The sequence below is a fragment of the Allobosea sp. FBZP-16 genome (assembly GCF_002831785.1).
Lineage (GTDB): Bacteria > Pseudomonadota > Alphaproteobacteria > Rhizobiales > Beijerinckiaceae > Allobosea > Allobosea lupini.
Genome location: NZ_LNCQ01000012.1, coordinates 56,540 through 112,491, shown reverse-complemented (window position 1 = coordinate 112,491; position 55,952 = coordinate 56,540). Strand labels below are relative to the sequence as shown.

The window sequence follows — 55,952 nt, the reverse complement described above, 5'->3', positions numbered from 1 at the left end:
CCGACGTCGCCGCCCGGCGCAGATAGCCGAGCAGGCTCTCGGGGAGAGCGTCGTTGAGATAGTCGTTGCCGCCGCAGACGGCGAGATAGTCGAAGCCGGCGGGGTCGAGCAGGCCGGCATTCGGCGTGACCGAGACGCCGCAGCTCGAACGCCGCGGCTCGCCGTCGAGGCTCATCACCGTCCAGCTGGCATGCAGCTGGCGGCTGCGCCCGCCATGATCCGCAGCCAGCCGGAGCACGTCGATCAGCCCGGAGAACGCGGCGAGCGTGAACTGGTCGAGCAGCAGGAAGCCGATCCGCAGCCGCGAGACCGGCGCTGCGGCGGTCTGCGGCCGGTCGCTGGCGGGGTGATGGAACTGGGCGGTGCTCATGTCGTGATTATTCAAATTTTGGGCCGGCGCATTCTAGTGCCTTTTGTGGCCCGCGCGCCAATGTCGCTACAGAAGCGCAAAGACGCTCGGCAGAGGAGAACGACGATGACCCCAACCGTCCGGCTGGCCACGGCCATGCTCGCCACCACCCTGCTCACCGCCCCGGCGCTGGCGCAGCAGCCCTCGTCGATCACCGTCGCCTGGTATGGCGGCAATTGGGGCGACGCCTTCAAGGCTTGCGTCGCCGAGCCCTTCACCAAGGCGACCGGTATCGCCGTCAATGCCGAGATCGGCACCTCGACCGTCACATTGGCGAAGCTGCAGCAGCAGAAGGCGGCGCCAACCATCGACGTCGCCTGGATGGATGGCGGCATCAGCGAGCTCGCCCTCGCCGCGGAGGTGACCGACACTCTCGACCCGGCGGCGATCCCCAATCTCGCCAACACCCTGCCGGAAGCCATCTACAAGAGCGGCGCGACCACTTATGCGGTCGGCAGCGGCTACTACTCGCTTGGGCTCACCTACAACACCCAGAAGGTGAAGACCGCGCCGACCTCCTGGAACGATCTCTGGAAGCCGGAGTTCGAGGACGCCGTCACCATTCCCTCGCCGGCGAATTCCTCCGGCGTGCCCTTCGTGATGTTCCTGTCGAAGATCTGGGGCCATCCGGCCGGCGACCTCGCTCCGACCTTCAAGAAGATCAAGGAGCTCAAGGCCGCGCTGTTCTTCGATTCCTCGGGCGCCGCTACGAACGCCTACCAGAGCGGCGAGGCGATCATCGGCGCGCATTTCAACGTCGGCGCCTGGGATCTCGCCGACAAGGGCCTGCCGATCGGCTTCGTCGTGCCCAAGGAGGGCGCCTGGGCGACCGATGCCCGCCTGCATCTGGTCAAGGGCACGCCGAAGAAGGATGCGGCCGCCAAATTCATCAACCAGGCGCTGACACCTGAAGCCTCCGGCTGCCTTGCCGAGAAGCTCTATCTCGGCCCCTCCGTGAAGAACGTTGCGGTCAAGCCCGAGACCGCGCGCAAGCTGCCCTGGGGCGAGACCGGCTCGGTCAAGAACCTGCAATTGTTCGACTGGGCTGAGATCAACGGCCTGCGCTCGCGCGTCGTCGACGAGTGGAACCGGCAGATCGCCCGCAAGTGAGCTGATTGCAACGAGCATCGCGAGCCGCAGCATGAGCCCCATCCTCGCCATAGACGGCCTGTCCAAGCATTTCGGCGGACAGGCGGCGCTGACGGCGATCGATCTTGCCGTCGAGCAGGGCGAGTTCATCGCCCTGCTGGGGCCCTCGGGCTGCGGCAAGACCACGCTGCTGCGCTGCATCGCCGGCTTCCTGACGCCGGAGGCCGGCACGGTCAGGCTGGCGGGTGAGGATGTGACGCGTTTGCCGCCTTATCGGCGCCCACTCAATACGGTGTTCCAGAACTACGCGCTCTTCCCGCATATGAGCGTCGCCGAGAACGTCGCCTATGGGCCGCGCCGGCAGGGCGTCGCCAGGGATAAGGCGGCCAGGCGCGCTGCCGAGGCGCTGGAGCTTGTCGGCCTTTCCGGCTTCGGCGAACGCCTGCCGGCTCAGCTTTCCGGCGGTCAGCAGCAGCGCGTCGCGCTGGCCCGCGCCATCGTCAACCGGCCGCAATTGCTGCTGCTCGACGAGCCCCTGAGCGCGCTCGACCTGAAGCTGCGCAAGAAGGTCCAGAGTGAGCTCAAGCAGATCCAGCACCGGCTCGGCATCGCCTTCCTGTTCGTGACGCACGATCAGGACGAGGCGATGAGCATGGCCGACCGGATCGTGCTGATGAATCGTGGCCGCATAGAGCAGATCGGCCGTGGCCAGGACATCTACGCCCGCCCGGCGACCCGCTTCGCTGCCGATTTCATCGGCGATGCCAACCTGCTCGCGGTCGACAGGCGCGGTGATGACAGCGTCTCGCTGCTTGGCGGCGCGATCACTTTGCCGGCTGCCGATGCACCGCAAGGCGAACTCACTGGCGTGCTGCGGCCCGAGGATATCCTCGTCACCACGGAGCCCGTCGCCGAGCGCCTCGCCTTGCCGGCCGTCGTCTCCGAGATCGTCCATGTCGGCAGCCATGCCTCGGTCGGGCTGACCGTTGGAGATACTACGCTGACCGCCCGGCTTGCCCCGTCCGCCCTCGCCGGGATGAGCGCCGGCCAGGCCGTCTTCGCCAATATCCGCCTCGTCGACATCAGCCTCGTGCCGGGGGATGCGTGATGAGCGGAGTGCCGCGCCCGGTCCTGCTGCTCTGCGCCCTGCCGGCGGCCTTCTTCGTCGCCTTCTTCCTGGCGCCGATGGCGGTCGTGCTGATCGCGAGCCTGACGACGCCGGCCGGCCAGCCGACCTTCGCGCACTATGTCCGCATCCTCGCTGACAGCTATCACTGGGACGTGCTCTGGGTGACCTTCCGCATCGGCGCGCTGACCACGCTGGTCTGCGTGCTGATCGGCTACCCGCTCGCCTGGTATCTCGTCCGCATCGTCAAATGGCGGCCCTGGCGCCGCTTCTGCGTGATCCTCTTGGTCGTGCCGCTGTTCACCAGCAACATCGTCCGCTCCTTCGGCTGGATGGTGCTGCTCGGCCGCAATGGCCTGGTCAATGACGGGCTGATCGGGCTCGGCCTGATCGAGCGGCCGATGCGCTTCCTCGGAACCGAGCTCGGCATCCTGATCGGCCTTACCTACATCCTATTGCCCTTCATCGTGCTGGCGGTGGGCAATGCGCTCGCCAAGGTCGATCCGGCGCTCGAACACGCCTCCGCCGATCTCGGTGCGACGCCGGCCGGCACCTTCCGGACCATCATCTTCCCGCTCAGCCTGCCCGGGCTGATGGCCGGCGCCGTCATGGTCTTCATGCTGGCCGTGAGTGCGTATGTCACGCCGGCGCTGCTCAGCGGCGGGCGGATCACCGTCTTCTCGATGCTGATCTTCCAGCAATACAGCTCGGTCTTCGACTTCAACTATGGCGGTGCGCTCAGCATCACCATGCTGGTGCTGACGCTGGCGCTCGTCGCCATCGCCGGGCGCCTCAGTGAACCGAGGAGGGCGTGAGATGGTTTCAGCTCTCGTCCGGATCGTCTCCTTCACCGCGCTCGTCTATCTCGCGCTGCCGCTCGTCGTCCTGGTCGGGGCGTCGCTGACCACGACCAGCTTCCTCGCCTTCCCGCCGCAGGGTCTGACGCTCGCCTGGTACGGCAAGATGCTCGGCGATCCCTCCTATGTCTCCGCCTTCCTGATCAGCACGCTGCTCGCCGTCGCCGCGACCATCGTCGCCGTGCTGCTCGCGGTGCCGGCGGCGATCGCCATCGCCCGCTATCGCTTCACCGGCCGCCGTCTGCTCTCCGAGACGCTGATGTCGCCGCTGATCCTGCCGCATGTCGTGCTCGGCGCGGCGCTGCTGCAGTACGGCAGCACGATCGGGCTGGTGCGCAGCTTCCCGGCACTGCTGGTCGGGCATGTCGTGATCATCATGCCCTTCGTGCTACGGGCAGTGCTGCCGCAGCTCAGCGACGAGCAGCGCAGCCTGGAGGACGCCTCGGCCGATCTCGGTGCCCGGCCGCTGACCACCTTCTTCCTGGTGACCCTGCCGCAGATCCGCAGCGGGCTCGTCAGCGGCGCGATCTTCGCCTTCATCGCCTCCTGGATCAATGTCGAGCTCAGCATCTTCAACACGACCGCCGAGCTGACCACGATCCCGGTCAAGCTGTTCAACTACGTCCAGTACACGATCGACCCGACCATCGCCGCGGTCTCCGGCCTGACGATCATCGTCGCCGCCGTCGTCATCGTGCTGCTCGACCTCACCATCGGCCTCGACGTGCTCTCGGAGCGACGCCGCTAACCCCTTCGACCCACTGCTTTCCCAAGGAGCCGCACATGCGCCAGCAGAATGTCTTCGACGTCGTCTACACGCATACCGAGGGTGAGCCCCTCTGCATCATCCATAGCGGGATTCCCTACCCGGCCGGATCGAGCATCCTGGAGAAGCGCCGCTTCCTCGAGGAGAACTATGATTGGCTGCGCTGCGCCTTGATGCGCGAGCCGCGCGGGCACAAGGACATGTTCGGCGTCTTCCTCACGCCGCCGTCGAGCCCGGAGTTCGATGCCGGCCTGATCTATATCGACGGCACGCAGTATTCCCATATGTGCGGCCACGGCACGATCGCGGTCGGCATGGCGATGGTCGCGCTCGGCCTCGTCCGGCGCGGCGAGAACGGCCGCACCACCATCCGCTTCGAGACCACCGCCGGACTGGTCACCGCCGAGGTCGCCAATGACGGCCCGGACGTGCTCTGGACCCGCTTCGAGAACGTGCCGGCCTATGTCGCGGCGCAGGACGTGCCGTTCGACCTGCCGGGTGTCGGCTCGCTCAAGGCCGACATCGTCTGGGGCGGCAATTACTTCGGGATCATCGACCTGCGCGGCACCTCGCTCCGGATTTCGCCGGAGAACGGCTCGGAGCTCTCGCGTCTCGGCATTATCGCCCGCGAGCAGCTCCGCCAGAAGGTCGCGATCCAGCACCCGGCCTCGGCCCATATCAACAACTTCAACTTCGTCACCTTCTGGCACGAGCCGACGATCGAGGGCGCCTTCTACAAGAACGTCCACGTCTTCTCGGCCGGCCAGCTCGACCGCTCCCCCGGCGGCACCGGCACCAGCGCAATGATGGCGATGTACGAGGCGCGCGGCCTGATGAAGCTGAACCAGCCGATTCGCTCGGAAGGCTTGCTCGGCTCCGGCACCTTCGAGGGCTGCCTGATCGGCGAGACCAGCCTGAACGGAACCCGCGCCGTGCGCCCGACCGTGAAGGGCACCGCCGGCCTGCTCGGCACCGCGCGCTGGACGATCAACCGCGACGATCCGGTCGACGCCGGCTTCCTCGTCGCCTGACAGGCCTCGTGGCGGGGCGGCGTCCGGCCGCCCCGCTATTCGGCCGAGGCCGCCCGGCGGCCGGCGATCCATTCAGCCGTTGCCTCGAGGCAGGCGCGATCGATCCCGGTCGCGATGCTCCTGGCCTCGAAATGCGCGACCAGCCGTTCGGTCGCGAGATTTCCGGCCGCGCCGGGCGCATAAGGGCAGCCGCCGAGGCCGCCGATCGAGCCGTCAAAGACGCGCAAGCCCAGCTCCCAGGCCGCCGCGACATTGGCGATGGCCCGGCCGGAGGTGTCGTGGAAATGCCCAGCCAGCATCGTCGCCGGCGCTTGTCGCAGGGCGGCTTCGACCATTGCTGTCGTCCGCTCCGGCGTGCCGTGACCCAGCGTGTCGGACAAGGCGATCTCGTTGCAGCCGAGCGCCAGCAGCTCGGCCGTGACTGCCGCGACGGCCTCGGGCGCGATCTCCCCCTCATAGGGGCAGTCGAGCGCGCAGGAGACGTAGCCGCGCACCGGCACGCCGGCACGCTGGGCGAGCGCCATCACCGGCCTGAAGCGTTCGATGCTCTCGGCGATCGAACAGTTCGTGTTTTTCCGGCAGAAGCTCTCGGAGGCGGCGGTGAACACGGCAAGCGCCTGCGCACCGGCAGCGAGCGCGGCCTCCGCGCCTTTCTCATTCGGGACCAGGGCTGAATATGTCACACCAGACCGGCGGGGCACGCCGCGCATCACCGCCTCGTGGTCGGCCATTTGCGGCACCCAGCGCGGCGAGACGAAGGCGGTCGCCTCGATGCGAGAGAGGCCGGCATCGGCGAGCTGGCCGATCAGCGCGAGCTTGTCCGCCGTTGCGATCTCGGCCTTCTCATTCTGCAAGCCATCACGCGGGCCGACCTCGACGATGGTGACGCTCTCGCCCGCCATCTCAGGCGCCGAGATAGGCCGAACGGACGCGCTCGTCGCGCAACAGCTCGGCGCCGGTGCCTTCCAGCGTGATCGTGCCGGTCTCGATGACATAGGCGCGGTCGGCGATGGCGAGCGCCTGATTGGCCATCTGCTCGACCAGCAGGATCGTCATGCCCTCCTCGCGCAGCCGACGGATCACGGCGAAGACCTCACGCACGATCAATGGCGCCAGGCCGAGCGAGGGCTCGTCGAGCAGGAGGAGTTTTGGCCGCGCCATCAAAGCGCGGGCGATCGCCAGCATCTGCTGCTCGCCGCCCGAGAGCGTGCCTGCGAGCTGGTCCTGCCGCTCGGCGAGGCGCGGGAAGACGGCGAAATAGCGCGCAATATCGCTGGCGATGCCATCCTCGTCGCGACGCGCATAGGCACCAAGCACGAGATTGTCGCGCACGCTCTGGTCGCCGAAGACCAGGCGCCCTTCCGGCGAATGGCCGATGCCGAGCCTGACGCAGTCATGCCCGCGGATGCCGGTGATGTCGCGTCCCTCGAAGCGGATCGCGCCGCCAGCGACCTTCACCAGCCCCCCGATCGCCCGCATCAGTGTCGACTTGCCGGCGCCGTTGCCGCCGATCAGCGTCACGACCTCGCCTTGCCCGACCTCCAGCGAGATGCCCTTCAGCGCCTCGACCGCGCCATAGCGGACCTTGAGCCCTTCGATCGCGAGCATGGTCATGCGGCGTCTCCGGTCAGGGCGGCATCATCGTCGGCACCGAGATAGGCGGCGATGACTTTCGGGTTCTGCCGGATCGCCTCCGGCCGCCCCTCGGCGATCAGCGCGCCATAGTCGAGCACCAGCACATGCTGCGAGATGCCCATGACCAGGTCCATGTGATGCTCGATCAGCAGCACGGTGACACCTGCCTGCTGGATGCGGCGGATGACCTCGCCGAGCTCATGCGTCTCCTGCGGGTTGAGGCCTGCGGCGGGCTCGTCGAGCAGCAGGAGCTTGGGCTTTGAAGCGAGCGCACGGGCGATCTCGAGCCGCCGCTGCAGGCCATAAGGCAGGCTTTTCGCCGGCTCGTGAGCGCGCTCGCCAAGGCCGAGATCGGTGAGCAGCGCCAACGCGTCGGCGCAGGCGGAGGCTTCCGCCTGGCGGCTCGACGGCAGCCCGAGCAGCGAGGCGGCAAAGCCGGTCTCGATATGGCGATGCGCGCCGAGCAGGACGTTGTCGAGCGCCGAAAGCTCGCCGAACAGCTTGAGGTTCTGGAAGGTGCGGGCGATGCCGAGGGAGGCGACGCGATGCGCCGGCCAGCCGGCGATCTCCTGGCCCTCGAAGCGTATAGAGCCGCTGCCCGGCGCGACATGGCCGGAGAGCAGGTTGAGCAGCGTCGTCTTGCCGGCGCCGTTAGGGCCGATCAGCGCATGGACCTTGCCGGCGCTGATCGCGAACGAGACGTTGCGCACCGGCACGATGCCGCCATAGGCCTTGTAGAGATCCTTGACGACGAGGATCTCGCCGCCGGCCGTTGCGGCCGACGTCGCCGCCAGAGCGCTGTGGCCAACGAGCGCGGGGGGAGCCGCCTTGCGCGGCAGCCAGCGCGCAGCGAAGCCGGAGACGGCACCGGCGATGCCGTTCGGCATCAGATAGAGCGAGAACAGCAGCAGCGCGCCATAGGTGAAGTGCTGCAAGGCCGGCCAGCGCGCCAGCCAGGCATCGAGCAGCGTCAGGATCACGGCGCCGAACAGCGGCCCGTAGAGCGAGCCCGAGCCGCCGAAGATCACCACGACCAGCAGGAAGATCGAGAGGTTGAAGGTGATGAAGTCGGAGTTGAAATACTGGTTCTGCTGCGCGACGACAGCGCCGGCGAGGGCGCAGGTCACCGCCGAGATGACGAAGGCGAGCGTCTTGGCCCGCACCACGGAGATGCCGACCGACTGCGCCGCGGGCTCTGCCATCTGCACGCCGAGGAAGGCACGGCCATAGCGGCCGGCAAGCAGTGAGCGCAGCATCAGATGGGTGGCGATGCAGAGCGCGCCGACGAACCAGACCCAGTGCAGGTTGGTGAAGCTGACGCCGGCTATGGATGGCGCGCTGATGCCGTAGAAGCCGGCCTGGCCCTTGAAGATGTCGGTCCACTCCGTGACGATCTTCTCCACGACGATGCCGAAGCCGATGGTGACCATGGCCAGACTCGGGCCCGAGACGCGGACCGACGGCATGGCGATGACCAGGCCGAAGATCGCGCCGAAGCCGCAGGCCAGCAGAAGCGAAAGCCAGGGCGAGAGGCCCCATTCGATATTGGCGATCGCCGCCGTATAGGCGCCGACGGCGAAGAGCCCGGCATGGCCCAGCGATTTCTGGCCGGCATAGCCGACGAGCACGTTGAGCCCGGCAGCCGCGAGATAGTTCACCCCGATCGTGAACAGGATCTTCAGGTAGAAATCGTTGAGGCCGAACAGGGGCACGAGCGCCAGCGCTGCTGCCAGCACCGCCAGCCCGATGGCGTGGGCGAGCGCCGGCATCAGATCTTCTCCACGCTGCGCGCGCCCATCAATCCGCTCGGGCGAACGACGAGGACGATGATGATCAGCAGGAAGATGGTGATCTCGCGCATCTCGGCGCGCCAGAGCCCGACCAGCGCCTCGACGATCCCGAGCAGGAAGCCCCCGAGCATGCAGCCGCGCGGGCTGGTCAGACCGCCGACGATCGCGGCCGAGAAGGCTTTCAGCGCGATGCCGAGGCCAATGAAGACGGAGGCCGTGGTGATCGGCGCGATCAGGATGCCGGCGAGCCCGGCGAGCGCCGAGGAGATGACGAAGGCGAGGATCACGATCGTCTCGACATTGATGCCGACGATCGCCGCCGCCTGCGGGTTGAAGGCGACGGCCCGCAGCGCCTTGCCGAAGCGCGTCTTGCGCAGGACGATGTCGAGCAGGGCCATGACGGCGACCGCGACGACCGCGATCAGCACCTCCTGCGGGCGAATGCCGGCGCCGGCGATGCGCCAGACCTCGCTGCCGAGCGGCGAGGGCACCGCGATCGAGGCCGGGCCCCAGATCGCGAGCGCGGTGTTCTGCATGATGATGCCGAAGCCGATCGTGCTCAGCACCCAGTTGAGGCCGCCGGCCCCGACGAATGGCTTGATCGCGCAGTAATAGAGCGCGATGCCGATCGCGCCGACCACGACGACGCTGGCGATGGTCGCCAGCACATAGGCCGTCATCGTCATCTCGGCCTGGGTGAGATTGCCGAAATGCGGCTTGCCGGCTGCCAGCAACAGCAGGGAAACGCCGACCAGGCTGCCCGGCACGAGGAAGGCGCCCTGGCCGAAATTGAAGGTCTTGGTCGTGGCGTAGGTGATGTTGAAGCCGAGCGCGATCAAACCGTAGATCGCGCCCAGCGCCAGACCGCTGGCCAGAGCCTGAAGGAATGCCGTCATCGTCTCTCCGCGCGTCCTTTGCGCCGACGCCGAACCTTGTGATCAGAAATCACGCGGTCGTCCCGGGCGACCGCAGGGAGACCCGGGACCCATGCCGGAACGGTTCGGGCATGGGTCCCGGATCTTCGCTACGCTCCGTCCGGGACGACTAGCATAAGGGAGCTACGGACCGATCAGCGCTTGAGATCAGCTGCCGTCAGGCCCTTGACCACGGCGTCGTCGAGCTTGACCACGCGGCCGTCCTTCCACTGCGCGAGGTGGAAGTCGGCGACGCCGAGCGCCTCGTGCTGCTCCTTGCTGAACGGCTTCTCGTATTTTTTGATGATGCCCTGAACCGCGCCGAGGTTCTCCAGCGCCGCCTGCAGCTTCGGGCCGTCGGTGCCGCCGGCCTGATTGATCGCGGCGGCGATCAGCATCACCGCGTCATAGCCCTGCGCGGCCGAGACGAAGGCCGGCATGTTCGGATGCTTGGCGACAAGGCGCTTGTGCAGCGCCGCCGCCCGGTCGCTGGCGTCTTCCGTGGTCGAGGCCGCGAAGATCGTCTTCTCGGCGAGCTTGGGCCCGGCGATGTTGACCAGCGGCGTGTTGATCGAGCCCCAGGTCGAGAGCAGGCCGGGGTAATAGTCCATCTTCTCCATGCTCTTCAGCACCTGCGCGGTCGCATCGGCGAGCGAGCCGGTGATGATCATGTCGGCGCCGGCCGCCTTCAGCTTGGCGAGCTGCGAGGTCATATCGGTGTCCTTCGGCCCGAACTTCTCGATGCCGACCGGCTTGATGCCGTGCAGGGTCAAGATCTCCTGGAGGTCCTTGGTCGCCGCCTGGCCGTAGCCGGTGGTGTCGGCGATGATCGCGATGTTCTTGTTCTTCGACGCCTTGACCGCATAGGCAGCGAGCAGAGCGAGCTGCTCGCGATCGACCATCGACACCCGGAAGATGTAGTTCTGCGGCTCCTTGGCGTAGCGGGCGGTGATGTCGGTCGCGGTCGCGACATGCGAGATCACCGGCACCTTCTTCTGCTGCGGGATGTGCAGCCAGGCGAGCGCATTGCCGGAGTTGGTCGGGCCGACCACGGCCGCGACCTTCTCGTTGTCGATCAGCTCGTTCATGTTCTGGATCGACTTCGGCGGCGCGCCGGCATCGTCACGGACCACGCCGACGACCTTGCGGCCGAGCACGCCGCCCTGGGCGTTGAGGTCATCGATCGCCGCCTGGAAGCCATAGAGACCGGAAAGGCCGAGCTCGGCCGCGCCCGAGGCCGACTGGTCGGCATTGTAGCCGATCTTGATCTCGTTCTGCGCGTAGGCCGGCAGGGACAGCGCGATGCCGGTCGTGACCATGAGCGCACCGAGCAGGCGGCGGGTAATGCGATTGTCCATAACGTTCCTCCGGTTGTCGTCCGCTTGCTGCGGTTCTGTGGTGAGAGTTGAAAAAGGTCAGCCCTTGCGCCGCTCGGCGAGCAGCTCGCGTGCCCGGTCGACGCGGACGTCATGCGTGCGGGCGAGTTCGGTGGCGATCGCCTCGATCTCGGCACCCTCCGCCCCGGCGACGATGGCGATGTTGCGGGCATGCAGCGCCATATGGCCGCGCTGAATGCCTTCGGTCGCCAGCGCCCTGAGCGCCGCCATGTTCTGGGCGAGCCCGACCGCGACGGTGACCTCGGCCAGCTCCTGCGCCGTCTGGACCCCGAGCAGGCGCAGCGACCACTGGGCCAGCGGATGGGTCTTGGTGGCGCCGCCGACCAGGCCGAGCGCCATCGGCAGCTCGATCGAGCCGACGAGATTGCCGTCGCGATCCTCTTCCCAGGTCGTCAGCGAGGTGTAGCGGCCGCTGCGGGCGGCATAGGCATGGGCGCCGGCCTCGATGGCGCGCCAGTCATTGCCGGTCGCGACCACGACGGGGTCGATGCCGTTCATGATGCCCTTGTTGTGGGTGGTGGCGCGGTAGGGATCGATCGCGGCGAAGGTATAGGCGTCGAGCATGCCGTCGATCATGCGCCGGCCGGAGAATTCCTTGGTCGCCAGCGCCGCCTCTGGGATGGTGACGCTTGCACGGGCCAGCCGGAGATCGGCGAGGTTGGAGAGGATGCGCAGGCGCACCGTGCCGCCGGTGATGCGCTCGACGATCGGCGCCACCGTCTCGGCCATGGTGTTGACGGTGTTGGCGCCCATCGCGTCGCGGACGTCGACGAGCAGGTGCATGACGACGATCGGGCCGCGCGGCGTCTGCGGGAAGACATGGACCTCGATGCCCTGGCAGCCGCCGCCGAGCGAGACCAGCACCTTGTCCTTGGCATTGGCGGCAGCGACGATCTCGGCCTGAGCCGCCAGCAGCTTGTGGCGCGCGCCCTCGGGATCACCGACGCCGAGCAGCTGGACCTGCGCCCGCATGATCGGTCGGTCGCTGGAGGTGCGGAAGCCGCCGGAACCGCGGGCGATCCGGGCCATATAGGAGGCGGCGGCGACGACGGAGGGCTCCTCCACCGCCATCGGGATCAGGTAATCCTTGCCGTTGACGGTGAAATTGGTGGCGATGCCGAGCGGCAGTTCGAAGGTGCCGACGACATTCTCGATCATGCCGTTGGCGAGTGTTAGCGGCAATGCACCGGGCTGGGCCAGCAAGGCGCGGTCGGCATCGGCGAGCCCGGCCGCCGCGACAGCCTCAGCCAACCGCTCGGCACAGCTCAGATTGCGGTAGTTCTCGATGCGCGAGTTCACCTCGCGCCCGGCGGCGCTGCGCGCCTCGGCCGTCACCATGTCGTGTCCTCCCCAGCCGGGGTTTTTCATGCGCCTCGCGATCGGCATCGGCGCTTCTTCGGTTGACAAGCTCGGACAATCGCCGGAGAGCGACAAGGCACAATTTTCGCAATGTCCCATTCTCTGTACCAGTGGATTGACTGGTACAGCCGCGAGGCTTGATGGACGAGCAGGCCGACAGCAACCGCACCGGCGCGATCGTTGCCCGGATCAGCCGGATGATCGACGAAGGGCTGCTCCAGCCCGGCCGGCGCATGGCCTCGCTGCGACTGGCGGCCGGCGAATACGGCGTCTCCAAGAACACCATGGTCGAGGTCTATGACCGACTCGTCGCCAGCGGCCGGCTCGAGGCCCGCCGTGGCGCCGGCTTCTATGTCCGCGCCCCCGGACAGCGGCCGAGCGAGGCGCCGCCGCCGCATATGAGCGAGGCGATCGACATCGTCTCGCTGCTGCGCGAACAGCTCTGCCAGGTCCATCCCGTTCGCGTCGGCGACGGCCGCCCGCCGCGCTCCTGGATGGAGGATTCCGAGCTCGGGCGGCACTTGCGCGTCCGCAGCGGCAAGGGCGACCTGCCGATCGAGCACGGCTACGGCGATCCGGTCGGCTACGCCCCCTTGCGCACGCAGATCGGGCTGATGCTGGCCGAGCGCTCGATCCAGGTCTCGCCGGCGCAGATCCTGATGACCTTCGGCGCCAATCACGCGCTTGACCTGATCATCCGACAGTTGCTCCAGCCCGGCGACACGGTGCTGGTCGACAGCCCCGGCTATTACCCGCTCTTCGGCAAGCTGAAGCTCGCCCGCATCGAGATGGCCGGCATCCGGCGGCTGCCGGACGGGCCGGATCTCGATGATCTTTCCGCGCAGATCGCGCGGCACCGGCCAAAAGTGTTCTTCACCCAGTCACTGGCGCACAACCCGACCGGCGGCTCGATCGCACTGCCGATCGCGCATCGCCTGCTGCAGCTTGCCGCCCAGCACGATCTCGTCATCGTCGAGGACGACCCCTTCGCCGACGTGATGCCGGCGAGCGCGCCGCGGCTCGCCGCGCTCGATCAGTTGGAACGCGTGATCTATCTCGGCACCTTCTCTAAGACGCTCTCCGCGAGCCTGCGCATCGGCTATGTCGCCGCGAGCCCGGCGCTCGCCCGCTCGCTCGGCGACATGAAGATGCTGACCGTGGTCAATTCCTCCGGCTATCTGGAGCGGCTGGTCAGCGACCTCATCGCCAGCGGCCAGTATCGCCATCACCTCAAGCGCCTGAAGGAGCGGATTGGCAAGGCGACCCGCACCGCTTTCACCGGTCTGGAGCGCCTCGGCCTGCCGATCTTCTCGCGCCAAGGCGGCGGCTACTATCTCTGGGTCGGTCTGCCGCCGGGTCTCGACGATCTCGCGCTGGCGCGCCGCGCCTCCGAGCAGGGCATCTTCATCGCGCCCGGCACGGTCTTCATGCCTGAGCGGCATCAGCTCGAAGGCAATGAGCGAGTCTCGGGCATGCGAGTCAACGTCGCCTATGCCGACGATCCCGCCCTCATGGCTTTCCTCCAGGCCGAATTGGCGAGCATCTCCTAGCATTGGCGGCGCCGAACTCAGTCGATGTCGGCTGGCGTCAGGCGGCGGACATGGCGGCGCAGGACAGTCTCGAACGTCGCCAGCGCCGGCGAGACCGAGCGGCCGCTTGGCCGGATCAGGACGATGTCGCGCGCGATCGCCGGGTTCGCCAGCGGCCGGGCGAGGACCCGGCGATGCGGCGCCGCCGCCCGCGCATAGGTCGGCAGCACGGCGACGCCGAGGCGGGCCTCGACCAGCGCCAGGGCGGTGGTGATCTGCGAGACCTCATAGGCCGGCACGAGCGGAATGCCGACAGTCTCGTAGGCGACCTCGACCAGCAGCCGGATACCGCTGTCGCGGGTCAGCGTGATCAGCGGCTCGCTTTGCAGCTCGCGCCAGTCGACGTTCGCATCGGCGAAGCGGCTGCCTGGGCTGCAGAACAGCATCAGCTGGTCGCGCGCCATCGGGATGCGCTCGATACCGTCCTCGATGGCGGCGAAGGTGCCGAGTCCGCAATCGACCCGGTTCGTCCTGACGGCTTCCACGATCGTGTCGGTGCGCGCGTCGAGCACCGCGACCTGCACGCCGGGAAAGCGCTCGCGCATCTCCGCAATCGCCTCGGGCAGGATCGCCGCCGCCAGCAATGGCGGGGCGGCGACGGTGATCTTGCCACGCCGACGCTCGGCGAGATCGTTGGCATTCTGGATGGCGAGGTCGAGGTCATGGATGATCTTGGCGGAGGCGCCCTGGAACTCCCGGCCTCCCTCGGTCAATTCGACCCGGCGTGTCGTGCGGTCGAACAGGCGGATGCCGAGTGCCTGCTCCAGCTCGCGCACCAATTGCGACAGCGCCGGCTGCGCCATGTGCAGGCGCTCCGCCGCCTTGGTGAAGGTGCCGAGCTCCGCGACGGCGAGGAAGGCCTGGATCTGTCGGAACGTGACTGCCATCATGATTTATAAGCAGATCTTCTGAATTCAGACAAATAAGCTGAATTCCATATGGTCATGGCCAAGGCCATCATGCCCCGACATCGCGCCGCTGGCCGCTCCGTTCGAGGCTTTTCATGACCGCCTATCCCGATCTCAAGCTCTATATCGGCGGCGCCTGGCGCAAGACCTCCGACAGCCTGCCTGTCCTTAATCCGGCCGATGAGAGCGTGATCGGCGCGCTTCCTGTCGCCGCTCGCGCCGATCTGGACGATGCGCTGTCGGCGGCCAGGGACGGCTTCAGGGTCTGGAGCAGGATGTCGCCGCGGGCCCGTGGCGAGATCATGCTCAAGGCCGCCGCGCTGATGCGGGCCCGCATCGACGAGATCGCCCATGCGATCACGCTGGAGCACGGCAAGCCCTTCGCCCAGGCGCAGCTCGAGGTGATCCGCGGCTGCGAATTCTTCGAATGGGACGCGGCCGAGGGCCAGCGCACCTATGGCCGGGTCATCCCGAGCGAGCCCGGCATCAAATATGTCGTGATGCACCAGCCGATCGGCATGGTCGCGGCCTTCTCGCCCTGGAATTTCCCGATGAGCCAGCCCTCGCGCAAGATCGCGGGAGCACTCGCGGCGGGCTGCTCGATCATCCTTAAGGCGGCCGAGGAGACCCCGGCCGGTGCGCTCCACATCGCCCGGGCCTTGCATGATGCCGGGCTGCCGCCGGGCGTGTTCAACCTCGTCTTCGGCGTGCCCGCCGAGATCTCATCCTATCTGATCCCGCAGGAGCAGACCCGGCTGATCGCCTTCACCGGCTCGACCGCCATCGGCAAGCATCTGACCCGGATCGCCGCCGATCATATGAAGCCGGTGCTGATGGAGCTCGGCGGCCATGCCCCGGTGATCGTCTGCGACGACGTCGACCCGGTCGCGGCGGCGACGGCGTCGGCGATCCGCAAGTCGCGCAATGCCGGCCAGGTCTGCACCTCGCCGACGCGCTTCTTCGTACAGGAGCCGATCTACGAGGCCTTCGCCCGGACCTTCGCCGAGAAGGCGCGCTCGGTCGTGGTCGGCAACGGCCTCGATGCCGCAACGCAGATGGGCCCGGTCGCCAATCATCGCCGCATCGAGGCGATGGAGATGCTGGTGGCGGATGCCCGCGCCAAGGGCGCCAAGGTGCTGGCCGGCGGTGAGCGCATCGGCAATCGCGGCTATTTCTTCCCGGTGACCGTGCTCGCCGATGTGCCTGATGATGCAAGGGTCATGCGTGAAGAGCCGTTCGGACCGCTCGCGGTGATCAACCCGGTCTCGACCCTGGACGACGCGATCGCCAAGGCGAACGGCCTGCCCTTCGGCCTCGCGGCCTATGCCTTCACCCATTCCGCCAGCCGGGCCGACCGTCTCGCCGACGAGATCGAGGCCGGCAACGTCTCGATCAATACGCTGGAAGCCTCGGTCGCCGAGGTGCCTTTCGGCGGGGTCAAGGACAGCGGCTATGGCCGCGAGGGCGGCGCCGAGGGTTTGGCGCATTACACGACCATCAAGACGGTCTCGCACCGCATGGCGATCTGACCGGCGGGCGACAGGGAGATAGCCTACATGAAATACGCCAGGAAGGACGCGAAGGCTTACACCCGCGCCAATATGAAGGGCATCTGGGCAGCCGCGCTGACGCCGTTCACCTCCTCGCTCGCCATCGACGAGGACGGGTTCCGCGAGAATATCCGGCACTGGACAAACGATCTCGGCATCGACGGCCTGTTCATCGCCGGCAAGCAGGGCGAGTTCTTCGCGATGTCGGTCGAGGAGCGCAAGCGCAGCTTCGAGCTCGCCGTCGAGGCCACGGCCGGGCGCGGCCAGACGATCATGTCCTGCTCCGACCAGAACATGGACGTCGTCATCGATCTGGCCAAGCACGCCCAGAAGGTTGGCGCCGACTACATCGTCGTGCATGCGCCGCTGCTGCACTTCTTCAAGGCGCAGGACGAGACGCTCTACCAGTACTACCGGACTATCGCCGAGCAGGTCGACATCGGCATCGCGCTCTGGAGCCATCCGGACTCCGGCTATCTGATGAGCCCGCAGCTGTGCAACCGCCTGGCCGACATCGAGAACGTCGTCGCGATCAAGTACAGCGTGCCGCGCGTCATGTATGCCGAGCTGACCCGGCTCGCCGGCGACCGCATCCTGGTCAGCACCGCCTCCGAGGAGGAATGGCTCGACAACATCGTCGAGCTCGGCTGGCAGGTCTATCTCTGCTCCTCGCCGCCCTATCTGATCCAGACGGCGAACGACCGGCGCATGCGCGAGTATACCGACCTCGCCTTCGCCGGCGAGGTCGAGAAGGCCCATGCCATCCGCGACAGCCTGAACCCGGTGCGCGAGGCCCTGCGGACGACGCGCCCGGCCGAGAAGCCGCATGCGCATCAGAAATATTGGCAGGAACTGCTCGGCCAGGTCGGCGGGCGCGTGCGCGCGCCGCTGCTGGAGCTGACCGAGGCCGAGAAGGCGGCGACGCGCGCCGCCTTCGAGAGCTGCGGGCTGCAGCTTGCCGGTGCACCGCTGGCCAAGGCTGGCTGAGACTTAAGGCTTGAACGACGGGAGAGACGGATATGGCGAGCGAAGGACGGCTGAAGGCCTTCAACTTCAAGAAGTGGATCGCGGAGAACGAGCACCTGCTGAAGCCGCCGGTCGGCAACAAGAAGGTGTTCGACGACGGCCAGATGACCGTGATGGTGGTTGGCGGGCCGAACCAGCGCGCCGACTACCATGACGACCCGGTGGAGGAGTTCTTCTACCAGCTCAAGGGCGACATGATGCTGAAGCTGGTCGACGACGGGAAACACTACGACGTGACGATCCGCGAGGGCGACGTCTTCCTGCTGCCGGCGCATGTGCGCCACTCGCCGCAGCGCCCGCAGGAAGGCTCGATCGGGCTCGTGGTCGAGCCGGCGCGCCATGCCGACCAGGTCGACGGCTTCGAATGGTACTGCTTCGAGTGCAACGGCCTGGTGCATCGCATTGAGCTCAAGGTCGGCGATCTCGTGAAGGACCTGCCGCCGCTCTACGAAGCCTTCTTCGCCGACGAGAAGGCCCGCACCTGCAAGCAGTGCGGCGCCGTCCACCCCGGCCGGAAGCCACCGGCCGGTTGGGTCGCGCTCTGAGCGACGACGAAGGTGCCGGTTCGTCCGGACACTTCGCGGCTCTTGCGCGCCAATTGGAAATTGCTTTAAGCTTAAAATAATTTCTGACAATCCGACGCGAATGATCGGAGGAGGGGAACCATGCAGCACCGTAAATCAGGATACCTGGGTTTGATGCTGGCCGCCGCCGTCGCCATGCCGGCGCTGGCCCAGCAGGCGCCGGTCAAGGTCGGCATGGTCACGACGTTGTCGGGGCCGGGCGGCTATCTCGGCCAGGACATCCGCGACGCGTTCAAGCTCGCCATCGACATGAACGGCGGCAAGCTCGGCGGCGCGCCGGTCGAGCTCGTGGTCGAGGACGACGCGCTGAAGCCCGGCCAGGGCAAGCAGATCGCCGAGAAGATGCTGAAGACCGACGGCATCAAGATCATGACCGGTATCGTCTTCTCGAACGTCGCCGGCGCGACCGTGCCTGATATCGTCGATGCCGGGGCGCTCTATGTCAGCCCCAACGCGGCGCCGTCGAACTTCGCCGGCAAGGAGTGCAACGAGAACTATTTCGTCGTCTCCTGGCAGAACGACAGCCTGCACGAGAGCGCCGGCCAGCACGCCACCAATCTCGGCTACAAGAAGGCCTTCATCCTCGCCCCGAACTACCAGGCCGGCAAGGATGCGCTCGCGGGCTTCAAGCGCCTGTTCAAGGGCGAGATCGTCGGCGAGGTCTATACCAGGCTCGACCAGACCGATTTCGCGCCGGAGATGGCGCAGATCCGCTCGGCCAATCCCGACGTCGTCTTCCAGTTCCATCCGGGCGGGCTCGGCATCGCCTTCCTGCGCCAGTACCAGCAGGCCGGCCTGCTCGGCAAAACCCCGATGGTGCTGGCCGAACCCTCGCTCGACGCGACCACGCTGAAGGCCGTCGGCGACGCGGCGCTCGGCCTCAGCGTCACCGCGCACTGGAACACCGATTTCGACAACGCCGCGAACAAGGCGTTCGTCGAGGCCTTCACCAAGGCCTACAATCGCGTGCCGACCTATTATGCCAGCCAGGGCTACGACACTGCCCTCGCCATCGCTTCGGCGCTGAAGGCGACCGGCGGCAAGGCCGATGTGCCGGCGCTGCGCAAGGCGCTCGCCAAGGCCGATTTCCAGTCGGTTCGCGGCGCCTTCAAGTTCGGCCCGAACCAGCACCCGGTCCAGGACTGGTACGCACTCAAGGTCGAGAAGGGCGCCGACGGCACGCCGGTGCTGAAGACCTCGGGCAAGGTGCTGAGCAATCACAGCGACGCCTACGCCAAGGATTGCAAGCTCTGAACCACTGACAAGCTCCCGCATCGACGGGGTGGGCTGCTGCGTGCCCATCCCATCGCCAGCCGGACGTGACCAGCAATGACGCTCGTTCTCGAACAATTGCTCAACGGCCTGCAGTTCGGCGTGATGCTGTTCCTGCTCGCTGCAGGCCTGACGCTGATCTTCGGCATCATGGGCGTGATCAACCTCGCCCATGGCTCGCTCTACATGGTCGGCGCCTATGCCGCCGCCTTTGCCGCAGCACAGACCGGCTCGGTCTTTCTCGCCATCCTGGCCGGCCTCGCGGCGGCGGCGATCGTCGGCATGGCGATGGAGCTCTTCGTGCTGCGCCGGCTCTATGCCCGCGACCATCTCGACCAGGTGCTGGCGACCTTCGCGCTGATCCTGATCTTCAATCAGAGCGTGACCCTTCTGTTCGGACGCCAGCCGCTCTTCGTCTCGGTGCCATCCGTGCTCAATGGCTCGGTCCAGCTGCTGCCGGGGCTGACCTATCCGATCTATCGGCTGATCATCATCGCTGTCGGCCTTCTCGTCGCGCTCGGGCTCTACCTCCTGATCAATCGCACCCGCATCGGCATGCTGGTCCGCGCCGGCGCGACCCATCGCGAGATGGTCAGGGCGCTCGGCGTCGATATCCGCCTGCTCTACACCGCCGTCTTCGGCCTCGGCGCCCTGCTCGCCGGCCTCGCCGGGCTGATGGCCGGGCCGATCCTGGCCGTACAGGTCGGCATGGGCGAGCAGATCCTGATCATGACCTTCGTCGTCGTGGTGATCGGCGGCGTCGGCTCGATCCGCGGCGCCTTCTTCGGCGCCCTGCTCGTCGGCCTCGTCGACACGGTGCTGCGTGCTTTCCTGCCCGGCCTGCTGCGCCAGGTCATGACCGGCTCGGAAGCCGATGCGCTCGGCGCCGGCCTGGCTTCGATGGGCATCTACATGCTGATGGCCGTGGTGCTGCTGGTGCGGCCTAAGGGACTCTTTCCCGCCAATGTCTGATGACGCCATCATCCAAACCGGCTCCCCCGCGCCGAGCACCGGCCGTGCTCTGATGCTGTTGGCATTGGCCCTCGGGCTGATCGCGCTGCCCTTTGTCGTCCAGGCGCTCGGCCAGCCGGCACTGGTGCCGTTGGCGACCCGCGTGCTGATCTATGCGATCGCCGCCGCCAGCCTGAACCTCGCGCTCGGCTTTGGTGGCATGGTCTCGTTCGGCCACGCCGCCTTCTTCGGCGTCGGCGGCTATGTCGTCGGCATCCTCTACCGCAACTATGTCGACGACAGCCTCTTCCTCGGCCTGATCCCCGGCACGAGCCAGCTGCTGATCACCCTGCCGGCCGCGATCCTGGTCGGCGGGCTGCTCGCCTTGCTGATCGGCGCGCTGTGCCTGCGTACCAGCGGCGTGCAGTTCATCATGATCACGCTCGCCTTCGCGCAGATGCTGTTCTTCCTGTTCGTCTCGCTGAAAGCTTATGGCGGCGATGACGGCATGACGATCCGGCGCCGCAACGAGCTCTTCAGCCTCAACACCCGTGACGACATCACCTTCTATTTCATCTGCCTCTCGATCGGCGTGCTGGTCTTCCTGGCGCTCTGGCGCATCGTCGGCTCGCGCTTCGGCATGGTGCTGGCCGGCATCCGCCAGAACGAGCGGCGCATGGCGGCGATCGGCATCGCGCCCTATCGCTACAAGCTCGCCGCCTTCGTCATCTCCGGCATGGGCACCGGCCTCGCCGGCGCGCTCATGGCGAATTATCTGCGCTTCGTCAGCCCCGACATGCTGCACTGGACGAAGTCGGGCGAGCTGATGATCATGGTCATCCTCGGCGGCGTCGGCACCCTGCTTGGCCCGCTCTTCGGCGCAGCCGCCCTCGTCATCCTCGAGACCGTCCTGACCTCATGGACCGAGCATTGGCAACTCGTGCTCGGGCCGATCCTGCTGCTCGTCGTCCTCTACACGCAAGGTGGGCTCAACGGGCTATTCAGCCGCCTCGGCATCGGCAGGAGCGCGCGATGAGCCAGCCGCTCCTCTCCGTCCACGGCCTGCGCAAGCGCTTCGGCGGACTGATCGCGACCGACAATGTCGATCTCGACGTCGTCGAGGGCGAGATCCACGCGCTGATCGGCCCGAACGGCGCCGGCAAGACCACCCTGCTGACCCAGCTCTTCGGCGAGCTCAGCCATGACGAAGGCGAGATCCGGCTGGAGGGCGAGCCGATCGACGCGCTGGCGACGCCGCAACGTGTCCAGCGCGGCCTCGCCCGCACCTTCCAGATCAACCAGCTGCTGCCGGATTTCAGCATGCTGGACAATGTCGCGCTCGCCGCGCAGGCGCGGCAGGGGCACAGCTTCCGCTTCTTCGCCGACGCCCGCCGCGACAAGGGCCTGCGCCAGCGCGCCCGCGAGCATCTGACCACCGCCGGCCTCGCCCATCGCGCCGAGGTCAAGGTCGCCGATCTCTCGCATGGCGAGCAGAAGCAGCTCGAATTCGCCATCGCGCTCGCCTGCGAGCCGCGCCTGCTGCTGCTCGATGAGCCGATGGCGGGCCTCGGCCACGCCGAGAGCGAGCAGATGGTCGCGATGCTCTCCGGGCTGAAGGGGCGCGTCACCATGCTGCTGGTCGAGCACGACATGGACGCCGTCTTCGCGCTCGCCGACCGGATCTCCGTGCTGGTCTATGGCCGCATCATCGCGACCGGGACAGCGCAGGAGATCCGCGACAACGCCGACGTCCGCACCGCCTATCTCGGCGAGGGAGACGCCTGATGCTGAGCGTGCGCAATCTCCAGTCGGCCTATGGCGCCAGCCAGGTGCTGTTCGATGTCGGCCTCGACATAGGCGAGGGCGAGGTCGTGACTCTGCTCGGTCGCAATGGCATGGGCAAGACCACGACGGTGCGCTCGCTGATGGGGCTATTGTCGCCCAAGGGCGGCGAAATCAGCTTCAACGGCCGCCAGCTCAAGGGCAATACGCCGGAGGCGATCGCCCGCTGCGGCATCGGGCTCGTGCCGGAAGGCCGGCAGGTCTTCCCGACGCTGACCGTGCGCGAGAACCTCGTCGCCACCGCAGCAAACCGGCTCAAGCGCTCGTCGCCCTGGACGCTGGAGCGTGTCTACGCCCTCTTCCCGCGCCTTGAGGAGCGCGCCGGCCAGTCGGCCCGCACGCTGTCGGGCGGGGAGCAGCAGATGCTGGCGGTCGGCCGGGCGCTGATGACCAATCCGAAGCTGCTGATCCTAGACGAGGCGACGGAGGGCCTCGCGCCGGTGATCCGGGCCGAAATTTGGCGCTGCATCGAGGCGCTGAAGGCGCAGGGGCAGTCGATCCTGCTGATCGACAAGAACATCGCGGTGCTGAAGCGCCTGGCCGACCGGCATTACATCATCGAGAAGGGGCGCACGGTCTGGTCGGGCTCAAGCAGCGAGCTCGCGGCCAACGCGGAACTGGTGCATCGCTATGTCGGCGTCTGAAAACGAGATCGTTGCGCGCAGCCTTGCGACCGATCCCGTCGAAGCCTTGCGCGACACGCTGAGCGAAATCCTTGCCGGTCTGGTCTCCGCCGGTTGCGGCCCGCATCACCTGACCGGCATGGACTGGGAGAGCGCCGATCCCGCCGCCTTCCATCTCTCGCGCCATACGGTCGAATTGGCCTATCGCGAGGTCTTCGCCGGCTTCCGGCCGCCGATCCGCCTTCAACTTGGAACGGAGCCGGGCCTGACCGTCCGCGCCCGCCACGCCATGCCACAGCCGCTGCCGGATATCGAGGTCGAGGGCTATCCGCTGCGCGAGCTCGGCCGGCAATACAGCCCGCGCCTGCAGGCCGACATGACCGCGCTGTTCCGGCGATGGAGCCGCGAAGGGAAGGCATTCCGCGCCGGGCATGGCGGGCTCGACCTCGCCTATGGCCCAGGCCGCTTCGAGACGCTCGATCTCTATCGTCCCACCGGCGTGGCGCGCGCCCCGATCTTCGTCTTCATTCATGGTGGCTACTGGCAGGCTTCTGACAAAGTCCAGCACGCGCAGTTCTCGCAAGGGCTGCTCGATGCCGGTTTCGCGGTCGCCCAGCCGAATTACGGGCTGGCTCCGGAGACGCCGTTGGAGACGAGCATCGCCCAGACCGTCGCCGCGCTGAACTTTCTCGTTCGCGAAGCCGAGGCGCTCGGCCTCGACCCGGCACAACTACACATCAGCGGCCATTCCGCTGGCGGCCACCTCGCGGCGATGGCCTTGTGCGACCCGGCGTCGCCGCCGGTTGCCTCGGCGCTGCTGCTCTCCGGGCTCTATGATCTGGAACCGCTCGGTCACCTCCCGATCGGGCGCCTGCTCGGCCTCGACGATACCGAGCGCGCGGTGCGCCTCAGCCCGCTCGGTCGGCCGCGCCTTGGCAATGCACGCCTCGCCTTCGCCGTCGGCGAGGGTGAGAGCGACGCGTTCAAGCGACAATCGGCGAGGCTGGCGGCGGCCTGGCAGGCGTCCGAGCCGCTGATCTGCCCGGGCCATCACTTCAGTATGCTCGATGGGCTCAACGGTGGCGCCCTGCTCGACCTCGCCTTGCGGACGGCAAGACCATGACGGCTCGTCGGCGCAAGCCGCTGAGGGTAGGGCTGATCGGCTGGGGCGCGATCAACCGGCATGTCGTCCGGCTGTTGTCGCGATCGGCGGTTGCCGAAGCGGTCTCGATCGTCGCCATCGGCGTGCGCTCGCCCGAACGCGCGCAGGATATCCCGGCCGACGCCAGCCTGCTGACCGACCCGCAGCAGCTTGCCGGGCTTGATCTCGACATCGTGGCGGAAGCCGCAGGGCAGCCCGCCGTCGCGCTCTGGGGTGAGAGTGCCTTGCGGCAGGCGGGGGCGTTCGCGGTGACCTCGGCCGGTGCCCTCGCCGACACGGCGCTGCTCGAGCGCCTCATCTCGGTCGCCGAAGCCGCCGGCAGCCAGCTCGTCGTCACATCAGGCGCGCTCGCCGGCATCGATGCGCTCGCGGCAGCTTCGGCGCTGCCGCTCGACGAGGTCGTCCACGCCATCGTCAAACCGCCGGCGGCTTGGCGGGGCACGCCTGCCGAGAGCCTCGTCCCGCTCGATGCGCTGACCGCACCGGCTAGCTTCTTCATCGGCTCCGCCCGCGAGGCGGCCCGGCGCTTTCCCCAGAACGCCAATGTCGCGGTGATCTCGGCGCTCGCCGGCATTGGGCTCGACCGGACCCGCGTCGAGCTGATCGCCGATCCCGGGATCGCCGAGAACTGCCATCGCCTAAGCGCGCATGGCGCCTTCGGCCGCCTCAGTGTCACCATCGAGAACAGGCCGCTCGCCGACAATCCGAAATCCTCGGAGATGGCCGCGCTCAGTCTCCTCCGGATGATCAGCAACAGCGTCAGCCCACTCTGCCGTTGATCCTGCCGCCACTCGACCGGGCCTTTGCGGACTGAGATGATCCGCTGGCTGCGATTGCGCCGCGCTGCGGGTTGCCTGAGATGACGATGAATGACCCGATCACGATGACATCGACGATGACCTATCGCGCCGCCCTTGATGCGTTTCTGGCCTCGCCCGCCTCAGCCTCCTGGCGCGATCTTTCCGTCTTCCGCGACGGCACGGTGGCGCGCGCCTGCGCCGCCGTCGATGCCGAGCGCGCTATCGGCCAGGTCGTGGCGCCGATGCCGGAGCGCTTTCTGGCGGCGCTCACGCTGACGCCGCTGGACGATGTCAGGGTCGTCATCCTCGGCCAGGACCCTTACCCGACACCCGGCCATGCCAATGGGCTCGCCTTCTCCTATGTCGGTCCGCCGCCGCTGCCGCGTTCGCTGGTCAACATCTACAAGGAACGCGCCGAGGATATCAGCCTCGCTGCGCCCGCTGACGGCGATCTCTCTGGCTGGGCGAAGCAGGGGGTGCTGCTGCTCAACACCGCGCTGACGGTGCGCGAGGGCGCGACGCAGGCCGGCTCGCATCTCAAGCTCGGCTGGCGCGCGGTGACGGACGCGATCCTCGCGGCCGTCTCGCAGCGGCGACCGCATGTCGTCTTCATGCTTTGGGGATTACCCGCGCAGGCCAAGCGGGGCCTGATCGACGAGAGCAGGCATCTCGTCATCGCCAGCGCCCATCCCTCGCCGCTCTCGGCGCGGCACGGCTTCTTCGGCTCGAAGCCGTTCAGCCAGGCGAATGACTGGCTGAAGGCGAAAGGGGAGGAGCCGGTCGCGTGGTGAGGGCTACCCGACCGGCCGCTCGTCGGCGATGACCTTGCCGTCATTCGGGAGTGCGCCGAGCGGCAGCACTTCGACAGCCCCCTTCAGCTTGGTGACCTGCTGCAGGGTCGAGGAGACCGCGTCGACGAAGCCCTTCGGCTCGGCATAGATCTCGGCCTTCAGCGTCATCGTGTCGAGTTCGTTGGCACGGCCGATGACGAGGCGGAGCTTGGCGATCTCGGCATGGCGGCGGGCGATCTCGGCGACCTGTTCGGGCCGCACGAACATGCCCTTGACCTTCGCCGTCTGGTCGGCGCGGCCGAGCCAGCCCTTGATCCTCGCATTGGTGCGGCCGGAAGCGCTCGCCCCCGGCAGGACCGCAGCGAGATCGCCAACCGCGAGGCGGATCTGCGGGTGATGCGGGTCGAGATTGGTGACGACGATCTCGCCGACCTCGCCCTCGGCGACAGGGTCGCCGGTGCCGGGGCGGACGATCTCGACGATCAGGTTCTCGTTCAGCACCATGCCGTCGCGGGCGCCGGTCTCATAGGCGATCAGGCCGATATCGGCGGTCGCATAGAGCTGATACGCGTCGATGCCGCGTTCGCGCACCCAGGCCTGCAGCGAGGGCGGGAAGGCCGCGCCCGAGACGATCGCGCGCTTCAGGCAGGAGGTGTCGACGCCGCGGCTGTCTGCGGCCTCGATCAAGAGCTTCAGGAAGTCCGGCGTGCCGAGATAGGCGCTCGGATTGTAGGCGCCGATCACCTCCATCTGCTGCTCGGTGTTACCGGGCCCGGCCGGGATGACGGCGCAGCCGATGGCGCGCGCCGCCGAATCCATGATGAAGCCGCCCGGCGTCAGATGATAGCCGAAGGTGTTGAGAACGACGTCTCCCTTGCGGAAGCCGGCGGCGTAGAGGCCGCGTGCCGTGCCCCAGGGATCGCTGCCGGCGCCCTCCGGCTCGAAGATCGGGCCGGGCGAGGTGAAGAGCCGGCCGAAGGAGCCGAGCGGCGAACCGACGAAGCCGCCGAAGGGCGGGCTGTCCTTGTGCAGCGCAGGCAGGTCGGCCTTGCGCAGCACGGGCAATTCGGCGAGCGCGGCGCGGTCGGTGACACCGGTCGGATCGACGCCCTTCAGATGCGCAGCATAGCCCGGTGTCGCCAGCGCAGCGGCGAGCACGGCCGGCAGTTTTGCGAACAGGTCGGCCTCGCGCCGCTCGGGCGGCCGGGTCTCGAGATCGTCGTAGTGCTCGCTCATCGCGCTTGCCCTTGGAAATGGTGCCCGGCCTATCGGCGCAGGATGCGAAGGAAATTGAGCAGTCCCATCAGGGAGGCCGCGACATAGGTCATCGCCGCGGCCCTCAGCACCCCGCGTGCCGCCGGCATGTCGTCCGGGTGCAGGTAGCCGTCCTGCTGGAGGATCGGGAGTGCCTTGCCGAAGCTGGCGTCGAATTCCACCGGCAGCGTCACGAGATGGACGACGAGCCCGATGCCGAGCAGCGCCAGCACCGCGGCGAACTGAGCGAAAAGCACGCCCGGAGCCCGCACCAGGATCATCACCAGCGGCGCGGTGACGAGCACCACCATCGCGACCTTGTCGACCTTGCCCAGTAGCCGGGCGAGGCTGGTGCGGATATCGAACAGGCGACTGCCCTGCGCATGCTGGAGCGCATGGGCGACCTCGTGGGTGGCGACGGCGACGGCGGTGATCGAGCGGCCGTCATGGTTGCCGGGCGAGAGCCGCACGGCACGGGCGTCGGGATCGTAATGATCTCCCGCGGCGGTGATCTCCACGGGGATGGTCTGCAGGCCGAAACGATCGAGCAGATGGCGGGCAAGCTCGCCGCCGGTGCCGGGAAGGTCTGGCCTGTCTGCGGCGTGCCTGTCCATTTCGTAGCGGACCCAGAATTGCGGACCGTAGATGACGGCGACGAGAATGAGGGCGAGGACGACATAGAGCATGACCGTGTCGTGCCCGCCGATCCCGGCCTGACTATGACAGCCAGCGCTTGCGGCGCTTGTAGCTCTTGACCTCGCGGAAGGACTTCTTGTTGCCCTCGGCGACGCCCAGATAGAATTCCTTCACGTCCTCGTTCTCGCGCAGCATCTTGGCTTCGCCGTCCATGACGACGCGGCCGGTTTCCATGATGTAGCCATAGGTGGCGTAGCGCAGTGCCATGTTGGTGTTCTGCTCGGCGACGAGAAAGGAGACGTCCTCCTTGTCGTTGAGCCGGCGAACGATCTCGAAGATCTCCTCGACGATCTGCGGCGCCAGCCCCATGGACGGCTCGTCGAGCAGGATCATCTTGGGTTTGCTCATCATGGCGCGGCCGATGGCACACATCTGCTGTTCGCCGCCGGAGGTATAGCCGGCCTGCGAGCCGCGGCGCTGCTTCAGCCTGGGAAAGAGCTCGTAGATCTTCTCGAGGTCGCGCTTGATCGCGGCATTGCCGTCGCGCCGGGTGAAGGCGCCGGTCAAGAGGTTCTCCTCGATCGAGAGATGGCCGAAGCAATGCCGGCCTTCCATCACCTGGATGCAGCCGCGGCGGACGAGCTCACTGGGCGACATCCTGTCGACGCGCTCGCCGTCGAAGACGATCGAGCCCTTGGTGACTTCGCCGCGCTCGGCCTTGAGCAGGTTCGAGATTGCCTTCAGCGTCGTGGTCTTGCCGGCGCCGTTGGCGCCGAGGATCGCGACGATGCCCTTGCGCGGCACGGTCAGCGAGACGCCCTTCAGCACCAGGATGACGTGATCGTAGATCACCTCGATATTGTTCAGCGACAGGATCGTGTCCGTCGCCGCGGTGGCTGCGGGCTTCTCGAGGGTGGCGGTCGACATTGAACCTCCAATCCTTCTCCCCTCGGGGGAGAAGGTGGCCCGGCGTCAGCCGGGTCGGATGAGGGACGGACGGATGAGGCGGTACAAGACTTCCCTCATCCGTCTGCTTCGCAGACACCTTCTCCCCCGGAGGGGAGAAGGATTGGCACTCGTCAGATCAGGACGATTTTTCGCAAGGCTCGGTGCGCTTGGGCCAATTGCCGGCCTTCTCGACATAGTCCTTGGCGTTGGCCTCGATCAGCGGCCGGACCTCGTCCTTCATCGGCTCGATCCAGTCGCCCTTCTGGGTCCACTTGGTGCCGTCCCATTCGGCGACATAGGCCTTGTGGTGGCCGGAATGGTCGGTGCAGCTGACCTTCACCGGCGAGGCGAAGCCGGCCATGCCGATCTCCTTGAGGCGGGCCTCGTCGATATTCAGGTTCTCGAGCCCGCGGCGCATGTCCTCGGGGGTGATCACCTTCTTGCCGGTCAGCTTCTGGGCGGTGCGGATCGCCTCGACGACGAGCATCGAGTTGTAGACGCCGCGATTGTAGAGGTTCTCGCCGACCTTCTCCTTCGGCGTCGTGCTCTTCCCCTTCTCGACGACATGCTTGAGGATGTCCTGGATCACCGGGAAGTTCTGGCCGGCCGCGTTGAAGTTCAGCGAGCGGTAGCCCTTGGCCTCGGCGCCGCCGGCGCGGGCGTCGTCGTCACCGCCGGCCCACCAGACGCCGACCAGCTTGTTGATCGGGAAGTTGTTCTTGATCGCTTCCTTCACTGCGGTCGGGTTCATCGCGCCCCAGCCCTGGTTGTAGAGGAAGTCCGGCCGGTCGCGGCGGATCGAGAGCCAGAGCGAGCCCTGGTTCTGCATGTCGGCCGCGGCTACCGGATAGAGCTTGAGCTCGAAGCCGTACTTCTTGGCGAGGTTCTCGAGCACCGGGATCGGCTCCTTGCCGAAGGGCGCGTCGAGATGGATCAGGCCGAGCTTCTTGCCCTTGAGCTTGTCCATGCCGCCGAGCTCGTTCGCCATGTGCTTCACCATCACCGAGGCGCCGTCCCAATAGGTCAGCGGCGGGATGAAGACCCAGGGGAAGTTGGTGCCGTCGGCCGAGGCCGAGAGGCCATAGGCCATCGACAGGATCGGCAGCTTGTCGACATGGGCGCGCGGGATCGCCGCCAGCGTCGCGCCGGTCGACCACGGGCTGTAGACGATGGTCTTCGACTTGACCTGCTCGTAGCACTCGATCGACTTCTTGGTGTCGTAACCGGTCTCGCACTCCTCGTAGACGATCTTGACGCCGTTCACGCCGCCGTCACGCTCGTTGATCATCGAGATGTAGTCGCGCATGCCGTCGCCGATCGGGATGCCGGAGCCCGAGAACGGGCCGGTACGATAGGCGTTGTTGGAGAAGTAGATCGTCTCTTGCGCTTGTGCCGGGGCGGCGATCGCTCCGGCGGCGAGAAGCGCGCCGACGGCGACGCTCCTGATGATGCTGCTCGTTTTCATAGGCCTTCCTCCGTGGTTGCCGGGTCCGGCCGAGCCGTCCCGTCTTCGCTTGCCCGCCGCTTGAAGACCGCGGCGAGTCGTTGTCCTTGGACCCTGCGCCCCGGTCTCAGTAGGGGAAGGGCCACGTCCGCAATTTCTGCTTCCCGATCTGCCAAAGCCGGGCAAGGCCGTGCGGCTCGAGGATCAGGAAGAGGATGATCAGCGCGCCGACCAGCATGAAGGTGACGTGCTCGGCCGTGGCGCCGCCGATCGGCACGCCCAGCGCCGGCAGGCCGAACTTCAGCGCCGTCGGCAGGATCGACAGGAAGGCCGCGCCGAAGAAGGACCCGATCAGCGAGCCCAGGCCGCCGATGATCACCATGAACAGGATGGTGAAGGAGAGGCGGATGGTAAAGACGTCGTTGGCTTCGCCGCCGCCATACCAGAGGAAGATCATCATCGCTCCGGCCACACCGGCGAAATAGGAGGAGACGGCGAAGGCCGTGAGCTTGGCGTTGAGCAGCTTGATGCCCATCAGCTCGGCGGCGATGTCCATGTCGCGCACGGCCATCCAGGAGCGGCCGAGCTTGCCGTGGACGATGTTGGAGGCGAACCAGGTCAGCACCACGACGAGCCCGAGGCAGACGAAATAGCGCGTCTCCGGTGTCGCGGAGGCGCCGGTGATCGGCAGGCCGAACAATGTGCGCTGCGGCACCTCGATCGCGCCGGAGGCGTTGTAGTTGAACAGCCAGGGCACGCGCACGAAGGCCCATTGCAGGAAGAACTGCGCGGCGAGCGTGGCGACGGCGAGATAGAAGCCCTTGATCCGCAGCGAGGGCAGGCCGAACAGCACGCCGATCGCCGCCGAGAACAGGCCCGACAACAAGATCAGGACGATGATGTTCACGCCCGGGAAGAAGGTCGTCAGCTTGTAGCAGGAATAGGCGCCGACACCCATGAATGCGGCGGTGCCGAGCGAGATCAGCCCGGTATAGCCGGTGAGGATGTTGAGCCCGATCGCCGCCAGCGAGAACACCAGGAACGGGATCATCACCGAGGCGATGAAGAAGTCGTTGCCGATCAGCGGGATGCCGACGAGGGCGATCGCCAGGATGACGGCGATGCCGATCCGGTCCTGCCGGAGCGGGAACACGGCCATGTCGGCGGCGTAGTTGGTCTTGTATTGGCCGGCTTCGCGGTAGAACACGGGTCAGCCTCTCAGATGCGTTCGATGATCTTGTCGCCGAACAGGCCCTGCGGCCGGAACAGCAGGAAGCCCAAGGCGATGAAATAGGCGAGCCAGCTCTCGATGCCGCCGCCGATCAGCGGCCCCCAGTAGAACTCGCCGAGCTTCTCGCCGATGCCGATGATCAGCCCGCCGACGATGGCGCCGGGGATCGAGGTGAAGCCGCCGAGGATCAGCACCGGCAGCGCCTTCAGCGCCACGATCTCGAGCGCGAAGGAGACGTCCGAGCGGGCGCCCCACATGATGCCGGTGATCAGCGCGACGATGCCGGCGGTGAACCAGACGATCACCCAGATCTGGTTGAGCGAGATGCCGACCGACAGCGCCGCCTTGTGGCTGTCGGCCACGGCCCGCAGGGCGCGCCCGATGCGGGTGTACTGGAAGAACAGCGCCAGCACGGCGATCATCAGCGAGGCGATGATGGCGGCAGCGATGTCGATCTTCTGCAGCGAGACGATGCCGCCCAGGATCTTCAGGTCGATCGCGCCCTTGGGCAGATAGAGCTGCTCGGCGATCATCTGCTTGGGATTGCCGCCGAAGATGGCCTCGCCGAAGCCGATCAGGAAATAGGTGATTCCGAAGGTCGCCATGAACAGGATGATGTCGGGCTGGTTGACCAGCGGGCGCAGCACCACGCGCTCGATCGTCACGGCGAGGGCGAACATCACGCCGAGCGTCAGGATGACCGCGAGGAAGGCTGGCACGCCTTTCTCGTAGAGGCCGACCAGCGTCAGCGCCGCGAAGACCACCATGATGCCCTGGGCGAAGTTGAACACGCCCGACGCCTTGAAGATCAACACGAAGCCGAGCGCGATCAGCGCATAGAGTACGCCGGAGACGAGGCCCTCCCAGATCGTCTGGGCGAGCAGGTCCGGGGCCTGGACCATCTGGTTGAACGGATCGACGAAGATATTGTGGATCGTGCCGGTCGGGTCGATGCGGGCGCCGATGAGCGCGGCGGCGACGAGGCCGACCACGATCAGGCCGGCCTTGACCCAGACATTGCCGAGGAGATTGGGCGCGGGCTGCGCGGCGATGTCGCTCATGCGCTCATGTCCTTTGCGCTCATGTCCTTGCTTGCGGCGGCCATCAGTGCGCCACTCCGAGATAGGCGTCGATCACGCGCTGGTCGGCCTTGACCTCGGCCGGGGTGCCGTCGGCGATCTTGCGGCCGTATTCGAGCACGACGACGCGGTCGGAGAGGTCCATGACCACCCCCATGTCGTGCTCGATCAGGGCGATGGTGGTGCCGAACTGATTGTTCACGTCGAGGATGAAGCGGCACATGTCCTCCTTCTCCTCCAGGTTCATGCCGGCCATCGGCTCGTCGAGCAGCAGGAGCTCCGGCTCCATCGCGAGCGCACGCCCGAGCTCGACGCGCTTCTGCAGACCATAGGGCAATTTGCCGACCGGCAATTTGCGGATGTGCTGGATCTGCAGGAAGTCGATGATGTCCTCGACCACCTTGCGATGCTCGATCTCCTCGTCCATCGCCGGCCCGTGGCGCAGCGCCTGCCAGAAGAAGCCCTTGCGCATCTTGAGGGTGCGCCCGGTCATGATGTTGTCGAGCGTCGACATGCCCTTGAACAGCGCGACGTTCTGGAAGGTGCGGGCGATGCCGGCGGCGGCGGCCTGGTGCGGCCTGACCTTGGCGCGGCGCACGCCCTTGTAGGTGATGCGGCCTTCTTGGGGATGGTAGAAACCGTTGATGCAATTCAGCATCGAGGTCTTGCCGGCGCCGTTCGGGCCGATGATGGCGCGAATCTCGCCCTTGCGGATGTCGAAGGAGACGTCGCTGATCGCCTTCACCCCGCCGAAGCGCAGGGAGACGTTGTCGACCGAGAGCAGCACCTCGCCCTTGTGCGTGACCGGTTCGCCGGCGACCGTCATGGAATGCGCGTTCATGCCGCCTCCTTCGTCGCCAGGCTCGAGACCGGGTAAACCTTGGCGTCGGCGACCTTGACCGTCGCTGAGATCACGCCCTTGCGGCCGTCCTCGAAGGTCACTTCCGTCGAGATATCCGCTTGGGTCGAGCCGTTGTACAAAGCCTCGACCAGCGGGGCGTAGCGCTCGGCGATGAAGCCGCGCCGGACCTTCTGGGTGCGGGTCAGCTCGCCATCGTCGGCGTCGAGCTCCTTGTGCAGGATCAGGAAGCGCTTGATCTGGGCGCCGCCCATCATCGGCTCGGCCGCGAGCGAGCGGTTCACCTCGTCGACATGCTTGGCCATCATCTCGTAGACCTGCGGATGGCCGGCGAGCTCCTGATAGGAGGCGTAGACGACGTTGTTGCGCTCGGCCCAATTGCCGACGGCGGTCAGGTCGATGTTGAGCGCGACGGTGGCGTAGTCGCGGCCCTGGCCGAAGGCGACGACCTCCTTGATGTTCGGATAGAACTTCAGCTTGTTCTCAATGTATTTCGGCGGGAACAGCTCGCCGGAGTTGAGCTTGCCGACATCCTTGGCGCGGTCGATGATCTTGAGGTGCCCGCTCTCGTCGAAGAAGCCGGCATCGCCCGAGCGGACATAGCCGTCCTCGGTCATCGTCTCGGCGGTCTTCTCGTCGTCCTTGTAGTAGCCGCGGAAGATCGAGGGCGAGCGGTAGAGCACCTCGCCATTGTCGGCGATCTTGATCTCGACCTGCGGCGCCGGCTTGCCGACCGTGTCGGCCTTGATCTCACCGTCCGGCTGCATGGTGATGTAGACGCCGGCCTCGGTCTGTCCATAGAGCTGCTTCAGGTTGACGCCGATCGAGCGGTAGAAGCGGAAGAGCTCGGGGCCGATCGCCTCGCCGGCGGTGTAGCCGACCTTGATGTTGGTCAGGCCGAAGCGGTTGCGTAAGGGCGCGTAGATGATGATGTCGCCGAGCTTGTAGAGCAGCCGGGCGGAGAGCGGCACGGATTCGCCGTTCAGGATCTTCTCGCCATGCTGCTTGGCGACGCCGAGGAAGTAGTTGAAGACCTTCCGCATCAGCGGGCCGGCATCCTCCATGCGCACCATGGTCAGCGTCAGCATGGTCTCGAACACGCGCGGCGGCGCGAAGGCGTAGGTGGTGCCGATCTCGCGGCGGTCGTCGACGACGGTTTCGGGCCCTTCCGGGCAGTTGACGCAGAAGCCGGCGATGATCGCCTGGGCATAGGAGAAGACATGGTCGCCGACCCAGGCGATCGGCAGATAGGCGATGATCTCGTCGTTCTCGTTCAGCCCGTCGAAGCTGCAGCCGATCTCGGCGGCGGTGATGACGTTGAAATGCGTCAGCATCACCCCCTTGGGCCGCCCGGTCGTGCCGGAGGTGTAGAGGATGATGGCAAGATCGTCGCTCGCGCCCTGCTCCATCTCGCGGTCATGCGCGGCTGAAACCGTGGTGTCCTTGAGCGCGGCGCGCCCGGCCTCGATCACGTTGCCGATGTCGTGCAGCTTGGCGTGGTCGTAATCGCGCAGGCCGCGGGGCTCGTCATAGAGCATGTGGCGCAGGGCCGGCAGCCGCTCGACGACCGAGAGAACCTTGTCGACCTGCTCCTGGTCCTGCACGCAGGCGAAGACCGCCCCGGCATGGTCGAGCACATAGGCCATCTCGTCGGCGACGCTGTCGGCATAGACCGGTACCGGGATCGCGCCGAGCCATTGCGCCGCGGCCATCGACCAATAGAGGCGCGGGCGGTTGTAGCCGATGATGGCGACCTTCTCGCCGCGCTTCAGGCCGAGCTGCTCGAAGCCTTTGGCATAGGCGCGGACCTGCTCGGCAACCTCGGCCCAGGTCCAGGACTGCCAGATGCCGAGGTCCTTGTGCCGGAACGCGACGCGTGCGCCGCGCTCCCGCGCATTGCGCAGCAAAAGCTTGGGAAAGGTGTCCGCCCGGCCGGCGGCTGCGCTTGCCACGATATCGTCTCCACCCTGTCGCCCCGTCTGTCGCGGGTTGTCGGGGCCTTGCGCCCTTTTGCGATCATGCAAGCTTTGCAGGTGCCTCGGCGCTGTGCAAGAAGCCACTTGACAGACAAGACGCATTTGGGGCGCTATTGTCCCGCCGAGGTTTGGCCTGCTCTACCCGAACCGGTGTTTCTCAGGCAGTTTCGAGAGTTTGCGGCCCCCCGATCGTGCAGGAGGCCGCGTTGCCGTCACACGAAACGGATCGGCGCGCTTTCACTCAAACGCGAGAAGCGCGGCAGGAACCGTGTTTCGCCGATCCTGACAGGTTGCGGCCCGCCACTGACCAGCAGAGCGCACACGGCCTCTTCGGCGAGCAGCGAAGCGAGCTGCCGGCCGAGGCAGCCATGGCCGCCAACGCCGAAGGCGAGGTGCCGTTTCGCTGGCCGGGCTGGATCGAACCGCGTCGGCTGTTCGAAGGCCCATCCATCCAGATTGCCCGACGGCCACCACATCGTCAATGAAGTGCCGGCGGCAATCGTCTCGCCGCGCCAGACGATGTCCTCGGCCGCCATCCTGGCGGTGAGGATCGTTGGCGAGGTCAGCCGGAACGCCTCCTGCACCGCATCGGAAAGCGTGTACTGTCCGGCCGACAGGTCGAGGCGCAATTGCTCTTGTTGCATCAGGTAGTCGAGGACGCAGAACACGCCCGAGATCGTCGTTTCGACGGCGTCGAATGCAAAGCCTGCGACCAGATCTGCAGCCTTGGCGGCGCTCCCCGACGGCAATCGCGCCGCGATGTCGCGCATCAGCCCTGATTGGCCCTCGGATTCGAGCTCGTGCAGCAGCCGCAGCAGGCCGCGCGCCTCCCGGTTCGCGGCGGCGAGCCTGTCCGGCGCCGGCGCGAAGGACAATTGCTCGCCGATGGCGGCTATTGCAAAGCCGATCCGGCCTGCCTGTTGCTGGTCTATCCCGGCAAGTGCACAGAAGGCGCGGGCGGAAAGCGGTGCGACGAAGTCGCGGACCAGGTCCGGATTCGCTGCGCCGAGCAGGTCCCGGCGCGCCGCATCGGCCAGATGCCGGATCGTGGGCCGCAACGCCTCGATCCGCTGGGCCGACAGCCCGGCAATGACCGCTTGCCGCAGGCCGCGATGTTCGGGCCCCGCCAGGGTGAACAGGCCCCAGCGCAGCAAGGCGTGGATATCGGCCTTGTCCGGGCCGAGACCTTCGGGCGGGAAGGGATGGCCATCGAGGCGCGGGTCGCGCCCAAGCGCGAAGAGCGCCTCATAGCCCAGTACGGACAGGCCGCCGGTCGATGCGAAGAGGCCGTCGCCGGTAGCGAGGGCAGATTGGAAGAAGGGTGCGGGATCCTGCCAGAAGGCGGGATCGGCAGGCAATTCAAAGGTGTGCATCTTGGTTCGCTTTCGTCATCAAGGCAGAATCGATCGCGCCCGCTCTCGGTGAGGCGGGCTGCGGACGTGCGCTCGATGAGGTCAGCGAAGCCGGATGGATGCGGTCATGGCGCCGAGCTACCATACTCCGGCCTCGGGGTGAACCTGGCGGGGCGATGCGGGTGGAAGGCAGCGCCTTCGATCTGCCGCTTTCGAACCGGAAGCTCGATTCGGGGACTGGCCAATGCGTGCTCTTGCCTCGATCGCGATGCTGCTCGCCGCGGGCGCCACGCAGACGCATGCGCATCGGGCGCCGGGCGGCTGGGACTATCCGTTCGAATGCTGCTCCGAGGCCGATTGCGCGCGGATCGATCCAAGCGAGGTGCGGGAGACTCCGTCCGGCTTCGTCGTGACGATCATGCCCGGTCGCCATCCGATGTGGGCCAGCGAGCGCCGCCAGCCGGCCGTGCTCGACATCCCCTATCAGAAGGCCCGTCTTTCGCCGGACGGCTTCTTCCATCTCTGCATGAACGATGCGGGCGAGTTGCTCTGCTTCTTCTCACCGGGTGGGGGATCGTAGTGCTGATGTCGGCAACGGGTCGCAAGCCGACATTCCGCCTCACCCAATCGGCTGCGTCGCACCCGGCCCCAGCGATCTCTGCACCATGACGCTGTCGGACCATTTGCCATGGCGATAGGCGACGCCCGGCAGCAGGCCGACCCGGGCGAAGCCGAAGCGCTCGTGCAGCGCGAGCGAGGCGCCATTCTCGGCGTCGATATAGCCGATCATCTGGCGAAAGCCGGCGGCAGCGCAGGCGTCGATCAGCGCCTGCATCAGGAGCCGCCCGATGCCGCGGCCGAGATGCTGGTGATGGACGTAGATCGAGTGCTTCACCGTGAAGCGATAGGCCGGCCGCTTGCGGAACAGCACGACATAGGCATAGCCGACGACCTCGCCGCCACGGGTCGCGACCAGATGCGGCAGCTTGCGGCTGCGCAGGTTCTTGCGCCGGTCCTTGAGATCGTCCGGCTGCGGCGTGCCGGTGTCCTCGATACCGGCCTCGATGCCGTGGCGGATATGCCGGCGATAGATCGCCAGCATCGGCTCGACATCGTCGTCGCGGGAGGGGCGGATGATGATCGGTAGCTCGCTCTCCATATGCCGTCGCGATCCTCAACCCTGCGCCTGCTCGCTGACGACATAGGTGTGGAGCCGCACCCGCCCTTCGGCATCGACCTCGCGATAGACGCCCTGGATCTCGACATCGAAGCCGGGGAAGAGATTGAAGCAGGCCTCGAACATTTTGAGATAGTCGATCATCGGCTTGGCCCGCTCGGTCAGGCGCTCGCCGGGGACGATGGTCGCGATGCCCGGCGGGTAGACGACGAAGGGCGTCGTCGCGATCCGCCCGGCGATGGCGTCGATCGGCAGATAGTCGACATCGTTGCGCGTCAGGCAGCGCGCCGCATCATGCGGCGACATCGCCATGTCCGGCAGATGCTCTGGCGAGAACTGCCGGTTCTGCAGCCCGCTGACGTCGTGGTCGCGGAAGAAGCGATGCATCTGTCCGCAGAGATCGCGCAGGCGCACGCCGCCATAGCGGCCCGGCCGGCGCCGGTAGAACTCGGGGATCGCGTCTTCCAGCAGGGCGTTGTCGTCGTGCAGCTTCTTGAAGGCGACCAGTCCGCTGATCAGCGTGCCGGCCTTGCTGGCCTCGACGCCCGGCGTCAGCAGGAAGAGCAGCGAGTTGAGATCGTTCTTCTCGGCGACGATCCGGTTCTCGCGCAGGAACTGCGCCACAACCGGCGCCGGGATGCCATGCTCGGCGTAGGCGCCGGTCTCGCGGTCGAAGCCGGGCGTCAGCAGGGTCAGCTTGTTGGGGTCGGTGATGGCAAAGCCCGGCTCCATCTGCGTGAAGCCATGCCAGTTGGCATCCGGTGCGAGCTGCCAGTAGGCGGGGTTGCTGGCGAGCTGGTCGGTCGCCACCATCTCCCAGGCGACATCATGGACGGCGCCTTCGCGCGACGCGTCGGCGATCGTGACCCGATCCGGCACGAAGGGCTCGAAGAACCAGCGCCGCTCCGGCCTCGTCTCCTTCTCCTCGAATTCCCGGCGGACAGCCCGGATCTTCTTGCGCAACTCGATGCCGAGCCGGATCGTGTCATCCCACAGCACCTCGCCGGAGCGGCCCTTCATCATCTGCGCGCCGACATCGAGCGAGGCGAACAGCGGATAGAACGGCGAGGTCGAGGCGTATTGCATGAAGCTCTCGTTGAAGCGCCGGTGTTCGACCCGGCGCTTCTGGCCCTTGATGTGCCGGTCCCTGATGTGGATCTGCGAGGCCTGGCTGAAGCTCGCGAGCTGCTTGTGCGTCGACTGCGTCGCGATGATGCCGGGCGACTCCGGCCCCAAGCCGGTCAGCCCCATGGCGAAGCGCCCGGCATAGAGCGGGTGGAATTTCATGAAGCCGGCCCAGGCCTCGTCGAAGAGGATGTACTCGCAGAGGTGGCCGATCTTATCGAGGATCATCTGGGCCGAGTGGATCGTGCCGTCATAGGTGCACTGCTCGACCACGGCGACGCGGAACGGGCGCGGCTTCTTCCAGGCCTCGGCATCCTTTACCAGCGGATTGGTGCGAATGCGCTCGCGCAGAGCCTCCTCGTCGAAGCTCTCCCAGCGCATCGGGCCGATCAGGCCCCAGGCATTGCGCGCGGTCGGGATGTAGACGGGTATGCCGCCGGCGATCAGCAGCGCGCCGTGATGGGCGGCCTTGTGGTTGTTGCGGTCGAATAGGACGAGGTCGCCATCGGTGACCAGGGCCGCGAGCGCGACCTTGTTCGAGGTCGAGGTGCCGTTCAGGACGAAATAGGTCTTCTCCGCCCCGAAGATCTGCGCCGCTTCCTTCTGCGCCTTCAAGGCGGGCCCCTCATGAGTCAGGAGGTCGCCGAGATCGAGCACGGAGTTGTCGAGATCGTCGCGGAAGACCGCCTCGCCGAGATGCTCCATGAAGACCCGGCCGATCGGGCTGCGGCTGTAGAACACGCCGCCATTATGGCCCGGGCAGGTCCAGAGATGGTTGCCCTCCTCGGCATAGTCGACGAGCGCGCCGAAGAACGGCGTCTTCAGCGTCTCGGCATATTGCTTCAGCCGGCTGATCAGGCTCTTGGCGATGAAGGGCGGCGTCTCCTCCGAGAGGAAGATGTAGCCGTCGATGAAGTCGAGCACCTCGACCGGCACGTCCTCGAAGCGCTTGCGGCGAATCAGCAGGATGATCGGGAAGTCGAGGCCGCGCCGGCGCATCAGGTTGATCAGCGCGGCGGTCTTCCCTTCCAGGCCCTTCTTGCCCCAGTCGACCACCATGCAGCCGATGGCGGCGTCGGTCTGGACGGCGATCTCGGCATCCTCGAGCTTGCGCGCCTTGACCACCTCGAAGCCCGACCGCTCGATCTCGTCGATGATCTGATTGAAGCGGATGCCTTCGAGATCCTCGGCATCGAAGTTCGGCGTCGCGAACAGGAAGGTGAAGCGCCTGAAATAGTCCATGCCGGCTCCGCTGGGCGTGAACCCCAACCATTGGGCGAATTATGCGACAATTCGGCGACCATCGAGCCGGCTAGGTTCGGACAGTGCCGTCGCTCCTGCCGCAATCGGTAAGTGCGGACGTTTGCGAATCCAGCCGGGGATCGTGAGCTTGACCGCTGCAGGTCGGGAGCCTGACAAATGGCGCCCCAGACGATGACCGAAATGGTAGCTCCGAGATGCTACGTCTTCACTATTATCCCGGGTTCATCAGCCTCGCCACGCACATCGTCATCGAAGAGATCGGCTTGGACTATGAGCTGTCGTTCGTGAACCTGCACAAGGGGCCGAACAGGAGCCCGTCCTATCTCGCGCTGCATCCCGACGGCCTTGTCCCCGTGCTGGAAGACGGCGATCTGGTTCTCTACGAGAGCGTCGCCATCATCCTTCATCTCCTCGAAAAGACGGGCGGCGCATCGCTATTGCCCGAGCAGGGCAGCGCTCTCAGGCCGCAGTTCTACAAATGGCTGATGTGGCTTTCGACTGCCTTGCACGCCAATCTGTCGCTCTATTTGCACCCCAGCAAGGTTGCGGCGTCTGTTGAAGCGCAAGCGGAAGTGAGAGGTGCGGCCGAGCAACGCGTGAACGCCCAGTTCGACCGTGTCGAGGAGGAATTGGCGCGGCATGGCGGTGCCTGGCTCCTGGGCGACACCTATACGGCCGCGGACGCCTATCTCTTAACGCTTGCCCGCTGGTCGCGCGGCATGCGTCGTCCCGCCGCCAGCCGACCGCAACTGGGCGCTTATCTGCAGCGCATGATCGCCCGGCCAGCCGTGCAGCGCGCCCATGCGCAGGAGCACATCCCGCAGCCTTGGGTCTGAGGCTTCGAGGCCCCGGAAGCGGACCTTGCTTCCAGCAAGCGCCGTCTACCCCTCGTAGCGCGCCAGCCGCTCCAGATCGAGGATCGTCACCTCGTTGTGGCCGATCTTGATGAATCCGAGCTCGGCGAGCCTCGCGAGGCTCTGATTGGCCATCTGCCGGGAGATGCCGGCGAGCAGGCCGAGCTCCTCCTGGCTGATCGTCAGCGTCCGCTCGTTGTTCGGATAGAGGATCGGGTTGAACAGCCAGGCGAGGTTGCGGGCGAGGCGCCCGGTGGCGCCCAGCATGCGGTCGTATTCGGCGAGGCCGATGAACTGGGCGAGGCGCTCGTTGAACTGGTGGACGAGGAAGCGGTTGAAGGCGGCCGAATGCTCGAACAGCCAGAGGAAGGTCTGGCGCCGCATCAGCGCGACCTTGCTCTCGCGCAGCGCGACGAGATCATAGCGCCGCGCCTCGTTCTTGATGATCGTGCCCTCACCAAACCAGGCGCCGCCGCGCAGTCCGGCGAGCGTCGCCGATTTGCCGCTGCGCGAGGTCGTGCTCATCTTGAGCAGCCCGTCGGCGACGCCGGTCCAAGATTCCAGCCGGTCGCCGACATGGCAGACATAGGCGCCCTTGCCATAGGCCTTGAGGCTGGTGCCGCGCCTGGCCTCCTCGAACTCCTCCGGCGTGAGGTCGTTCGACCAGGCGGCGATGCGGCGCAGCTCGTCCTCGGAAATCAAGATTCGCCGGCCCCTCGCATGCGCTCGTCGCGCACTATGCGGCCCGGTTCATCGCAAACTCAAGTCAGGCAGGCTGTCGTGCGGTCTGCGCCGATCCCCAGGTGCATCGTGCGTCGCTTCCACGGGATTGCCCTCAGGACCTGATCGCGGCGGCTAGCGAGGCGAGCAGCAGCGCCGCGAAGATCAGGTTGACGATGCGGTTGCTCCAGGGATCACGGAACAGGCCGGTCAGACCCGAGCCGACCAGAAGCCAGCCGAGGTTGACCGTGGCGATCACCAGCAGCAGGAGGCCGATCTTGAGGCTTGCATCGATCGCCGGTTGCTGCGGCAGCAGCGTGAAGCCGGAGAACAGCGCGGCCATGGCCGCATAGCCCTTGGGATTGACCAGCGAGAGCGTGAAGCCGGCGGCGAAGGAGGGAGCCGCCGCGTCGCTGTCCGCATCGGCCAGCGGCGGCGCCGTCGCGATCCGGAAGGCGAGATAGAGAAAATAGAGCGCCGACAGCACCGTGACGACCGGTGCCAGGCCTGGAAGCGCCAGGACGACGGCGACGATGCCGCTCGCGGTCAGGGCCATCACCGCGAGCATGCCGAGTGTGATGCCGGCGCCATAGGCGAGGCCGCGGCGAGTGCCGAAGGCGGCGCCGGTCGCGGTCAGGCTCAGGGTCGCCGGCCCGGGGCTGCCGGTGAGCGCAACGCCGGCGAGGAGGAATCCGGCCAGCCCATCCATGTCGTCCTCCGCAGCCGTGAGCGAGCACAGAGGACACCAGGGGAGCTATCGGCCGTCTTGAACGTTCGTGCGGCTACTCGGCTGCCTTCGGCATCGCCAGCGCCTGCGCCGACCCGTCACGCAGCCGCTTCAGCAGCTCGGCCTCCTCGGCCTTTGCCGCCGCGAGATGGCGCTCCTTGACGTGGCCGAAGCCGCGGATCTTCTCGGGGATCGCGGCCAGCGCAACGCAGAGCGCATGGTTCTGCGGCGAGAGCTTGCCGAGGATCTCGGCAACCAGCGCCTCGTAATCTGCGATGAGCCGGCGCTCTGTCTTGCGTTCCTGCGTGTAGCCGAAGACGTCGAAGGCGGAACCGCGCAGGCCCTTCAGCTTGGCCAGCAGGCCGAAGGCGCCCAGCATCCACGGCCCGAAGCTCATCTTCCGCGGCAGGCCGGTATTGGGATCGCGCTTGGCGAGGAGGGGCGGTGCGAGGTGGAATTCGAGGCGCAGGGGCTCACCCGAAGCGCTATCCTGCTCGAAGGTCGCGGCGAGCTGCTTGCGGAAGGCGCCGTCGCTGTAGAGCCGGGCGACCTCATACTCGTCCTTGTAGGCCATCAGCTTGAACAGATAGCGCGCGACGCTCTCGGCCAGTGCGCTCTGGCCGGGAAGCACGCCGGCCTCCTTGGCGCGGACCTTCTCGACGAGATCGCGATAGCGCGCCGCATAGGCCGTGTTCTGGTAGCCGGTGAGGAAGTCGACACGCCGGGCGACGATCTCGTCGAGGCTCTGCGAGAGCTGGCGGGCGTCCGTCGGCGCCTTGGCCTCGGCGAGCGCCGCGAGCAGGGCCGCCGGATCATGCGCGGCGCGGCGGCCGAGCTCGAAAGCCTGCTTGTTCATCGCCACGGCCTCGCCGTTGAGCTCGATCGCCCGCAGCAGCGATGCCCGCGAGAGCGGCACGCCGCCATGCTGCCAGGCATAGCCGAGCATGAACATGTTGGCGGCGATGGCATTGCCGAGGAATGAGACGGCTCCGGCCGTCGCATCGACGAGATGGGTGTTGTCACGCCCGGAAGCCGAGATGATCGCCCGCTTCAGGCGCTCGGTCGGCAGCGAGAAGTCGGCGTTGCGGGTGAAATCGCCGGGCATGGATTCGGCGGTGTTGACCACGACGGTCGAGCGGCCCTGGCGGATCGCGCCCAGCACCTTCTTCGAGCCGGTGACGGTGAGGTCGCAGCCGAGCACGAGATCGGCCTGGCCGGCGGCGACGCGGATGGCGTGGATCTCGTCCGGGGTCGGTGCGAGACGGACATGGCTGAAGACCGCGCCGCCCTTCTGGGCGAGGCCGGCCATGTCGATCATGCCGCAGCCCTTGCCTTCGAGGTGGGCTGCCATGCCGAGGATCGCGCCGATTGTGACGACGCCGGTGCCGCCGACGCCGGTGACGACGACAGCGAAATTGCGGTCGAGCGCTGGCACCCTGGGCTCGGGCAGATCGCTTGCGCCGAGCGCGGAGGCATCGAGCGTGCGCGGCTCCGCCTTCTTCGGCCGCGCGCCATGCACGGTGACGAAGGAGGGGCAAAAGCCCTTCACGCAGGAGAAATCCTTGTTGCAGTTCGACTGGTCGATCTGGCGCTTGCGGCCGAACTCGGTCTCGAGCGGCTGCACCGAGACGCAGTTCGACTTCACGCCGCAATCGCCGCAGCCCTCGCAGACCAGCTCGTTGACGATGACGCGCTTGTCCGGATCGGGATAGGCGCCGCGCTTGCGCCGGCGGCGCTTCTCGGTGGCGCAGGTCTGGTCGTAGAGCAGCAGCGAGACGCCTGACGCGGTCGCAAGCTCGCGCTGGACGGCGTCGAGATCGTCGCGATGATGCAGGGTGGTTCCTGCAGGCCAGAGCGTGCCGGCCGGGTACTTGTCCGGATCGTCGGAGACCACGGCAATGCGCGAGACGCCCTCGGCCGCGACCTGGCGCGCCATCTGGTCGGGCGACAAATGCCCTTCCGCCTGCTGGCCGCCGGTCATCGCGACGGCGTCGTTGTAGAGCAGCTTGTAGGTGATGTTGACGCCCGAGGCGACGGCCCAGCGGATCGCGAGCGAGCCGGAATGGGTGTAGGTGCCGTCGCCGAGATTCTGGAAGACGTGGCCGCGCTTCGAGAACGGGGCTTCGCCGACCCAGTTGGCGCCTTCGCCGCCCATCTGGGTGAAGCCGGCGGTGTCGCGGTCCATCCACTGCACCATGTAGTGGCAGCCGATGCCGGCATAGGCGCGCGAGCCCTCGGGCACGACGGTCGATGAGTTGTGCGGGCAGCCCGAGCAGAAATAGGGGGTGCGCTTGGCGACTTCGATCGCCTCGGCGAGACGGTCCTGAGCGGCGGCGATCTCTTCCAGCCGAGCCCTGAGCGCAGGGTCCTCGCGGTACTGCAGCAGGCGCGCGCCGAGCGCGATGGCGATGTCGTTGGGATCGAGCGCGCCATGGACCGGGAAGAGCCACTCGCCCTGCTCGTCCTTCTTGCCGATCACCATGGGCTGGTGCGCAGTGCCGTACAGCTCCTCGCGCAGCTGGACCTCGATCAGCGAGCGCTTCTCCTCGACGACCATGACGAGGTCTAGTCCTACGGCGAAGTCCTTCAGCTCCTGCGGATCGAGCGGCCAGGGGCAGGCGATCTTGAACAGGCGGATGCCGAGATCATTGGCGCGAACCTCGTCGAGGCCGAGCTCCTCCAGCGCCTGGCGCACGTCGAGATAGGACTTGCCGACGGTGATGATGCCGATGCGCGGCGTCTGCCCACCGGAGAGGATGGTCTGGTTGAGCTTGTTGGCGCGTAAGTAGGCGAGGATCGCGGCGCGCTTGTACAGGTGCAGGCGCTTTTCCTGGTCGAGGAAATCGAGCTCGCGGCGGATGCTGAGGCCGCCCGGCGGCATGACGAAATCATCGGGGATCGCGATGCTGACCCGGTCGACCGAGCCGTCGACCGAGGCGGTGGATTCTATGTTGTCCTTGACGCATTTCAGGCCGACCCAGACGCTGGCGAAGCGCGAGAGCGCAAAGCCGTGCAGGGAATAGTCCATGATCTCCTGGACGCCGGCCGGATTGAGGATCGGCATCATCCGGTCGACCAGGACGAACTCGGTCTGGTGAGCGTTGGTCGAGGATTCCGCGGTGTGGTCGTCGCCGAGCAGGCAGAGCACGCCGCCATGGCGCGAGGTGCCGGCCATGTTGCCATGGCGGAAGACGTCGCCGGTGCGGTCGACGCCGGGGCCCTTGCCATACCAGAGCGAAAAGACGCCGTCATATTTGCCCTCGCCGGAGAGCTCGGCCTGCTGCGTGCCCCAGATCGCGGTGGCGGCGAGGTCCTCGTTGAGCCCGGGCTGGAAGACGATATTGGCGGGCTTGAGCTGCTTGGCGGCCCGCTGAAGTTGCTGGTCGAGCCCGCCGAGCGGCGAGCCGCGATAGCCGGAGACGAAGCCGGCGGTGTTCAGGCCCGCACGCCGGTCGCGTTCGTGCTGGACCAGCAGCATGCGGGCGATGGCCTGCGTGCCGGTCAGGAAGATCTGCTGCTTGGAAAGGTCGTATTTGTCGTCGAGCGCGACGGCTCTGAGCTCCGGCTCACTCGCCGCGTGGCCTTGCGAAGTCTGCTGCGTACCGGCCATGGCCGACCTCCCGACGATCGCGCTCAAATCGACTATAGGGACCGGTAGCGCCGGTCACCAATTCGTTATTATGTCAGCAAGGCTGTCATAACTGACGTGATATCGTCAAATCACCCTGGGGTGATTCCAGAGTGGCGGAGGCCGCTCGCGCCGCGATTTGGCCGCCTTTGCGGGCGATGCCGGCAGGGCTCACGGCACGGGATTGCAAGGCTAGGCGCGCCAGGCGCGTTTTTGTATGAAAGCTCGGCCGGATTCGCCGCAGATTCGAGGAAATTGCCGCGTGCCGCGATACTCGACGCTCCTGACGCTGTTCGCAGCCATTTCGGCTTGGCTCGGCCTTGCCTTGCCGGCGCTGGCGCATCCGCACGTCTTCGTGACCTCGCGCACCGAGATTCTCTATGATGCCAGCGGCGCGGTGAAGGCATTGCGCCATCGCTGGAGCTTCGACGAGGCCTATTCGGCCTATATGGTCCAGGGCCTCGACAAGAACGGCGACGGCAAGATCACCCCGGACGAACTGACCGAGCTCGCCAAGGTGAACATGGAATCGCTGCCGGATGTCGGCTTCTTCACCATCGCCAAGGCGAACGGCAAGGTGCAGGAATTCGGCACGCCGGGCGAAGCCTCGCTCGCCTATGAGAACAAGATCCTGACACTGACCTATACGCTGCCGCTGAAGACCCCGGCGACCGCCAATCGCTCCTTCGGCATCGAGGTCGGCGACCCCACCTATTTCGTCGCCTTCGAGATCGGCGAGGAGGCCGATGCGGTGGCGACGCGCGATGCGCCCAAGGGCTGCATCGTCCGGATCATGCGCCCGCCCAAGCTCGATGCGGCGACGCAGCAGCGCCTGGCGCAGGAGGACATCACCGCAACGCCGGATATGAGCGCCTATCAGGTCACCACCAGGGCGCTGGTTGCATGTCCCTGAGCGCCCCCGCCGTGCCGGGCCTGCCGCTCTGGCCGCGCCGTTTGCTCGTTGTGCTGCTGGCGCTGGCGCTCGTCGCCGGCGCGCTCGGGCTGATCGCCTGGCTGGCCAGTCTCTATTTCCCGCCGCCGCCCCCGCCGCCGCGCAATCCGTTCGGCACGGCCTTGCCGCGCGAGGCGCTGCCCGCGACGACCGGCCTCGGCGCGGTCATCCTCGCCTGGCAGTCGAGCTTTTATCGCGAGCTGACGGCGACGCTTAAGGCGATCGCGCAATCGCCGGCGGCGCTGCCCGGGCTGCTCGGGCTCGCCTTCGCCTATGGCGTCTTCCATGCGGCCGGGCCCGGCCACGGCAAGGCGGTGATCTCCGGCTACATCGTCGCCGACAACCGCAGCCTGAAGCGTGGGCTGGCGCTCTCCTTCGCAGCGGCGCTGGTGCAGGCGCTGGTGGCGATCGGGCTGGTCGGCGCGCTGACGCTGGCGCTGAACGCGACGGCCAAGACCATGGCTTCGACCACCTGGGTGATCGAGCAGGGTAGCTTCGCGCTGGTCGCGCTGGTCGGGCTCTACGTGCTCTGGCGCAAGGCTGGCAGCCTGGTCGCGCTCGGCGGCGGCGCGGCGCATGACCCTGCAACCTGCGACCATGTCCATATGCCAGGTGCCGACGAGGTCTCGCGCCTGCGCTCGTTCCGGGAGATGGCCGGCGTCGTGCTGGCGGCGGGCCTGCGCCCCTGCGCCGGCGCACTGATCATCCTGGTCTTCGCCAATGCGCAGGGCCTGCTCTGGGCCGGCATTGCCGCGACCTTCGCCATGGCGCTCGGCACGGCGCTGACCACCGGGGCGCTGGCGGCGCTGGCGGTGTTCTTCAAGTTCGCGGCCCTGCGCTTCGCCGGCGGCGGCTCGTTGAAGGGAGCCCGGATCATCGCCGGGCTCGAAGTGCTGGCGGCCGCCTTCGTCGCGGTGCTCGGCGCCGCGCTGTTCTTCGGGCTATGGGCGGCCGGGCAGGGGAGCTGAGCCCTACTTAGCCACGGCCTCGTAGATGAACAGCGTCGACTTGTCGTCATCCGGCACGAAATAGGCGCGCACGCCTTCACCCGCTGGTTCGACCCAGAACGGGTTCTGCGTCATCGGCAGACCGGAGGGCGACCAGAGCTCGACCGGCATCTGGAAGACCGGGCGGTTGTCCTTGAGATCGACGATCTCGAAGCCGCCGAGTCGGAAGACCGGGCCGTCCTTGCTGGCGCGGTAGTTGTTGAGGCCGGAGCAGAGCATCCGGCCCATGCCGATATAGTGGCAGTCCTGATAGTCGATATAGAGCGCCGGATTGGCGACGCGCAGGCTCTCCGGCGCAGCGTCGGCGTTGGTGATCTTGCCGTCGGCGCCGAGCGGCCAGGCGTAGAAGCGGCGCGAGCCCCAGCTGACGCCGTGCAGCGATTTTCCGTCGGTGTTGTGGACGATGCCGCCGACATGGTCCTTGAAGCGGAAGACCTCGGTCGCCTTCAGCGTCGCGGGGTCGACCTTGTAGATGATCGACTGGCTGTTCGGCCGGTATTCGGCGACCGGGACCCAAAGATCCTTGCCGTCGAAATCGATGCCGCCGGGATGATAGATCGTGCCCTCGCCGAGCGTGACGCTGCCGAGAAGCTTGCCCTGCGCATCGACCTTGAAGAGATGGCCGGCGCCCTCGCCGGTGTCGCGGTCATAGCCGTCCTTCGGCTCGGCGTAGCGCGTGGTCGGCTTCCTGATCTCGACCGAGGAAATGAAGAAGGCGTCGCCGATCTTGACCATGCCCTGCGGGTGGTGGGTCGGGAACTGCAGCTCGATCGCCGCCTTTTGCGTCCATTGCGTCGCGCGCGTCAGCTTCGGAAGCAGCGTGTTAAGCGCGGGGTCGGCGGCCAGCGCCGTCGTCGCCAGCACCGTGGCGGCGAGCGCCATTATTGCAGTCCTCATCGCGATCCTCCTGCGGCAGCCCAGTTCTCGGGTGTTGCCGGGATAATCGCGCTTCGTGACGAGGATGCAAAGCTGCGTTCAGCGCAGCGGGTCGTTCTCTAGCAGGATCGGCTTGCCGTGCGGCGTCGCCTCGGCGGCGCGCTCCCAGGCGGCGGCGCGGGCGTCGACGCTTATCTGCGAGGCGAGGCCCTTCTCGATCAGGAGCTGTTCCAGCGCCTCGCACCAGCGCTCGTAATAGTCCGAGCCGTCGCGGCAGCCGCCATTGGCCAGCGCCTCGCGGATTTCGGCGCCGAGCGCCTGCGCCCATTCATCGGCGCTGAAGACGCCGCGGTTCTGCAGGGCGACGACGAGGGCGAAGGCCTGGGCCTGCCAGGGCTCGGCGAAGACCGGCCCCTCGGCGTCGCGCGGAATCGGTGTGCCGGCGGCGAGTGCCTCTGTGAGAGCGGTATCAGGCCGGCTCAAGATAGCTCTCCCAGGCCTCGATGCTGACGGTCGAGGTCGGATCGGCGTCGCGGCCCCAGAGCTCCGGGCCGGTGAAGACCACAGTGTAGAGCCATTGTGCCGTCTCGGGCGCGCCATGGGCGCCGGTGTCAGGGAAGACATGGCAGCCGGTGACGCGCTCGATGACGCCCTGCTTGCCGCGGGCATAGCGCGGCAGGCGGGTATGGTGCTGCGGGTGCATGACGATGGTGCGGACAGTGTCGCCGACCTTGAAGCGGGCCGGCGCAGCCGCCTCGCGCTCATAGGGGAAACCGCGGCGCAGGACGGTCGGGACCTCCTCACCCTTCAGCACCCGCTTGGGCTCCCGGCGCGTGCTGCCTGCGACGCCGGAGGCCAGCTCGTCCTCGCTGAGGAAGCCGTGCTCGACCAGCACCTTGTCGAGCGCCGCCAGCCAGATCTGGTAGTAGCTCGAGGATAGGTATTGCGCCGGAGGCAGGCTCTCGCGGGCATGGCGGATGCCGTCGATCGTCCAGGCGCCCATCGCGCCGGCGGCGACATTGATCGCCAGGACCTTCTTCTCCCAGTCGGCATGGAAGATCGGCTCGTCCTTCTCCGGCACGACCGGGCCGAAGCCCATCTGGCCGCCGAGGTCGTGGGCGCTGTTCATGGCTTATCCTCCGGGGAGGGCAGGCCGACGCCGATCATCGAGTCGCGGTTGACGATCGACGCCAGCTCGTCCTCGCTCCAGCCTTCCGTGCCTTCCGGCCGCATCGGGATGACGATGAAGCGGGTCTCGGCAGTCGAGTCCCAGACGCGGATGCGCTGGCCTTCCGGCAGGGTCACGCCGAAATCGGCGAGCGTGCCGCGCGGATCGATCACCGCCTTGGCGCGATAGGGCGGCGATTTGTACCAGACCGGCGGCAGTCCCAGCACCGGCCAGGGATAGCAGGAGCACAGGGTGCAGACGATGAGGTTGTGCTCCTCAGGTGTGTTGAAGCAGGCGACGATGTGCTCGCCGCCGCGCCCGCCATAGCCGAGCTCGGCCACGGCGGCGGTGCCATCCGCCTTCAGGCGCGCAGCATAGGCCGGATCGCTCCAGGCCTTGGCGACGACGCGTGCGCCGTTGCGCGGCCCGATCCTGGTCTCGTAGGTGTCGATGATCGCATCGAGCGCGCTCGGGTCGACATAGCCCTTCTCGACCATCAGCGATTCCAGCGCCTTCACCCGCGCTTCGATCGGGGTGAAATGGTTGTCGTGGTCATGGTCATGATGGTGGTGATGGTCGTGGCCGCTCATCGGGCCCTCCTCGTCATGCCAGCCTGATCCGCGCCGCCCGCTCGAACTTCGCGGCAAAGGCGACGAGCGATTTGTCCGAGCCCTTCGGCCCGATCAGCGACAAGCCCAGCGGCGCGTCGTCGCGATGGGCGACGGGGATCGAAATCTGCGGGAAGCCCGACAAGCCCGCAAGGCAGAGCAGACGCAGGGCACGGTTGCGGAAATCCTCGAGCTCGGGCTCGCCGGCGCTGACCAGCGGCGCGACATCGGGCACGGTCGGTAGCAACAGCACGCCATCCTTGCCGAGCAGCCTGGCGAGCTTCGCGCGGAAGGCCTTGCGCACGCTGTCGCCGCGGGCCACCTCCGCATCGCTGACCGCCTTGCCGAAGGCGAAGCGCTCGGCGACCCCCGGCCCGAGCGGCACGGCGTGGCGCTCGATCATCTTGCCATCGGCTTCCCAGGCCTCGCGGCCCTGGATCCAGCGGAAGGCCCAGTAGAGCGCGTCCATGTCGCTGACGGCGCGCACAGCCTCGGGCTGGCCGAGGATCGGCACGATCCGCTGCACGACATTGCGCAGGATGCGCTCAGCCTCGGGCACGGCCTGGGCGAAGAGGTCGTCGGCGAGCAGGAGGCGCGGCGCCTCCGGCAGCGTCAGCTTGTCCTTGCCGAGAACGGCGTTGGCGGCGCGGGCGAAGACCTCGCTATCCCGCGCGAAGAAGCCGGCGGTGTCCAGGCTCTCGGCCAGCGGCCAGGCACGCTTCAGCGAAAGCCGGCCATGCGTCGGACGGATGCCGAACAGGCCGCCATAGCTCGCCGGCGCCCGCACCGAGCCGCCGGTGTCGGAACCCAAGCCGATATCGGCGAGCCGTCCCGCGACCGCAGCCATCGAGCCGGAGGAGGAGCCGCCGGTGATGCGGTCAGGCGCAGCCGGATTCACAGGCGAGCCGAAATGGGCGTTCTTGCCGTTGAGCGAGAAGGCGAGCTCGTCAGTATGGGTCTTGCCGACGAAGCGGGCTCCGGCCTCCAGGAAGGCCTTCACGATCGGCGCCGTCTTGGTCTTGATCCCCGACAGCGCCAGCACGGTCGGAGAGCCCGCGCCGGTCGGATAGCCCTTGACGTCGAACAGGTCCTTGACCGCGAGCGTCAACCCGGCGAGCGGGCCTGAGGAAGCATGTTTCACGGGTGCTTCGGGATAAGGCACGAAGCAGCGGAACGGGTCGTTCTCGATCATGGTTGTCTCAGATCTCCCCCAAGATCCTAATCAGATGCCGCGGGCGTCGCCGTCCGAGCGCGGGTCATGCGTCGCCTCGACATGCCCCTTCTGGTGCTTCACCAGCATGCCGGCATGGCCGAACTGGTCGGAATAGGCCTCGCTATATTCCTCGACCGGGTGGCCGGCGGCGGTCAGCCTTGCCAGCAGCATCGGATCGAAGCGGTTCTCCAGCTTGAGCGAGATCGAGCCGGCGCCCCAGGTGCGGCCGAAGAGCCAGCGCGGCGCATCGACCGCGTCGGCGACGCCCTGGCCGAAGCGGTAGCGCGACAGGATCTGCGCCTGGAATTGCGGCTGGCCGTCGCCGCCCATCGCGCCGTAGCTGACGATGCGGCCATCGTCGAACCGGGCGAGCGGCGGGTTCAGCGTATGGAACGGCTTGCGGCCGGGCGTCAGCGGGTTCAGCGCCTTCGCATCCAGCGAGAACGAGACGCCGCGGTTCTGCCAGTTGACCCCGGTCTTGGGCAGGATGCAGCCGGAGCCGTATTCCCAGTAGAGCGACTGGATATAGGAGACGGCGAGGCCGGAGCCGTCGATCGCGCCCATCCAGATCGTGTCGCCCTTGCCGGGGCGGAACGGCCAGCTCGCGGCGCGCCTGCGGTCGATGCTGGCGGCCTCGCGTTCCAGGGCCGTCTCGGTCAATAGGCTCGCCGGGTCGACCGTCATGAAGGCGGGGTCGGTGATCACCTTGTCGCGGATGGCGAGCGCCCGCTTCACCGCCTCTACCAGCCCGTGATGATGGTCGAAGCTCTCCGGCCGGGTGACGCCGAGCTTCTCGAAGATGCCGAGGATCATCAGGGCGGTGAGCCCCTGCGTCGGCGGCGGGAAATTGTAGACGGTGAGGCCCGGCAGCTTCAGCGACAGCGCCTGCACCGCCCGGGCGCGGAAGGCTTCGAGATCGGCGCGGGTGATCGGCGCGCCGATCCGGCCGAGGTCCTCGGCGAGCTCGCGGCCGATGTCGCCGCGATAGAAATCGTCGAGCCCGGCATGGGCCAACTGCTCCAGTGTCGCGCCGAGCGCTGTGGGCTTGCGGCGCTCGCCGGCCTTCGGCCGTTCTCCGTTCGGCCAAAAGAAGTCGCTGAAGCCGGGCGCCGCCTTCACGGCATCGACTTCCTGCGGCCAGGTGCGCAGCTCCGACTCCGAGATGTCGTAACCCTCCGCGCAATGGCGGATGGCGTCGGTGAGCAAATCCTTCAGTGGTAGCCTGCCGCCGAGGCTGGCGGACAAAGCGAGTGCCGCCTGCCAGCCGCCGATCGCGCCGGCAACGGTGATCGCCGCATCCGGGCCGCGCGCCGGCAGGACGTCATGCCCCTTCTCGCGATAGCGCTCGATCGTGGCGAGGCTCCCCGCCGGACCACAGGCCTCGATCGCATGGACCTTGCCGCCGGGCTCGTGCACCAGCCAGAAGCCGTCGCCGCCGATCGCGTTCATATGGGGGTAGACGACTGCGATGGTCGCGGCCATGGCGACCATCGCCTCGATCGCATTGCCGCCCTCGGCTAGGATGGCGCGCCCGGCTTCGGATGCGAGGCGGTGGGGTGCGGCGACGGCGGCCGAGTTGAAAACCGGTGAATCGGGCATCAGGTTCTTTTCATTCAGGCAGGCGGGACCATATGCCGGTAGGCGCGATTTTGTTGCATGCCGACGCCGGCTAGGCTAGAGCACGTTCCGCAAAAGTGGGGACCACTTTTGCGATCAGAACATGCTCCAATCTATTGATTTGGCGCGAATTCTGGTCGTTCGCCCGTTCCGGGCGACCGGAATGCGCGCCGGTGGTCCGTGCATGGGTTCCGAGGGTAAAAGCATGGCGGCTGGCCGCACCAACTGGCGCAACGTGATCATGGTGGTCTCGCTCGCCATCCTGATAGCGGTCGAAATCTTCGGCGTCGCGCTGGCGTCAGGCTGGGCGCTCGCCGGCCTGTTCGAGCTCGGCCACGTCGTCGCCTATGTTCTGATGGGCCTGTTCTCGGTGCTTGCCGCCTATGGCCTTGTGAATTTCATGCGCCGGGTCGTGAAGATCGAGCGCCTGACCCACCGCAGCTGAATCTAGCCGCAAGGCTTCAGCACCACCGGATCGGCGTCCGCCGGCAGCAACGCGTCGAGCGATCGGCAGCGCTCCTGCACGCAGATCCGCCAGTCGGCGGTCGCGCCGGAGCGGCGCATCACCACGTCCGGCAGCGCGGGCAGGTTCGGTTTCCAGCGCCAGAAGCCCTCGACCAGTTTCGCGCCATCGGGCGGGTCCATGCCGGCGCCCGAGCCCTCGATGCGGGCCTCGGTTATGACGAGGCCCTCAGGCGTTTCCTGCCAAACCTCCTCCCATAGCGATTTCTGCACCGAGTGCCGCCAGGACAGCGTGATCTCGCTCACGCCGAGCGAAATCACCAGCGCGCCGGCGGCGAGGCAGATGCTCATGTCGCCGGGTGCGCGTCGGCTCTCGCCCGCCAGAGATGCTGGCCGATCATCGCGGCGGCGAGCGCAAAGCCGATCTCGTCGGTGAGCGGCACCGCGGCGACGAGGAAGGCGGCGGCGATGGCGGCGAGAGCCCGTTCCCACAGCGCGAGCGGGCGCGAGAGATAGCCGACGAAGGCCGCACCCCAGAGCACCATGGCGAGCGTCGCCTTGATGGCGATGTAGGCGACGGCGAGCCAGTAGGACGCGCCGGAGAGGCCGGCGACCGGCTGCAGCATCAGCGTCGGATCATAGACCGCCATATAGGGCACGACGAAGCCGGGCAGGGCGATCTTCACGGCCTGCACGCCGATCTTCATGCCGGAGACCTTGGCCATCGGCGCTGCAGCGAAGGCGGCGAGCGCCACTGGCGGGGTCAGGTCGGCCATGATGCCGAAATAGAAGACGAACATGTGGCTGACGATCAGCGGCACGTCGAGCTGCAGCAGGATCGGCGCGGCGAGCGAGGAGGTGATGATGTAGTTCGGGATGGTCGGGATGCCCATGCCGAGGATCAGGCTGAACACCATGGTCAGGATCAGGGCGAGGAACATCGAGTTCTTGCCGATGCCGATCAGCCAGGAGCCGAAGATGGTGCCGAGGCCGGTCAGGGTCATGGTGCCGATGACGATGCCGACGAGGGCGCAGGCGAGGCCGACCGGCAACGCCTGGCGGGCGCCATCGGCGAGCGCTTCGATGCAGCTCCGCAGGACTTCGCGGCCGGAGGCGCCGCGCAGCACGTTCCAGATCACCAGAGCGAGCACGACGAGCAGCACGGTCGCGATGCTGACGCTCATCGAGGCCGCGCAGATCAGGCCGAAGCCGACCCAGAAGACGACACGCAGGGCCGGTGTCGTCAGTCCGGCCGAGACGGCCAGAGCCAGGATCAGCGCGACGGTGAGCGCAAGGCCGATCGCCCCGGCGAAGAGCGGGGTGAAGCCGGCGAAGAGCAGCACGACCAGCACAAGCAGCGGCGCGATCAGGTACCAGTGCCGGCGCAGTTCCTCTCGGGCGCTCGGCAGTTCGGATTTCGGCAGGCCGCGCAGGCCGAGCTTGCCGGCCTCCAGATGCACCGCCCAGTAGCAGGCGGCGAAATAGAGCAGCGCCGGGATGATCGCCGCCTCGACGATCTTGGAATAGGGCACGTCGATCGTCTCGGCCATGATGAAGGCGACGGCGCCCATCACCGGCGGCATGATCTGGCCGCCCATCGACGAGGTCGCCTCGACGCCGCCGGCGAAGGCGCCGTTGAAGCCGGAGCGCTTCATCAGGGGAATGGTGAACTGGCCCGACGCCACGACATTGGCGACGCCCGAGCCGGAGACCGTGCCCATCAAGGCCGAGGAGGCGACGCAGACCTTGCCCGGCCCGCCCTGCTTGCCGCCGAACACCGCCATCGACAGGTCGTTGAAGAAGTCGATCACGCCGGCGCGTTCCATGAAGGCGCCAAACAGGATGAACAGGAAGATGAAGGTGGCGGAGACGGCGGTCGGGGTCGAGTAGAGCCCTTCCGTGCCGAAGGCCATCTGCTCGATGACCTGCTCCAGGCTGTAGCCACGATGGTCGTAAGGGGCGGGCAGGTAATTGCCGAACAGGCAGTAGGCGAGGAAGGTGCCGGCTACCAGCGGCAGGGCGATGCCCATGGCGCGCCAGACCAAGAGGAACAGCACGATCAGGGCGCTGATGCCGACGACCATGTCGGCATGGGTCAGCTCGCCCGCCCGGTTCACCAGCTCGTTGTAGTTCCACCAGTGATAGAGGCCGAGCGTAAAGCCGACGATGCCGACCGCCCACCAGAAGATGCGTGCCGGCGGCGAGGTCTCGTCGGCATTGGCGAGCAACCCGCAGGCGGTCAGGCAGAGGAAGCCGACATGGAGGGTGCGCAGCACCTGGTTCGGCAAGGTGCCGGTATAGAGCG

Annotated in this window: 52 protein-coding genes (2 of these 52 running past the window's edge); 22 read left to right on the top strand and 30 right to left on the bottom strand. The window is 67.0% G+C overall.

The features are described 5' to 3' along the window. A protein-coding gene (locus CXY91_RS03085) for a GlxA family transcriptional regulator (RefSeq protein WP_100959265.1) crosses the window boundary here: on the bottom strand, window positions 1–370 show its 5' portion. 659 nt of this gene lie to the left of the window's left edge; 370 of the gene's 1,029 nt are visible here — the first part of the coding sequence; it begins with the start codon at window positions 368–370; its stop codon lies beyond the left edge, outside the window. A gap of 105 nt (window positions 371–475) precedes the next feature. Here CXY91_RS03085 and CXY91_RS03080 point away from each other — a divergent pair, with 105 nt between their 5' ends. From CXY91_RS03080 to CXY91_RS03060, 5 genes are read left to right on the top strand one after another with little or no spacing between them, the layout of a single operon-like run. Then, window positions 476–1,519, top strand: coding sequence for an ABC transporter substrate-binding protein (locus CXY91_RS03080; RefSeq protein ID WP_100959264.1), 1,044 nt, complete (start codon window positions 476–478; stop codon window positions 1,517–1,519). A 31-nt stretch (window positions 1,520–1,550) separates the two neighbouring features. Then, on the top strand, window positions 1,551–2,606 hold the full coding sequence (locus tag CXY91_RS03075; RefSeq protein ID WP_100959263.1) for an ABC transporter ATP-binding protein: 1,056 nt from the start codon (window positions 1,551–1,553) through the stop codon (window positions 2,604–2,606). Then, entirely contained in the window at window positions 2,606–3,439 is an 834-nt protein-coding gene (locus CXY91_RS03070; protein WP_100959262.1) for an ABC transporter permease, read from the top strand. Before CXY91_RS03075 ends, CXY91_RS03070 begins: the two co-directional genes overlap by 1 nt. A gap of 1 nt (window position 3,440) precedes the next feature. Beyond that, the gene (locus CXY91_RS03065) at window positions 3,441–4,229 is read left to right on the top strand and encodes an ABC transporter permease (RefSeq protein WP_100959261.1); all 789 of its coding nucleotides are present in this window, start codon (window positions 3,441–3,443) and stop codon (window positions 4,227–4,229) included. Window positions 4,230–4,264: 35 nt separating this feature from the next. Then, complete coding sequence (locus tag CXY91_RS03060; protein WP_100959260.1) at window positions 4,265–5,278, top strand: proline racemase family protein; 1,014 nt, start codon at window positions 4,265–4,267, stop codon at window positions 5,276–5,278. Between the two features lie 35 nt (window positions 5,279–5,313). On the opposite strand, the gene CXY91_RS03055 is transcribed toward CXY91_RS03060, so the two are convergent. The 6 genes from CXY91_RS03055 to CXY91_RS03030 all read right to left on the bottom strand — a co-directional run bounded on the left by CXY91_RS03055 (window position 5,314) and on the right by CXY91_RS03030 (window position 12,352). Beyond that, window positions 5,314–6,180: a hydroxymethylglutaryl-CoA lyase gene (locus tag CXY91_RS03055; protein ID WP_100959259.1), complete on the bottom strand. Its 867-nt coding sequence runs from the start codon at window positions 6,178–6,180 to the stop codon at window positions 5,314–5,316. A gap of 1 nt (window position 6,181) precedes the next feature. Further along, the gene (locus CXY91_RS03050) at window positions 6,182–6,886 is read right to left on the bottom strand and encodes an ABC transporter ATP-binding protein (RefSeq protein WP_100959357.1); all 705 of its coding nucleotides are present in this window, start codon (window positions 6,884–6,886) and stop codon (window positions 6,182–6,184) included. Between the two features lie 2 nt (window positions 6,887–6,888). Next, complete coding sequence (locus CXY91_RS03045; protein WP_100959258.1) at window positions 6,889–8,682, bottom strand: branched-chain amino acid ABC transporter ATP-binding protein/permease; 1,794 nt, start codon at window positions 8,680–8,682, stop codon at window positions 6,889–6,891. Then, window positions 8,682–9,599, bottom strand: a complete 918-nt coding sequence (locus tag CXY91_RS03040; protein ID WP_100959257.1) for a branched-chain amino acid ABC transporter permease — start codon at window positions 9,597–9,599, stop codon at window positions 8,682–8,684. Before CXY91_RS03040 ends, CXY91_RS03045 begins: the two co-directional genes overlap by 1 nt. Window positions 9,600–9,772: 173 nt before the next feature. Next, a complete protein-coding gene (locus CXY91_RS03035; protein WP_100959256.1) occupies window positions 9,773–10,975 on the bottom strand; it encodes an ABC transporter substrate-binding protein in 1,203 nt (400 codons plus the stop codon). Window positions 10,976–11,032: 57 nt separating this feature from the next. After that, window positions 11,033–12,352 carry a hydroxymethylglutaryl-CoA reductase, degradative gene (locus CXY91_RS03030; RefSeq protein WP_100959255.1) on the bottom strand — a complete coding sequence of 440 codons (1,320 nt, stop codon included), beginning with the start codon at window positions 12,350–12,352 and terminating at the stop codon, window positions 11,033–11,035. A 161-nt stretch (window positions 12,353–12,513) separates the two neighbouring features. Here CXY91_RS03030 and CXY91_RS03025 point away from each other — a divergent pair, with 161 nt between their 5' ends. Then, window positions 12,514–13,923, top strand: coding sequence for an aminotransferase-like domain-containing protein (locus tag CXY91_RS03025; RefSeq protein ID WP_100959254.1), 1,410 nt, complete (start codon window positions 12,514–12,516; stop codon window positions 13,921–13,923). Between the two features lie 17 nt (window positions 13,924–13,940). Here CXY91_RS03025 and CXY91_RS03020 read toward each other — a convergent pair whose 3' ends face one another. Further along, the gene (locus CXY91_RS03020) at window positions 13,941–14,852 is read right to left on the bottom strand and encodes a LysR family transcriptional regulator (RefSeq protein ID WP_248307329.1); all 912 of its coding nucleotides are present in this window, start codon (window positions 14,850–14,852) and stop codon (window positions 13,941–13,943) included. A 113-nt stretch (window positions 14,853–14,965) separates the two neighbouring features. Between CXY91_RS03020 and CXY91_RS03015 the strand changes: the two genes are divergently transcribed. From CXY91_RS03015 to ung, 11 genes are all read left to right on the top strand, one after another. Further along, on the top strand, window positions 14,966–16,399 hold the full coding sequence (locus CXY91_RS03015) for an NAD-dependent succinate-semialdehyde dehydrogenase (RefSeq protein WP_100959253.1): 1,434 nt from the start codon (window positions 14,966–14,968) through the stop codon (window positions 16,397–16,399). A 27-nt stretch (window positions 16,400–16,426) separates the two neighbouring features. Continuing rightward, window positions 16,427–17,407, top strand: a complete 981-nt coding sequence (locus CXY91_RS03010; RefSeq protein WP_100959252.1) for a dihydrodipicolinate synthase family protein — start codon at window positions 16,427–16,429, stop codon at window positions 17,405–17,407. Window positions 17,408–17,439: 32 nt separating this feature from the next. After that, complete coding sequence (locus CXY91_RS03005; RefSeq protein WP_100959251.1) at window positions 17,440–17,991, top strand: 3-hydroxyanthranilate 3,4-dioxygenase; 552 nt, start codon at window positions 17,440–17,442, stop codon at window positions 17,989–17,991. A gap of 153 nt (window positions 17,992–18,144) precedes the next feature. After that, on the top strand, window positions 18,145–19,284 hold the full coding sequence (locus CXY91_RS03000) for an ABC transporter substrate-binding protein (protein ID WP_248307328.1): 1,140 nt from the start codon (window positions 18,145–18,147) through the stop codon (window positions 19,282–19,284). 75 nt (window positions 19,285–19,359) lie between these two features. Further along, window positions 19,360–20,274: a branched-chain amino acid ABC transporter permease gene (locus CXY91_RS02995; RefSeq protein WP_091832562.1), complete on the top strand. Its 915-nt coding sequence runs from the start codon at window positions 19,360–19,362 to the stop codon at window positions 20,272–20,274. Further along, window positions 20,267–21,289, top strand: a complete 1,023-nt coding sequence (locus tag CXY91_RS02990; RefSeq protein ID WP_199777343.1) for a branched-chain amino acid ABC transporter permease — start codon at window positions 20,267–20,269, stop codon at window positions 21,287–21,289. Before CXY91_RS02995 ends, CXY91_RS02990 begins: the two co-directional genes overlap by 8 nt. After that, a complete protein-coding gene (locus CXY91_RS02985) occupies window positions 21,286–22,038 on the top strand; it encodes an ABC transporter ATP-binding protein (protein ID WP_100959248.1) in 753 nt (250 codons plus the stop codon). The genes CXY91_RS02990 and CXY91_RS02985 overlap by 4 nt, the downstream gene beginning before the upstream one ends. Further along, entirely contained in the window at window positions 22,038–22,739 is a 702-nt protein-coding gene (locus CXY91_RS02980) for an ABC transporter ATP-binding protein (protein ID WP_100959247.1), read from the top strand. The genes CXY91_RS02985 and CXY91_RS02980 overlap by 1 nt, the downstream gene beginning before the upstream one ends. Continuing rightward, complete coding sequence (locus CXY91_RS02975; protein ID WP_100959246.1) at window positions 22,726–23,841, top strand: alpha/beta hydrolase; 1,116 nt, start codon at window positions 22,726–22,728, stop codon at window positions 23,839–23,841. Before CXY91_RS02980 ends, CXY91_RS02975 begins: the two co-directional genes overlap by 14 nt. Beyond that, entirely contained in the window at window positions 23,838–24,659 is an 822-nt protein-coding gene (locus tag CXY91_RS02970; protein ID WP_100959245.1) for an aspartate dehydrogenase, read from the top strand. Before CXY91_RS02975 ends, CXY91_RS02970 begins: the two co-directional genes overlap by 4 nt. A gap of 86 nt (window positions 24,660–24,745) precedes the next feature. Beyond that, complete coding sequence (gene ung / locus CXY91_RS02965) at window positions 24,746–25,471, top strand: uracil-DNA glycosylase (protein ID WP_248307327.1); 726 nt, start codon at window positions 24,746–24,748, stop codon at window positions 25,469–25,471. A 3-nt stretch (window positions 25,472–25,474) separates the two neighbouring features. Here the strand turns inward: ung and CXY91_RS02960 are convergent, their stop codons facing one another. From CXY91_RS02960 to CXY91_RS02920, 9 genes are all read right to left on the bottom strand, one after another. Beyond that, window positions 25,475–26,707: a phenylacetate--CoA ligase family protein gene (locus tag CXY91_RS02960; RefSeq protein ID WP_100959244.1), complete on the bottom strand. Its 1,233-nt coding sequence runs from the start codon at window positions 26,705–26,707 to the stop codon at window positions 25,475–25,477. A gap of 29 nt (window positions 26,708–26,736) precedes the next feature. Beyond that, a complete protein-coding gene (locus tag CXY91_RS02955; RefSeq protein ID WP_100959243.1) occupies window positions 26,737–27,411 on the bottom strand; it encodes a zinc metallopeptidase in 675 nt (224 codons plus the stop codon). 31 nt (window positions 27,412–27,442) lie between these two features. After that, complete coding sequence (locus tag CXY91_RS02950) at window positions 27,443–28,288, bottom strand: ABC transporter ATP-binding protein (protein WP_100959242.1); 846 nt, start codon at window positions 28,286–28,288, stop codon at window positions 27,443–27,445. 157 nt (window positions 28,289–28,445) lie between these two features. Then, a complete protein-coding gene (locus tag CXY91_RS02945) occupies window positions 28,446–29,774 on the bottom strand; it encodes an ABC transporter substrate-binding protein (RefSeq protein ID WP_100959241.1) in 1,329 nt (442 codons plus the stop codon). A 106-nt stretch (window positions 29,775–29,880) separates the two neighbouring features. Next, window positions 29,881–30,960, bottom strand: coding sequence for a branched-chain amino acid ABC transporter permease (locus tag CXY91_RS02940; RefSeq protein WP_091832597.1), 1,080 nt, complete (start codon window positions 30,958–30,960; stop codon window positions 29,881–29,883). Between the two features lie 11 nt (window positions 30,961–30,971). Further along, window positions 30,972–31,886: a branched-chain amino acid ABC transporter permease gene (locus CXY91_RS02935; RefSeq protein WP_091834258.1), complete on the bottom strand. Its 915-nt coding sequence runs from the start codon at window positions 31,884–31,886 to the stop codon at window positions 30,972–30,974. 202 nt (window positions 31,887–32,088) lie between these two features. Continuing rightward, the gene (locus CXY91_RS02930) at window positions 32,089–32,904 is read right to left on the bottom strand and encodes an ABC transporter ATP-binding protein (RefSeq protein ID WP_100959240.1); all 816 of its coding nucleotides are present in this window, start codon (window positions 32,902–32,904) and stop codon (window positions 32,089–32,091) included. Next, the gene (locus tag CXY91_RS02925; RefSeq protein WP_248307326.1) at window positions 32,901–34,874 is read right to left on the bottom strand and encodes an AMP-dependent synthetase/ligase; all 1,974 of its coding nucleotides are present in this window, start codon (window positions 34,872–34,874) and stop codon (window positions 32,901–32,903) included. Before CXY91_RS02925 ends, CXY91_RS02930 begins: the two co-directional genes overlap by 4 nt. Before the next feature lie 236 nt (window positions 34,875–35,110). Next, on the bottom strand, window positions 35,111–36,052 hold the full coding sequence (locus CXY91_RS02920; RefSeq protein ID WP_158673248.1) for a cytochrome P450: 942 nt from the start codon (window positions 36,050–36,052) through the stop codon (window positions 35,111–35,113). A gap of 442 nt (window positions 36,053–36,494) precedes the next feature. On the opposite strand from CXY91_RS02920, the gene CXY91_RS02915 reads away from it, so the two are divergent. After that, window positions 36,495–36,830 carry a hypothetical protein gene (locus CXY91_RS02915; protein ID WP_100959237.1) on the top strand — a complete coding sequence of 112 codons (336 nt, stop codon included), beginning with the start codon at window positions 36,495–36,497 and terminating at the stop codon, window positions 36,828–36,830. A 39-nt stretch (window positions 36,831–36,869) separates the two neighbouring features. On the opposite strand, the gene CXY91_RS02910 is transcribed toward CXY91_RS02915, so the two are convergent. Both CXY91_RS02910 and CXY91_RS02905 read right to left on the bottom strand, forming a co-directional pair. Further along, window positions 36,870–37,409: a GNAT family N-acetyltransferase gene (locus CXY91_RS02910; RefSeq protein WP_100959236.1), complete on the bottom strand. Its 540-nt coding sequence runs from the start codon at window positions 37,407–37,409 to the stop codon at window positions 36,870–36,872. Between the two features lie 15 nt (window positions 37,410–37,424). Then, the gene (locus CXY91_RS02905; RefSeq protein WP_100959235.1) at window positions 37,425–39,794 is read right to left on the bottom strand and encodes an Orn/Lys/Arg family decarboxylase; all 2,370 of its coding nucleotides are present in this window, start codon (window positions 39,792–39,794) and stop codon (window positions 37,425–37,427) included. A 215-nt stretch (window positions 39,795–40,009) separates the two neighbouring features. Here CXY91_RS02905 and CXY91_RS02900 point away from each other — a divergent pair, with 215 nt between their 5' ends. After that, window positions 40,010–40,651, top strand: coding sequence for a glutathione S-transferase family protein (locus CXY91_RS02900; RefSeq protein WP_100959234.1), 642 nt, complete (start codon window positions 40,010–40,012; stop codon window positions 40,649–40,651). A gap of 45 nt (window positions 40,652–40,696) precedes the next feature. Here CXY91_RS02900 and CXY91_RS02895 read toward each other — a convergent pair whose 3' ends face one another. The 3 genes from CXY91_RS02895 to CXY91_RS02885 all read right to left on the bottom strand — a co-directional run bounded on the left by CXY91_RS02895 (window position 40,697) and on the right by CXY91_RS02885 (window position 45,726). Further along, window positions 40,697–41,371, bottom strand: coding sequence for a Crp/Fnr family transcriptional regulator (locus CXY91_RS02895; protein WP_100959233.1), 675 nt, complete (start codon window positions 41,369–41,371; stop codon window positions 40,697–40,699). Between the two features lie 133 nt (window positions 41,372–41,504). Next, window positions 41,505–42,098 (bottom strand): LysE family translocator, encoded by a 594-nt coding sequence (locus tag CXY91_RS02890; RefSeq protein WP_100959232.1) that lies wholly within the window; start codon window positions 42,096–42,098, stop codon window positions 41,505–41,507. A 73-nt stretch (window positions 42,099–42,171) separates the two neighbouring features. After that, complete coding sequence (locus CXY91_RS02885; RefSeq protein WP_100959231.1) at window positions 42,172–45,726, bottom strand: indolepyruvate ferredoxin oxidoreductase family protein; 3,555 nt, start codon at window positions 45,724–45,726, stop codon at window positions 42,172–42,174. Window positions 45,727–46,006: 280 nt separating this feature from the next. Between CXY91_RS02885 and CXY91_RS02880 the strand changes: the two genes are divergently transcribed. Continuing rightward, window positions 46,007–46,657, top strand: a complete 651-nt coding sequence (locus CXY91_RS02880; RefSeq protein ID WP_158673247.1) for a DUF1007 family protein — start codon at window positions 46,007–46,009, stop codon at window positions 46,655–46,657. Further along, a complete protein-coding gene (locus CXY91_RS02875) occupies window positions 46,648–47,664 on the top strand; it encodes a nickel/cobalt transporter (protein WP_100959230.1) in 1,017 nt (338 codons plus the stop codon). Before CXY91_RS02880 ends, CXY91_RS02875 begins: the two co-directional genes overlap by 10 nt. Before the next feature lie 3 nt (window positions 47,665–47,667). Here the strand turns inward: CXY91_RS02875 and CXY91_RS02870 are convergent, their stop codons facing one another. The 6 genes from CXY91_RS02870 to CXY91_RS02845 all read right to left on the bottom strand — a co-directional run bounded on the left by CXY91_RS02870 (window position 47,668) and on the right by CXY91_RS02845 (window position 53,167). Continuing rightward, a complete protein-coding gene (locus CXY91_RS02870) occupies window positions 47,668–48,600 on the bottom strand; it encodes a DUF6454 family protein (protein WP_199777342.1) in 933 nt (310 codons plus the stop codon). 78 nt (window positions 48,601–48,678) lie between these two features. Next, complete coding sequence (locus CXY91_RS02865) at window positions 48,679–49,062, bottom strand: nitrile hydratase accessory protein (protein WP_465246835.1); 384 nt, start codon at window positions 49,060–49,062, stop codon at window positions 48,679–48,681. Next, the gene (gene nthB / locus CXY91_RS02860; protein WP_100959227.1) at window positions 49,049–49,708 is read right to left on the bottom strand and encodes a nitrile hydratase subunit beta; all 660 of its coding nucleotides are present in this window, start codon (window positions 49,706–49,708) and stop codon (window positions 49,049–49,051) included. Before nthB ends, CXY91_RS02865 begins: the two co-directional genes overlap by 14 nt. Continuing rightward, the gene (nthA, locus tag CXY91_RS02855; RefSeq protein ID WP_100959226.1) at window positions 49,705–50,337 is read right to left on the bottom strand and encodes a nitrile hydratase subunit alpha; all 633 of its coding nucleotides are present in this window, start codon (window positions 50,335–50,337) and stop codon (window positions 49,705–49,707) included. The genes nthB and nthA overlap by 4 nt, the downstream gene beginning before the upstream one ends. A 13-nt stretch (window positions 50,338–50,350) precedes the next feature. Next, a complete protein-coding gene (locus tag CXY91_RS02850; RefSeq protein WP_100959225.1) occupies window positions 50,351–51,547 on the bottom strand; it encodes an amidase in 1,197 nt (398 codons plus the stop codon). A gap of 30 nt (window positions 51,548–51,577) precedes the next feature. Next, entirely contained in the window at window positions 51,578–53,167 is a 1,590-nt protein-coding gene (locus CXY91_RS02845) for a gamma-glutamyltransferase family protein (RefSeq protein WP_100959224.1), read from the bottom strand. Between the two features lie 223 nt (window positions 53,168–53,390). Here CXY91_RS02845 and CXY91_RS02840 point away from each other — a divergent pair, with 223 nt between their 5' ends. Next, window positions 53,391–53,630, top strand: a complete 240-nt coding sequence (locus CXY91_RS02840; RefSeq protein ID WP_100959223.1) for a hypothetical protein — start codon at window positions 53,391–53,393, stop codon at window positions 53,628–53,630. 2 nt (window positions 53,631–53,632) lie between these two features. Here CXY91_RS02840 and CXY91_RS02835 read toward each other — a convergent pair whose 3' ends face one another. Together CXY91_RS02835 and CXY91_RS02830 are read right to left on the bottom strand one after the other, a co-directional pair. Continuing rightward, the gene (locus tag CXY91_RS02835; protein WP_100959222.1) at window positions 53,633–53,998 is read right to left on the bottom strand and encodes a DUF1850 domain-containing protein; all 366 of its coding nucleotides are present in this window, start codon (window positions 53,996–53,998) and stop codon (window positions 53,633–53,635) included. Next, window positions 53,995–55,952, bottom strand: partial view of a TRAP transporter permease gene (locus tag CXY91_RS02830; protein ID WP_100959221.1) — the 3' portion only. The gene runs 352 nt beyond the window's last position; only the last 1,958 of its 2,310 coding nucleotides appear in the window; the start codon falls outside the window, past its right edge; the stop codon is at window positions 53,995–53,997. The genes CXY91_RS02835 and CXY91_RS02830 overlap by 4 nt, the downstream gene beginning before the upstream one ends.

Bases quoted from the DNA above. Each gene is read 5' to 3' on its own strand.
- CXY91_RS03080 (WP_100959264.1), top strand. From the start codon at position 476: ATGACCCCAACCGTCCGGCTGGCCACGGCCATGCTCGCCACCACCCTG.
- CXY91_RS03075 (WP_100959263.1), top strand. From the start codon at position 1,551: ATGAGCCCCATCCTCGCCATAGACGGCCTGTCCAAGCATTTCGGCGGA.
- CXY91_RS03070 (WP_100959262.1), top strand. From the start codon at position 2,606: ATGAGCGGAGTGCCGCGCCCGGTCCTGCTGCTCTGCGCCCTGCCGGCG.
- CXY91_RS03065 (WP_100959261.1), top strand. From the start codon at position 3,441: ATGGTTTCAGCTCTCGTCCGGATCGTCTCCTTCACCGCGCTCGTCTAT.
- CXY91_RS03060 (WP_100959260.1), top strand. From the start codon at position 4,265: ATGCGCCAGCAGAATGTCTTCGACGTCGTCTACACGCATACCGAGGGT.
- CXY91_RS03055 (WP_100959259.1), bottom strand. From the start codon at position 6,180: ATGGCGGGCGAGAGCGTCACCATCGTCGAGGTCGGCCCGCGTGATGGC.
- CXY91_RS03050 (WP_100959357.1), bottom strand. From the start codon at position 6,886: ATGCTCGCGATCGAAGGGCTCAAGGTCCGCTATGGCGCGGTCGAGGCG.
- CXY91_RS03045 (WP_100959258.1), bottom strand. From the start codon at position 8,682: ATGCCGGCGCTCGCCCACGCCATCGGGCTGGCGGTGCTGGCAGCAGCG.
- CXY91_RS03040 (WP_100959257.1), bottom strand. From the start codon at position 9,599: ATGACGGCATTCCTTCAGGCTCTGGCCAGCGGTCTGGCGCTGGGCGCG.
- CXY91_RS03035 (WP_100959256.1), bottom strand. From the start codon at position 10,975: ATGGACAATCGCATTACCCGCCGCCTGCTCGGTGCGCTCATGGTCACG.
- CXY91_RS03030 (WP_100959255.1), bottom strand. From the start codon at position 12,352: ATGGTGACGGCCGAGGCGCGCAGCGCCGCCGGGCGCGAGGTGAACTCG.
- CXY91_RS03025 (WP_100959254.1), top strand. From the start codon at position 12,514: ATGGACGAGCAGGCCGACAGCAACCGCACCGGCGCGATCGTTGCCCGG.
- CXY91_RS03020 (WP_248307329.1), bottom strand. From the start codon at position 14,852: ATGATGGCAGTCACGTTCCGACAGATCCAGGCCTTCCTCGCCGTCGCG.
- CXY91_RS03015 (WP_100959253.1), top strand. From the start codon at position 14,966: ATGACCGCCTATCCCGATCTCAAGCTCTATATCGGCGGCGCCTGGCGC.
- CXY91_RS03010 (WP_100959252.1), top strand. From the start codon at position 16,427: ATGAAATACGCCAGGAAGGACGCGAAGGCTTACACCCGCGCCAATATG.
- CXY91_RS03005 (WP_100959251.1), top strand. From the start codon at position 17,440: ATGGCGAGCGAAGGACGGCTGAAGGCCTTCAACTTCAAGAAGTGGATC.
- CXY91_RS03000 (WP_248307328.1), top strand. From the start codon at position 18,145: ATGCTGGCCGCCGCCGTCGCCATGCCGGCGCTGGCCCAGCAGGCGCCG.
- CXY91_RS02995 (WP_091832562.1), top strand. From the start codon at position 19,360: ATGACGCTCGTTCTCGAACAATTGCTCAACGGCCTGCAGTTCGGCGTG.
- CXY91_RS02990 (WP_199777343.1), top strand. From the start codon at position 20,267: ATGTCTGATGACGCCATCATCCAAACCGGCTCCCCCGCGCCGAGCACC.
- CXY91_RS02985 (WP_100959248.1), top strand. From the start codon at position 21,286: ATGAGCCAGCCGCTCCTCTCCGTCCACGGCCTGCGCAAGCGCTTCGGC.
- CXY91_RS02980 (WP_100959247.1), top strand. From the start codon at position 22,038: ATGCTGAGCGTGCGCAATCTCCAGTCGGCCTATGGCGCCAGCCAGGTG.
- CXY91_RS02975 (WP_100959246.1), top strand. From the start codon at position 22,726: ATGTCGGCGTCTGAAAACGAGATCGTTGCGCGCAGCCTTGCGACCGAT.
- CXY91_RS02970 (WP_100959245.1), top strand. From the start codon at position 23,838: ATGACGGCTCGTCGGCGCAAGCCGCTGAGGGTAGGGCTGATCGGCTGG.
- ung (WP_248307327.1), top strand. From the start codon at position 24,746: ATGAATGACCCGATCACGATGACATCGACGATGACCTATCGCGCCGCC.
- CXY91_RS02960 (WP_100959244.1), bottom strand. From the start codon at position 26,707: ATGAGCGAGCACTACGACGATCTCGAGACCCGGCCGCCCGAGCGGCGC.
- CXY91_RS02955 (WP_100959243.1), bottom strand. From the start codon at position 27,411: ATGCTCTATGTCGTCCTCGCCCTCATTCTCGTCGCCGTCATCTACGGT.
- CXY91_RS02950 (WP_100959242.1), bottom strand. From the start codon at position 28,288: ATGTCGACCGCCACCCTCGAGAAGCCCGCAGCCACCGCGGCGACGGAC.
- CXY91_RS02945 (WP_100959241.1), bottom strand. From the start codon at position 29,774: ATGAAAACGAGCAGCATCATCAGGAGCGTCGCCGTCGGCGCGCTTCTC.
- CXY91_RS02935 (WP_091834258.1), bottom strand. From the start codon at position 31,886: ATGGTCCAGGCCCCGGACCTGCTCGCCCAGACGATCTGGGAGGGCCTC.
- CXY91_RS02930 (WP_100959240.1), bottom strand. From the start codon at position 32,904: ATGAACGCGCATTCCATGACGGTCGCCGGCGAACCGGTCACGCACAAG.
- CXY91_RS02915 (WP_100959237.1), top strand. From the start codon at position 36,495: ATGCGTGCTCTTGCCTCGATCGCGATGCTGCTCGCCGCGGGCGCCACG.
- CXY91_RS02910 (WP_100959236.1), bottom strand. From the start codon at position 37,409: ATGGAGAGCGAGCTACCGATCATCATCCGCCCCTCCCGCGACGACGAT.
- CXY91_RS02905 (WP_100959235.1), bottom strand. From the start codon at position 39,794: ATGGACTATTTCAGGCGCTTCACCTTCCTGTTCGCGACGCCGAACTTC.
- CXY91_RS02900 (WP_100959234.1), top strand. From the start codon at position 40,010: ATGCTACGTCTTCACTATTATCCCGGGTTCATCAGCCTCGCCACGCAC.
- CXY91_RS02890 (WP_100959232.1), bottom strand. From the start codon at position 42,098: ATGGATGGGCTGGCCGGATTCCTCCTCGCCGGCGTTGCGCTCACCGGC.
- CXY91_RS02885 (WP_100959231.1), bottom strand. From the start codon at position 45,726: ATGGCCGGTACGCAGCAGACTTCGCAAGGCCACGCGGCGAGTGAGCCG.
- CXY91_RS02875 (WP_100959230.1), top strand. From the start codon at position 46,648: ATGTCCCTGAGCGCCCCCGCCGTGCCGGGCCTGCCGCTCTGGCCGCGC.
- CXY91_RS02870 (WP_199777342.1), bottom strand. From the start codon at position 48,600: ATGAGGACTGCAATAATGGCGCTCGCCGCCACGGTGCTGGCGACGACG.
- nthB (WP_100959227.1), bottom strand. From the start codon at position 49,708: ATGAACAGCGCCCACGACCTCGGCGGCCAGATGGGCTTCGGCCCGGTC.
- nthA (WP_100959226.1), bottom strand. From the start codon at position 50,337: ATGAGCGGCCACGACCATCACCACCATCATGACCATGACCACGACAAC.
- CXY91_RS02850 (WP_100959225.1), bottom strand. From the start codon at position 51,547: ATGATCGAGAACGACCCGTTCCGCTGCTTCGTGCCTTATCCCGAAGCA.
- CXY91_RS02845 (WP_100959224.1), bottom strand. From the start codon at position 53,167: ATGCCCGATTCACCGGTTTTCAACTCGGCCGCCGTCGCCGCACCCCAC.
- CXY91_RS02840 (WP_100959223.1), top strand. From the start codon at position 53,391: ATGGCGGCTGGCCGCACCAACTGGCGCAACGTGATCATGGTGGTCTCG.
- CXY91_RS02835 (WP_100959222.1), bottom strand. From the start codon at position 53,998: ATGAGCATCTGCCTCGCCGCCGGCGCGCTGGTGATTTCGCTCGGCGTG.